The organism is Paracoccus aminovorans (assembly GCF_900005615.1).
GTDB classification, from domain to species: Bacteria; Pseudomonadota; Alphaproteobacteria; order Rhodobacterales; family Rhodobacteraceae; genus Paracoccus; species Paracoccus aminovorans.
In genome coordinates this window covers 226673-284343 of sequence record NZ_LN832562.1, presented here as the reverse complement: position 1 = coordinate 284343, position 57671 = coordinate 226673, and the positions used below count along the sequence as shown (strand labels likewise).

44 protein-coding genes and 1 pseudogene (1 of these 45 cut by a window edge) are annotated in these 57671 nt (G+C 68.2%); 31 read left to right on the top strand and 14 right to left on the bottom strand.

Translation table 11 applies throughout. The features are described 5' to 3' along the window. Window positions 1-174 precede the first annotated feature (174 nt). The 7 genes from JCM7685_RS17380 (at window position 175) to JCM7685_RS17350 (ending at window position 7825) form a co-directional block, all read left to right on the top strand. Entirely contained in the window at window positions 175-870 is a 696-nt protein-coding gene (locus JCM7685_RS17380) for a corrinoid protein (protein ID WP_074967668.1), read from the top strand. Between the two features lie 163 nt (window positions 871-1033). Beyond that, complete coding sequence (locus tag JCM7685_RS17375; RefSeq protein ID WP_074967629.1) at window positions 1034-1657, top strand: DUF1638 domain-containing protein; 624 nt, start codon at window positions 1034-1036, stop codon at window positions 1655-1657. A 185-nt stretch (window positions 1658-1842) separates the two neighbouring features. Further along, window positions 1843-2424, top strand: a complete 582-nt coding sequence (locus tag JCM7685_RS17370) for a methylenetetrahydrofolate reductase C-terminal domain-containing protein (RefSeq protein ID WP_074967670.1) — start codon at window positions 1843-1845, stop codon at window positions 2422-2424. Further along, window positions 2421-3533, top strand: a complete 1113-nt coding sequence (locus JCM7685_RS17365; RefSeq protein WP_074967631.1) for a methylenetetrahydrofolate reductase — start codon at window positions 2421-2423, stop codon at window positions 3531-3533. Before JCM7685_RS17370 ends, JCM7685_RS17365 begins: the two co-directional genes overlap by 4 nt. Window positions 3534-3564: 31 nt before the next feature. Beyond that, window positions 3565-4515, top strand: coding sequence for a methyltetrahydrofolate cobalamin methyltransferase (locus JCM7685_RS17360; protein WP_074967633.1), 951 nt, complete (start codon window positions 3565-3567; stop codon window positions 4513-4515). Window positions 4516-4533: 18 nt separating this feature from the next. After that, window positions 4534-6591 (top strand): ASKHA domain-containing protein, encoded by a 2058-nt coding sequence (locus JCM7685_RS17355; RefSeq protein ID WP_074967635.1) that lies wholly within the window; start codon window positions 4534-4536, stop codon window positions 6589-6591. Window positions 6592-6691: 100 nt separating this feature from the next. Further along, entirely contained in the window at window positions 6692-7825 is a 1134-nt protein-coding gene (locus JCM7685_RS17350; RefSeq protein WP_170848922.1) for an NnrS family protein, read from the top strand. Between the two features lie 8 nt (window positions 7826-7833). Here the strand turns inward: JCM7685_RS17350 and JCM7685_RS17345 are convergent, their stop codons facing one another. Both JCM7685_RS17345 and JCM7685_RS17340 read right to left on the bottom strand, forming a co-directional pair. Then, window positions 7834-8400, bottom strand: a complete 567-nt coding sequence (locus tag JCM7685_RS17345) for a UbiX family flavin prenyltransferase (protein ID WP_074967637.1) — start codon at window positions 8398-8400, stop codon at window positions 7834-7836. Continuing rightward, the gene (locus tag JCM7685_RS17340; protein ID WP_074967639.1) at window positions 8397-9890 is read right to left on the bottom strand and encodes a UbiD family decarboxylase; all 1494 of its coding nucleotides are present in this window, start codon (window positions 9888-9890) and stop codon (window positions 8397-8399) included. The genes JCM7685_RS17345 and JCM7685_RS17340 overlap by 4 nt, the downstream gene beginning before the upstream one ends. Before the next feature lie 83 nt (window positions 9891-9973). Between JCM7685_RS17340 and ubiT the strand changes: the two genes are divergently transcribed. Genes ubiT through ubiV form a run of 3 tightly spaced genes read left to right on the top strand, consistent with a single transcriptional unit; the run spans window position 9974 to window position 12405 of the window. After that, entirely contained in the window at window positions 9974-10507 is a 534-nt protein-coding gene (ubiT, locus tag JCM7685_RS17335; protein ID WP_074967641.1) for a ubiquinone anaerobic biosynthesis accessory factor UbiT, read from the top strand. After that, window positions 10507-11502 carry a ubiquinone anaerobic biosynthesis protein UbiU gene (gene ubiU / locus JCM7685_RS17330; RefSeq protein ID WP_074967674.1) on the top strand — a complete coding sequence of 332 codons (996 nt, stop codon included), beginning with the start codon at window positions 10507-10509 and terminating at the stop codon, window positions 11500-11502. The genes ubiT and ubiU overlap by 1 nt, the downstream gene beginning before the upstream one ends. Before the next feature lie 12 nt (window positions 11503-11514). Further along, window positions 11515-12405, top strand: coding sequence for a ubiquinone anaerobic biosynthesis protein UbiV (ubiV, locus tag JCM7685_RS17325; protein ID WP_074967676.1), 891 nt, complete (start codon window positions 11515-11517; stop codon window positions 12403-12405). A 450-nt stretch (window positions 12406-12855) separates the two neighbouring features. Here ubiV and JCM7685_RS17320 read toward each other — a convergent pair whose 3' ends face one another. Then, entirely contained in the window at window positions 12856-13734 is an 879-nt protein-coding gene (locus JCM7685_RS17320; RefSeq protein WP_074967643.1) for an FAD:protein FMN transferase, read from the bottom strand. Then, window positions 13731-15899: a NosR/NirI family protein gene (locus JCM7685_RS17315; RefSeq protein WP_074967645.1), complete on the bottom strand. Its 2169-nt coding sequence runs from the start codon at window positions 15897-15899 to the stop codon at window positions 13731-13733. Before JCM7685_RS17315 ends, JCM7685_RS17320 begins: the two co-directional genes overlap by 4 nt. A 199-nt stretch (window positions 15900-16098) precedes the next feature. On the opposite strand from JCM7685_RS17315, the gene JCM7685_RS17310 reads away from it, so the two are divergent. The 9 genes from JCM7685_RS17310 (at window position 16099) to JCM7685_RS17270 (ending at window position 25053) form a co-directional block, all read left to right on the top strand. Continuing rightward, window positions 16099-17988, top strand: a complete 1890-nt coding sequence (locus tag JCM7685_RS17310; RefSeq protein ID WP_269458840.1) for a cytochrome D1 domain-containing protein — start codon at window positions 16099-16101, stop codon at window positions 17986-17988. An 84-nt stretch (window positions 17989-18072) separates the two neighbouring features. Further along, on the top strand, window positions 18073-18858 hold the full coding sequence (gene cobA / locus JCM7685_RS17305; RefSeq protein WP_074967647.1) for a uroporphyrinogen-III C-methyltransferase: 786 nt from the start codon (window positions 18073-18075) through the stop codon (window positions 18856-18858). Further along, a complete protein-coding gene (locus JCM7685_RS17300; RefSeq protein ID WP_074967649.1) occupies window positions 18851-19177 on the top strand; it encodes a c-type cytochrome in 327 nt (108 codons plus the stop codon). Before cobA ends, JCM7685_RS17300 begins: the two co-directional genes overlap by 8 nt. Further along, a complete protein-coding gene (locus JCM7685_RS17295; RefSeq protein WP_074967651.1) occupies window positions 19174-20355 on the top strand; it encodes a cytochrome D1 domain-containing protein in 1182 nt (393 codons plus the stop codon). Before JCM7685_RS17300 ends, JCM7685_RS17295 begins: the two co-directional genes overlap by 4 nt. Before the next feature lie 2 nt (window positions 20356-20357). Beyond that, window positions 20358-21335, top strand: coding sequence for a siroheme decarboxylase subunit beta (gene ahbB, locus JCM7685_RS17290; protein WP_074967653.1), 978 nt, complete (start codon window positions 20358-20360; stop codon window positions 21333-21335). After that, window positions 21332-21805, top strand: a complete 474-nt coding sequence (locus JCM7685_RS17285; RefSeq protein ID WP_074967655.1) for an Lrp/AsnC family transcriptional regulator — start codon at window positions 21332-21334, stop codon at window positions 21803-21805. The genes ahbB (JCM7685_RS17290) and JCM7685_RS17285 overlap by 4 nt, the downstream gene beginning before the upstream one ends. Continuing rightward, a complete protein-coding gene (gene ahbB / locus JCM7685_RS17280) occupies window positions 21802-22290 on the top strand; it encodes a siroheme decarboxylase subunit beta (RefSeq protein ID WP_074967657.1) in 489 nt (162 codons plus the stop codon). The genes JCM7685_RS17285 and ahbB (JCM7685_RS17280) overlap by 4 nt, the downstream gene beginning before the upstream one ends. Window positions 22291-22301: 11 nt before the next feature. Beyond that, on the top strand, window positions 22302-23525 hold the full coding sequence (gene nirJ / locus JCM7685_RS17275; RefSeq protein ID WP_074967659.1) for a heme d1 biosynthesis radical SAM protein NirJ: 1224 nt from the start codon (window positions 22302-22304) through the stop codon (window positions 23523-23525). Next, window positions 23500-25053, top strand: coding sequence for a cytochrome D1 domain-containing protein (locus JCM7685_RS17270; RefSeq protein ID WP_074967661.1), 1554 nt, complete (start codon window positions 23500-23502; stop codon window positions 25051-25053). The genes nirJ and JCM7685_RS17270 overlap by 26 nt, the downstream gene beginning before the upstream one ends. 362 nt (window positions 25054-25415) lie before the next feature. On the opposite strand, the gene JCM7685_RS17265 is transcribed toward JCM7685_RS17270, so the two are convergent. Both JCM7685_RS17265 and JCM7685_RS17260 read right to left on the bottom strand, forming a co-directional pair. Next, window positions 25416-26492, bottom strand: a complete 1077-nt coding sequence (locus JCM7685_RS17265) for an IS110 family RNA-guided transposase (protein ID WP_074967680.1) — start codon at window positions 26490-26492, stop codon at window positions 25416-25418. 113 nt (window positions 26493-26605) lie between these two features. Continuing rightward, a pseudogene (locus JCM7685_RS17260) lies at window positions 26606-27337 on the bottom strand (transposase). Window positions 27338-27805: 468 nt separating this feature from the next. Between JCM7685_RS17260 and JCM7685_RS17255 the strand changes: the two are divergent. From JCM7685_RS17255 to JCM7685_RS17225, 7 genes are all read left to right on the top strand, one after another. Then, on the top strand, window positions 27806-29875 hold the full coding sequence (locus JCM7685_RS17255) for a type VI secretion system Vgr family protein (protein ID WP_145981084.1): 2070 nt from the start codon (window positions 27806-27808) through the stop codon (window positions 29873-29875). Window positions 29876-29889: 14 nt separating this feature from the next. After that, on the top strand, window positions 29890-30327 hold the full coding sequence (locus JCM7685_RS17250; protein ID WP_074966942.1) for a DcrB-related protein: 438 nt from the start codon (window positions 29890-29892) through the stop codon (window positions 30325-30327). A gap of 3 nt (window positions 30328-30330) precedes the next feature. After that, window positions 30331-34605, top strand: coding sequence for an RHS repeat-associated core domain-containing protein (locus JCM7685_RS17245; RefSeq protein WP_074966944.1), 4275 nt, complete (start codon window positions 30331-30333; stop codon window positions 34603-34605). Between the two features lies 1 nt (window position 34606). Then, complete coding sequence (locus JCM7685_RS17240) at window positions 34607-35014, top strand: Imm44 family immunity protein (protein ID WP_074966946.1); 408 nt, start codon at window positions 34607-34609, stop codon at window positions 35012-35014. Window positions 35015-35289: 275 nt separating this feature from the next. Beyond that, on the top strand, window positions 35290-36819 hold the full coding sequence (proP, locus tag JCM7685_RS17235) for a glycine betaine/L-proline transporter ProP (protein WP_074966948.1): 1530 nt from the start codon (window positions 35290-35292) through the stop codon (window positions 36817-36819). A gap of 867 nt (window positions 36820-37686) precedes the next feature. Continuing rightward, window positions 37687-38877 carry a transporter substrate-binding domain-containing protein gene (locus tag JCM7685_RS17230; RefSeq protein ID WP_074966950.1) on the top strand — a complete coding sequence of 397 codons (1191 nt, stop codon included), beginning with the start codon at window positions 37687-37689 and terminating at the stop codon, window positions 38875-38877. Window positions 38878-38923: 46 nt separating this feature from the next. Continuing rightward, entirely contained in the window at window positions 38924-39610 is a 687-nt protein-coding gene (locus JCM7685_RS17225) for an ANTAR domain-containing response regulator (protein WP_172413073.1), read from the top strand. Window positions 39611-39667: 57 nt separating this feature from the next. On the opposite strand, the gene JCM7685_RS17220 is transcribed toward JCM7685_RS17225, so the two are convergent. The 7 genes from JCM7685_RS17220 to JCM7685_RS17190 form a co-directional block, all read right to left on the bottom strand. After that, window positions 39668-41296: a purine-cytosine permease family protein gene (locus tag JCM7685_RS17220; protein WP_074966955.1), complete on the bottom strand. Its 1629-nt coding sequence runs from the start codon at window positions 41294-41296 to the stop codon at window positions 39668-39670. 322 nt (window positions 41297-41618) lie between these two features. After that, a complete protein-coding gene (locus JCM7685_RS17215; protein WP_074967068.1) occupies window positions 41619-43631 on the bottom strand; it encodes a hydantoinase B/oxoprolinase family protein in 2013 nt (670 codons plus the stop codon). Between the two features lie 106 nt (window positions 43632-43737). After that, entirely contained in the window at window positions 43738-45804 is a 2067-nt protein-coding gene (locus JCM7685_RS17210) for a hydantoinase/oxoprolinase family protein (protein WP_074967070.1), read from the bottom strand. A 560-nt stretch (window positions 45805-46364) separates the two neighbouring features. After that, window positions 46365-48866: a TonB-dependent siderophore receptor gene (locus JCM7685_RS17205; RefSeq protein ID WP_074966957.1), complete on the bottom strand. Its 2502-nt coding sequence runs from the start codon at window positions 48864-48866 to the stop codon at window positions 46365-46367. A gap of 160 nt (window positions 48867-49026) precedes the next feature. After that, window positions 49027-49983 carry a FecR family protein gene (locus JCM7685_RS17200; RefSeq protein ID WP_074966959.1) on the bottom strand — a complete coding sequence of 319 codons (957 nt, stop codon included), beginning with the start codon at window positions 49981-49983 and terminating at the stop codon, window positions 49027-49029. Window position 49984: 1 nt separating this feature from the next. Next, window positions 49985-50488 carry an RNA polymerase sigma factor gene (locus JCM7685_RS17195; RefSeq protein ID WP_074966961.1) on the bottom strand — a complete coding sequence of 168 codons (504 nt, stop codon included), beginning with the start codon at window positions 50486-50488 and terminating at the stop codon, window positions 49985-49987. Between the two features lie 116 nt (window positions 50489-50604). Continuing rightward, complete coding sequence (locus JCM7685_RS17190; RefSeq protein WP_083412645.1) at window positions 50605-51273, bottom strand: GntR family transcriptional regulator; 669 nt, start codon at window positions 51271-51273, stop codon at window positions 50605-50607. Between the two features lie 351 nt (window positions 51274-51624). Between JCM7685_RS17190 and JCM7685_RS17185 the strand changes: the two genes are divergently transcribed. The 3 genes from JCM7685_RS17185 (at window position 51625) to JCM7685_RS17175 (ending at window position 55551) form a co-directional block, all read left to right on the top strand. After that, on the top strand, window positions 51625-53139 hold the full coding sequence (locus tag JCM7685_RS17185) for an NCS1 family nucleobase:cation symporter-1 (protein ID WP_074966965.1): 1515 nt from the start codon (window positions 51625-51627) through the stop codon (window positions 53137-53139). A gap of 18 nt (window positions 53140-53157) precedes the next feature. Beyond that, window positions 53158-53883 (top strand): aspartate/glutamate racemase family protein, encoded by a 726-nt coding sequence (locus JCM7685_RS17180; RefSeq protein WP_074966967.1) that lies wholly within the window; start codon window positions 53158-53160, stop codon window positions 53881-53883. A gap of 369 nt (window positions 53884-54252) precedes the next feature. Next, on the top strand, window positions 54253-55551 hold the full coding sequence (locus JCM7685_RS17175; protein WP_074966969.1) for an ABC transporter substrate-binding protein: 1299 nt from the start codon (window positions 54253-54255) through the stop codon (window positions 55549-55551). Here JCM7685_RS17175 and JCM7685_RS17170 read toward each other — a convergent pair. Then, complete coding sequence (locus JCM7685_RS17170) at window positions 55527-56285, bottom strand: FadR/GntR family transcriptional regulator (protein WP_074966972.1); 759 nt, start codon at window positions 56283-56285, stop codon at window positions 55527-55529. The genes JCM7685_RS17175 and JCM7685_RS17170 overlap by 25 nt on opposite strands. Before the next feature lie 523 nt (window positions 56286-56808). Between JCM7685_RS17170 and JCM7685_RS17165 the strand changes: the two genes are divergently transcribed. Both JCM7685_RS17165 and JCM7685_RS17160 read left to right on the top strand, forming a co-directional pair. Next, window positions 56809-57426 carry a hypothetical protein gene (locus tag JCM7685_RS17165; RefSeq protein WP_074967072.1) on the top strand — a complete coding sequence of 206 codons (618 nt, stop codon included), beginning with the start codon at window positions 56809-56811 and terminating at the stop codon, window positions 57424-57426. A gap of 48 nt (window positions 57427-57474) precedes the next feature. Further along, a protein-coding gene (locus JCM7685_RS17160; protein ID WP_074966974.1) for an oxidoreductase crosses the window boundary here: on the top strand, window positions 57475-57671 show its start. It continues 2002 nt past the right edge of the window; only the first 197 of its 2199 coding nucleotides appear in the window; the start codon lies at window positions 57475-57477; its stop codon lies beyond the right edge, outside the window.

Genomic DNA, 57671 nt, shown 5'->3' with positions numbered 1-57671 from the left:
GCTGGTTTCCGATTGTAGCCAGGCCCGGGCGGCGGACCGGCCTGGCTGCGGCAGCGGCTGTCGCAAACCGGACAGTGGGGCGGGGACCGGCGGGGCTATACAGGATTCAGGACCAGACGGCGCGCTGGCCGCCGAGGAGAACCCGCGCCGCAACCCCATGCTGGAGTCTTGAAGATGTCCGACGACGAAATCAGCCTTGCCGCGCTGTCCGACGAAGACCTCGTGGAGCAGATGCACAACGACCTCTACGACGGGCTCCGGGAAGAGGTCGAGGAAGGCACCAACATCCTGCTGGAACGCGGCTGGACGCCCTACGACGTGCTGACCCAGGCCCTGGTCGAGGGCATGCGCATCGTGGGCGAGGATTTCCGCGACGGCATCCTGTTCGTGCCCGAGGTGCTCTTGTCGGCCAATGCCATGAAGGCCGGGATGACCATCCTGCGCCCCCTGCTGGCCGCGACCGACGCGCCCAAGCAGGGCAAGCTGCTGATCGGCACCGTCAAGGGCGACATCCACGACATCGGCAAGAACCTGGTCGGCATGATGATGGAGGGCGCCGGCTTCGAGGTCATCGACATCGGCATCAACAACCCGGTGGAAAGCTACCTGGCCGCCATCGAGGAACACAAGCCCGACATCCTGGGCATGTCGGCCCTGCTGACCACGACCATGCCCTACATGAAGGTCGTGATCGACGCGATGGCGGAAAAGGGCATCCGCGACGATTACGTGGTCCTGGTCGGCGGCGCGCCGCTGAACGAGGATTTCGGCAAGGCCGTGGGCGCCGACGCCTATTGCCGCGACGCCGCGATCACCGTCGAGATGGCCAAGGACTTCATGCAGCGCAGGCACAACATCCGCGTGGCCTGAGGCTGGGGCACAGCCACGCTCAGGATCGGGGCACGGGGGGTCGGGACGCGGCATGGAACAGGCAGGACGAGGCCGCGCGGCCAGGCTGAAGGCCCGTCGGGCCGCGGCGGCGTCCATGCCGTCCCCGGCCTTGCCCGCCGCTGCGACGGCGGCCCCCGCCCGGATGGCGGGCCCGCCGCCCGCGCCGGACAAGGTGCTGGTCATCGCCTGCGGCATGTTGGCGCGCGAGATCATGGCGATCCGCGAGCGGCTGGCCCTGACGCACCTGGTGCTGAAATGCCTGCCGGCCGAACTGCATTTCCATCCCCAGCGCATCACCGCCGCGGTCGATGCGGCGATCATGCAGGCGCGCGCCGACGGCTATCGCCACATCTTCGTCGGCTATGCCGATTGCGGCACCGGCGGCATGCTGGACAAGGTGCTGGACCGCCAGGGCGTCGAACGGCTGGCGGGGCCGCATTGCTTTGCGGTCTATCAGGGCGCGGCCGCCTTTGCGGCGGTGGCCGAGGCCGACGTGACCGCATTCTACATGACGGACTTCCTGTGCCGCCAGTTCGACGCCTTCTTCGTGCGGCCGCTGGGCCTCGACCGGCACCCGGAACTGGCGCAGGATTTCTTCGGCAATTACAAGAAGGTCGTCTACCTGGCCCAGACCGAGGACGCGGGGCTGGAACAGGTGGCGCGGAACGCCGCCGCCCTGCTGGGCCTGGCCTATGAACGGCGCCTGACCCGCTATGGCGACCTGGGGCCGGCGCTGGCGCGGGCGCATGCCGGGCCGGAGACGTGACGCGTCGCTTTTGAAACGGTCGCCGTCGCGCGGCGGCCAGCGGGAACGGACGCCTTCGGCGATGCTGGGACCAAAGGAAGAGAGGAAGTTGATCGTGACCCACTGGCAAGACCGGATTCCAGGCAAGCCGCCCCGGCGCGGCGCCCAGGCGGCAGCGGCAGGCATCGATGCGGACGGGCGGAACCATGGCTGAGGACGCGCATATCGCCGCCCTGCCCGGGGCGCAGAAGCGGAAGGTCGCGACGCCCGCAGCCGCCGCCCCGCCGCCGCCGCGAAAGGCCGCGCGCGGCTATGCGGTGCGGCTGTGGTCCGTGCGCCATGCGCGCGGCCTCGAATGGTTCTATCGCCGGTTCGCCGGTGCGGTGCTGCTGCTGCATCCGCTGTGGAAGGCGCTCGGCTACGGCCGGGTCGAAAAGCCGGTCCGCTTCGTCGAACGCCAGGTCAAGGGCTTCATGTTCGACTGCCGGATGTGCGGGCAATGCGTGCTGTCCTCGACCGGGATGTCCTGCCCGATGAACTGCCCCAAGCAGCTGCGCAACGGCCCCTGCGGCGGCGTGCGCGCCAACGGGCATTGCGAGGTCAAGCCCGACATGCCCTGCGTCTGGGTCAAGGCCTGGGAAGGCTCGCGCCGGATGGTGCAGGGCGACGCCATCCTGAAGGTGCAGAAGCCGGTGGACCGGACGCTGGCCGGAACCTCGTCCTGGCTGCGCGTCACGCAAGAGGCCGCGGACGGGCGCGACACAGCCCGCAGAAGGGATGCCACATGAGCCCGCACCATGACGAGAACCCCGCCGGCGCGCATCTGCCGCTGGAGCCGCTGCCCGGCCATGCCTCGCGCGGGCGGCTGGAGCGGGTGTTGCGGCGCGGCGAATTCGCCGTCACCACCGAGCTGAACCCGCCCGACAGCGCTGACCCCGAGGATGTCTATGAACGCGCCGCCGTCTTCGACGGCTGGGTGGACGGGATCAATGCCGTCGATGCCTCGGGGGCGAATTGCCACATGTCCTCGGTCGGGATCTGCGCGCTGCTGACCCGCATGGGCTACGCGCCGATCTATCAGATTTCCTGCCGCGACCGGAACCGCATCGCCATCCAGGGCGACGTGCTGGGCGCCGCCGCCATGGGGGTGCAGAACGTGCTGTGCCTGACCGGCGACGGCGTGCAGGCCGGCGACCAGCCGGGCGCGAAGCCGGTCTTCGACCTCGACTGCATGTCGCTGATGGAAACGATCCGCACCATGCGCGACGAGGGCCGGTTCCTGTCGGGCCGCAAGCTGACCACCCCGCCCGCGATGTTCATGGGCGCGGCGATCAACCCCTTCGCGCCGCCCTACGACTTCCGCCCGCTGCGGCTGGCCAAGAAGATCGCCGCCGGCGCGCAATTCGTGCAAAGCCAGTATTGCTTCGACGTGCCGATGTTCCGCGACTACATGGCCCGGGTCCGCGACCTGGGCCTGCACGAGCAATGCTTCATCATGTGCGGCGTCGGGCCGCTGACCTCGGCCCGGACCGCGCGCTGGATGCGGGCCAACGTGCCGGGCGTGCATATTCCCGACGCGGTGATCGCCCGGCTGGAAGGCGCCGCCGACCAGAAGCGCGAGGGCAAGCGGCTCTGCATCGACATCATCGACGAGGTGAAAGAGATCGCGGGCGTCGCCGGCATCCACGTCATGGCCTATCGGCAAGAAGAATACGTGGCCGAGATCGTCCACGATTCGGGCGTGCTGAAGGGCCGGCGCCCGTGGCGCCCCGAACCCAGGGCCGACGATGCGCTGGTCGCCGGCCGACTGGACCACATCCTGCACGACGACCGCGCTGAAACGCCGCAGCAGATCCTGACGGACGCGCAGGCGGCGCCGCATCCCGCCACAACCTGACACAACCATCCATTCCGAAAAGGAAACATCCATGACCCGCACCATCGTCGCCTCGGCGACCCGGGAAATCGCCATCGGCTTCGACCAGCCCTTCTGCGTCATCGGCGAGCGTATCAATCCCACCGGCCGCAAGAAGCTGGCAGCCGAGATGGTCGAGGGCAATTTCGACACCGTGCGCAAGGACGCGCTGGAGCAGGTGGCCGCGGGCGCGACCATGCTGGACATCAACGCGGGCGTGACCGCCGTCGATCCCAACGCCACCGAGCCGGGGCTGATGGTGCAGACGCTGCAGATCGTGCAGGAACTGGTGGACATTCCGCTGGCCATCGATTCCTCGGTCACCGCCGCCATCGAGGCCGGCCTGAAGGTCGCGCGCGGCCGCCCGCTCATCAACTCGGTCACCGGCGAGGAGGACAAGCTGGAGGCGATCCTGCCGCTGGCGCGCAAATACGACGTGCCGGTGGTCGCGATCTCGAACGACGAGACCGGGATCTCCATGGACCCCGACGTGCGTTTCGAGGTCGCCAGGAAGATCGTCCAGCGCGCCATGGACCACGGCATCAAGCCCGAGGACATGGTGGTCGATCCGCTGGTGATGCCGATCGGCGCGCTGGGGGACGCCGGGCTGCAGGTCTTTGCCCTGCTGCGGCGGCTGCGCGAGGAGTTGAAGGTGAACACGACCTGCGGCCTCTCGAACATCTCCTTCGGCCTGCCGCACCGCCACGGCATCAATGCGGGCTTTATCCCGATGGTGATCGGCGCCGGCATGACCAGCGCCATCATGAACCCGTGCCGCCCGCAAGAGATGGAGGCTGTGCGCGCCGCCAACGTGCTGGCCGGCGTGGACAAGGACTGCGGCACCTGGATCCGCACCTACAAGGACTTCCGCCCCGGCGAACATGCCGCGCCGGCACCGGCGCCGCTAGACGGCGGGGCACGGCGGCGCGGCGGCCGCGCCGCGCGGCTGGGCGCGCAGGCCTAGGGCAAGGGAAGCGACGCCATGGCTGCCGACCCGGACCCCCGCGACCCTCTGGTCCTGTTCATGCCCTCGGGCAAGCGCGGGCGTTTCCCGGTCGGCACCAATCTGCTCGACGCCGCGCGGCAGCTGGGCGTCCATGTCGAAAGCGTCTGCGGCGGCCGCGCCACCTGCGGCCGCTGCCAGGTCGAGATCCAGGACGGCAGCTTCGCCAAGTTCGGCATCACCTCGTCCCAGGATCACATCTCGGCCCGGGGCGGCAAGGAAGAGCGTTACGACCGGGTCCGCGGCCTGCCCGCGGGGCGGCGGCTTTCCTGCTCGGCCACCGTGCTGGGCGACCTGGTGGTGGACGTGCCGCAGGACACGACCGTCAATGCCCAAGTGATCCGCAAACCCGCCAGCGACCGCGTCATCGCGCGCGATCCGGCGATCAGGCTGTGCTATGTCGAGGTGGAGCCGCCCGACATGCACCAGCCGCTGGGCGATCTCGACCGGCTCAAGGCGGTGCTGGCGCGCGACTGGGGCATCCGCGACCCGGTGGTGCCGCTGCGGCTGCTGCCCGGCTTGCAGAAGACCCTGCGCCTGGAGGGCTGGGGCGTCACCGTCGCCGTCCACCAGGACGAGGACGCGCGCCCGGAAATCACCGCCCTCTGGCCCGGGCTGCACAACAGCGCCTACGGCATCGCCTGCGACATCGGCTCGACCACCATCGCGCTGCATCTGGTATCGCTGCTGTCGGGGCGGGTCGTCGCCTCGGCCGGCGCCTCGAACCCGCAGATCCGCTTCGGCGAGGACCTGATGAGCAGGGTGTCCTATGTGATGATGAACCCCGATGGGCGCGCCGCGATGACGCAGGCCGTGCGCGAGGCGGTGAACGGGCTGGTCGCCAAGGTCTGCGCCGAGGGCGGCGTCGATCCGGACGACATCCTCGACGCGGTCTTCGTCGCCAATCCGATCATGCATCACCTGTTCCTGGGCATCGACCCGACCGAGCTGGGCCAGGCGCCCTTCGCGCTGGCGGTGTCGGCGGCGGTGCGCAGCCCGGCCGCCGAACTGGGGCTTGCCGCCAACGCCGGCGCACGGGCCTATCTGCTGCCCTGCATCGCCGGCCATGTCGGCGCCGATGCCGCCGGCGCCGTCCTGGCCGAGGGCCCGCACCGGCAGGACCGCATGATGCTGCTGGTCGACATCGGCACCAATGCCGAGATCGTGCTGGGCAACGCCGCCCGCACCGTCGCCGCCTCCTCGCCCACCGGCCCGGCCTTCGAGGGTGCGGAAATCTCCTCGGGCCAGCGCGCCGCCCCCGGCGCCATCGAGCGGGCGCGGATCGACCCCGGGACGCTGGAGCCGCGCCTGCGCATCATCGGCTCGGATCTGTGGTCGGACGATCCGGGCTTTGCCGAGGCCGCGGCCCGGCTGGGCGTGACCGGCCTCTGCGGCTCGGCCATCATCGAGGTGGTGGCCGAGATGTATCTTGCGGGCATCCTGTCGGCGGAGGGCGTGATCGACGGGACGCTGGCCGCGCGCAGCCCGCGCATCCTGGCGAAAGGCCGCACCTTCTCTTATCTGCTGCATGACGGCAGCCCGCGCATCACGGTCACGCAGAACGACATCCGCGCGATCCAGCTGGCCAAGGCGGCGCTTTACGCCGGCATCCGGCTGCTGATGGAAAAGCAGGGCGTGGCGGCGGTGGACTGCATCCGCCTGGCCGGTGCCTTCGGTTCCTTCATCGACCCGAAATACGCCATGGTGCTGGGGCTGATCCCGGATTGCGACCTGTCCGAGGTCCGGGCGGTGGGCAATGCCGCCGGTGCCGGCGCGATGATGGCGCTGCTGAACCGCGGCCACCGCCGCGAGATCGAGGAGACCGTGCGCCGCATCGACAAGATCGAGACCGCGCTGGAGCCGCATTTCCAGCAGCTCTTCGTCGATGCCATGGCGCTGCCGCACAAGATCGATGCCTTCCCGCATCTGGCGCGAACGATGAAACTGCCCGCGCGCCCCGACCCGGGCGAAGGCCCTTCCGACGGCCGGGGCCGCGCGGGCCGCGCCGAGCGCATGGCCCGCCGCCGGCGCGGCTGAACCGATGACCCCGCCACGGCCTGCGGCAAATGCGCCGGCGTTGCGGTTCCCGGTGGACGGCGACCACGGCCCGTCCCAGCCTGGCGGCATGGTTTCCGACATGCCGCGCGCACCGTTCCCCGGGTTGTGGCTGGCGCCGCATCGCCCGCTGTTCCTGCTGGCCGGCCTGTGGGCGCTGCTGGTGCCGACGGTCTGGCTGCTGCCCCAGGGCCTGGGTCCCGAGCCGCTGGCCTGGCATCGGCACGAGCTGCTCTTCGGCATGGGCGGGGCGGCGCTGGGGGGCTATCTGCTGACCGCGCTGCCGGCCTGGACCGGAGGCCGCCGGGTCGCGGCGGCGGTCACCGCGGCCCTGGTGGCGCTGTGGCTGGTCGGGCGGCTGACATTCGCCATAGGCGGGACTGGGCCGCTGGGCAGCCTGGCCGGCGCCGCCTATTTCCTCGCCCTTGCCGGCTTCCTGTCCGCGCGGGTCACGCGCGCCAGGGCTTGGGGCCGCATACCCTTGGCCTTGGCACCGCTGGTCCCGGGCTGGGCACAGATCGATGACCTTTCGGGAGAGACCGCGGCGCTGTTCTTCGCCCTGCTCATCGGCCTGGTCGGCGGCCGCGCCATCGCCGCCTTCACCCGCCACTGGCTGGCAGGCTCTCCGGGCGCCCCCGCCGTCTCCGATCCGCCCTGGCTTGCGGGCGGCGCGCTGCTGACGCTGGCCCTTGCAATGGCGGCGCTGCAGGTCGATGCGCCGCGGCTGGCCGGGCCGCTGCTGATCGCCTCGGGGTTGATGCAGCTTGCGCGGATGCCGGGCTGGCGCAACGGATACGCGGTGCGCTATCCGGCGCTGCTGCTTCTGCACCTGGCCTGGCTGTGGCTGCCCCTGGGGCTGGTGCTTGCGGGCGCGGCGCAGCTGCCGGAGGCCGGGCTCGGCCCCGCCACGGCGCTGCATGCCGTCACCATGGGCGCCATGGGCTCGATGATGCTGGCGATCATGGCGCGGGCGGCCATGGTCCGGCAGGGGACGCGGCTTCGGGTGTCGCCGGTGCTGGGCCTTGCCTTCACACTGGTGCAGCTGTCGGTGCTGGCGCGGCTGCTGATGGGTTGGGGCGGCGCCGATCCCGCGCCGTTGCTGCGGATCGCGGCCCTGGCCTGGATGACGGGATGGGCGCTGTTCCTGTGGGACTTTCGCCACGCCTTGCGAGGGCCGGTGCCGCGGCCGGTGCTCAGCGCCCACAGCCGGGCCTGAGGCATGGGTCAGTCGGATCTTGGGTGCCAGCGCCGCGCCTGCGGCGGGCCCAGGCGCAGCAGATCGACAGCGCGGGCGGCGATCTGGGCGGTGGCCTCGGCCAGGCTGGCCGGGCGCAGGTAGAAGGCCGGCACCGGCGGCAGGATCACCGCCCCCATCTCGGCGGCCGCCTGCATGTTCCGCAGATGCGCCAGCGTCAGCGGCGCCTCGCGCGCCAGCAGCACCAGCGGCCGGCGCTCCTTCAGCTGCACCCCGGCGGCGCGGGTCAGCAGATTGTCGTCGAAGCCATGGGCGATCGCCGCCAGGCTGCGCATCGAGCAGGGCGCGACGATCATCCCCGCCACCGGACAGGAACCCGAGGCGATGGCGGCCCCCAGGTCGCGCAGCGGATGCACCCGCGTCGCGATGACCGTCAGCTGGGCCTGGGCGCCGGGGCCGATCTCCTCGGCCAGCGTGCGCTCGGCCATGGCGGAAAGCACCAGGTCCACCTCGGCCCCCGCGCGCAGCAGCGCGGCGGCGCAGTCCATCGCCAGCACCGCGCCCGAGGCGCCCGAGACCCCCAGCACCACCCTCATGGCAGGATCGCCGCCAGCAGCGCCTCGGCGCGGGCCTCGTGCGCGGGGTCGAGCCGCATCTCGCGGCCCCATTCCCGCGCGGTCTCGGCGCCGATCTTGGTGGTGGCGTCGATGCCGATCTTGCCGGCCAGCCCCTCCAGCGGCGCGGCGAAATCCAGATAGTCCATCGGCGTGCGGTCGATCAGCATCACGTCGCGCGCCGGGTCCATGCGGGTGGCGATGGCCCAGGCGATGTCGTCCCAGCTGCGGATGTCCAGCTCGCCGTCCACCACCACGATCATCTTGGTATAGCTGAACTGCGGCAGCATCCCCCACAGCGCCATCATCACCCGCCGGGCCTGGCCGGGATAGCGCTTGTCGATCCGGACCACCGCCATGCGATAGGAACAGGCGGCGGCCGGCAGCCACAGGTCGCGCACCTCGGGGATCTGGGCGCGGATCACCGGCAGCGCCAGATCGTTGAAGACTTCGCCGATGACCGAGGGCTCGTCCGGCGGCCGGCCGGTCACGGTGGAAAGATACAGCGGATCGCGCCGGCAGGTGATGGCCGAGACCCGCATGACCGGGAACGGCTCGGCCGCGTTGTAATAGCCGGTATGGTCGCCGAAGGGGCCTTCGGGCGCGGTCTCGCCGGGATGAACCCAGCCTTCCAGGATCACCTCGGCCCGGGGCGGCACCGCCAGCGGCACCGAGCGGCAGGCGACCAGATCGGTCCGCGCGCCGCGCAGCACGCCCGAGAACCCCAGTTCCGAAACCGCCTCGGGCAGCGGCAGCGCCGCCGCCAGCAGCAGCGCCGGGTCGGCGCCCAGGGCGATGGCGACGGGCATCGGCTCGCCCGCCCGCGCCCAGCTGCGGTGATGCGCCGCGCCGCCGCGATGCGCCAGCCAGCGCAGGATCAGCCGATCCGGTCCCAGCACCTGGGCGCGATAGACGCCCAGATTGTATCGCCCGAACTCGCCCGCCGCCGAGCCATGCGGCCGCGTCAGCACCACCGGCCAGGTGATCAGCGGTCCCGCGTCCTCGGGCCAGGGCGTCTGCACCGGCAGCGCGTCGAGGCCGGTCAGCTCGGCCTCTTGCACCGGCGCGTGGCGGATGGTCCGGGGCCGCGCCGACAGCGCCGCGCGCAGCATCGGCCAATGCGACAGCGCGTCGCGCATCCGACCGGGCGGCACCGGGCTGCGCAGCCCGGCCAGGAAGGCGCCGAAACCCGGGATCTGTTCCGGCTCCAGCCCCAGCCCGGCCGCGACCCGGGCCCGGGTGCCGAAAAGATTGCCGATCACCGGCACGCCCGGCCCGTCATGGGCGTCGAAGCGCAGCACTGGCCCGGCGCGGCGCAGCGCTGCCAGTTGCAGCGCCGTCATCTCGTGGCGCAGCGACACCGGCGCGGCGATGCGGGCCAGATCGCCCCGCGCCTCGGCCCAGGCCAGGAAGGCGCGCAAATCGGCAAAGGCGGGCAGGCAGCGCGGGGTTGCGGGCGGGGTCTCGATCATGCGGCGCACCCTGCGGCAGGAATTCCGGCGCCGTCTTGACCATTGTCAAGCCATCCGCGGTTTTGCCATGCCAAAGGCAGGCCATGACTTCGTCCCGCCCCCTGCCGCGGCTTCTCGGCCGCATGGTGCTGCCGCCGCTTGCCGCCCCTGCCCTTGGCCTGGCGCTGACCCGGCTCTTGCGCCGCATCGCCGCGCGGCGGCCGGCGATCCTGTTGCGGCTGGGCCCGCATCAGCAGGCGCGCTTCCTGATCGACGTGCAGGACGGACCGCTGCTGCTGCTGATCGAGCCCGGCGCGCGCCGCATCGCCGCCCTGCCCCGCCGCCGTCCCGCACCACCGCATGACGCCGCGATCCACGGCCGGCTCGCGGCCTTCCTTGCCATGCTGCACGGGGCCGAGGACGGCGACGCGCTGTTCTTCTCGGGGGAATTGCAGATCGGCGGCGACACCTCGGCGGTGCTGGCCTTGCGCAATGCGCTGGACGACGCCGAGCTGGACCTGACCGAGGAACTGGCCGCGCTGGCGGCCGCGCCCTTCGACGGCTGGCTGCGCCGGGTCTCGGCGCTGGCGGCGCGGCGCAGCGGCTATGCGCTTTCGCGACAGGAGCAAATGCCATGATGGAACTGGTCTGCCCGGCCGGCACCCCCGCCGCCCTGCGCGCCGCGGTGGATGCCGGCGCCCATACGGTCTATTGCGGCTTCGCCGACGAGACCAATGCCCGCAACTTCCCGGGCCTGAACTTCTCGCGCGAGGAAATGGCCGAGGGCGTGGCCTATGCCAAGGCCCGGGGTGCCAGGGTGCTGGTCGCGATCAACACCTTCCCGCGCGCCGGGGCGCAGGCGCTGTGGCACCGGGCGGTGGCCGATGCGCAGCAGGCGGGCGCCCATGCGGTGATCCTGGCCGACCCCGGCCTGCTGGCCCATGCCGCCGAGACGCATCCCGACCTGCGGCTGCATCTGTCGGTGCAGGCGGCGGCGGCGAATCCCGATGCGATCAACCTTTACGCCCAGTCCTTCGGGATCCGCCGCGTGGTGCTGCCCCGCGTGCTGACGGTCGAGGAGATCACCGCCATCAACCGCGAGATCGACGTCGAGACCGAGGTCTTCGTCTTCGGCGGGCTCTGCGTCATGGCCGAGGGGCGCTGCTCGCTCTCGTCCTGGGCCACCGGCCTGTCGCCGAACATGAACGGCGTCTGCTCGCCCGCCAGCCACGTCGCCTATGCCGAGGTCGGCGGCCACAGCGAGGCGCGGCTGGGCGGCTGGCTGATCCACCGCACGCCGAAAGGCGCGCCGGTGCCCTATCCGACGCTATGCAAGGGCTGCTTCACCGCGCCCGCCACCGCGACCGGCCCGGCCCAGACCGGCCATCTTTTCGAGGACCCGGTGAGTCTCGACGCGACCGAGCTGATCCCACGGCTGCAAAAGGCCGGGGTCACGGCGCTGAAGATCGAGGGCCGCCAGCGCTCGCGCGCCTATGTGGCGCAGGTGGTGCGCGCCTTCCGCGCCGCGGTCGAGGCCGCCGAGGCGGGCGCCCCCATGCCCGCCGGGCTGCTGGCCAAGCTGACCGAGGGCCAGGCCGCCACCACCGGCGCCTATGCCAAGACCTGGAGGTAGCGCGGCATGACCATGGACCTGACCATCGGCCCCCTCGCCTTTTTCTGGACCGCGCCGCAGGTCGCGGATTTCTATCGGCGCCTGGCCGCCACCCCGGCGCGGCGGGTGGTGATCGGCGAATGGGTCTGCTCGAAGCGGCTGCCCTTCTGGCAGCACGAGATCCCCGGCGCGGTCGAGGCCCTGCTGGCCGCCGGCAAGGAGGTGGCGCTGACGACGCTGGCGCTGATCACGCTCCGGCGCGAGCGCCGCCAGACCGAGGAGCTGTTCGCCGCCGGCCTCGCGGTCGAGATCGCCGATCTCGGCGCACTGCGCCACCTGCCCGAGGGCGTCCCCTTCCAGGTCGGCCCCACCGTCAACGTCTATAACGAGGGCACGCTGGAATGGCTGGCCCGCAAGGGCGCGACGCGCATCTGCCTGCCGCCGGAACTGCCGCTGGCCTCGGTCGCGGTGCTGGCCCGGGCCGGGCGCGATGCCGGGGTCGCGGTCGAGGTCTGGGGTCACGGCCGCGCGCCGCTGGCGATCTCGGGGCGCTGCTATCACGCCCGGCTGCACGACCGCGCCAAGGACAGCTGCCTTTTCGTCTGCGGCGAGGACCCGGACGGTCGCGAAGTTCAGACCCTGGACGGCCAGAGCTTCCTGACCGTGAACGGCGTCCAGACGCTGGGCCATGCCCATACCACCGTCGCCGGTCAGGCCGAACAACTGCGGCAGGCCGGCGTGACCGCGCTGCGGCTGTCGCCCCAGGTCGGGGACTTCGCGGGCGTGGTCGATGTCTACGACCGGCTGACCCGCGGCGCGATTGCAGGCGACGCGGCGCTGGCGCAGTTGCGCGCGTGCCTGCCCGAGGCCCGTTTCGCCGACGGCTTCCTGGCCGGCGCGCCAGGGCTGCGGCAGGTCGGCTGACCCGTCCCAGCGGCCGGCCAGACCGGTTGCCGAAAACGATCTTGAAAAAGCATCGTGCCATTTCGGATCCGGTGAAAATCGGCCTTGAATGGGTATTTTCGGTCGGCTTGGGATGCGCGGCTCGATTCGGTCTAGTTCGCCCTGTTGCGCGGTTTCTTTCGGCAGCCAACCGGCAGGGGCAACGGAACCGTCACCCGCGCCTTGTCCATGACAGCCGTCGCAGCCGGACCAAATGTCGCTCAGGCCAGGGAATAGCCGCCGTCGCCTGTCAGCAGAATCGCCAGCCGGTTCCAGCTTTGCCGCCAGCCGCGCATCAGCCATGTCGCCCGGCGGGCTGCGGCCGATGGCGGGGACCCGGATCGGTGCCAGAGAGAGGATGTCTTGCACCGTCCGGCGCGGGCATGGCGTCGGCCGCTTGCCGGACAACCGCCGCCGTAGGCCGGGGGTGAATCAAGCCGGAACCAAAGCCTCGACCCGCGCCTCGGGAAAGGCTGCCAGCGCCCGGTCGATCGCCGGGCGTTCCATCAGCACCGCCGCCGTGGAAAGCGCATCGGCCAGCATGGCGCGGTCGGCGCTGATCGAGACCAGCGCCCAGCGGGGCGCCTGACCCGCCGGCCCGATGATATGCGCCCGGTCGCCCGCCGGGCCGATCCGGGTGCCATAGGCGGCCGAAGTGGCCAGCGCCCGGCCGCGCAACGCCAGCCGGTGCAGGACCCGGCCGCCGGGCGCCTCGATGACCGCATCCCAGGGCGCCGGGCCAAGCGCGCGGATCTCGCCCGCATCGATCAGCACCTCGGCAAGGCGATGCCGGGCGGCGACCTCGGCCAGAAGGTCGGCGGCGAAGCCCTGGGCGATGCCGTTCAGCGTCAGCGCCATGCCAGGACGGGTCAGACGCACCTCGGATGGGCCGAAGCGCACGTCCCCCCAGCCGACCAGCGCCGCGGCGGCGGTTTCGTCCTGTCCCAGCCGCCGCGCCTGCCACAGCGGCTGCACCGTGGGATCGAAGGCGCCGCCCGTCGCCTCATGCACGGCAGCGGCGAGGCGCAGCACCGCCAGCATCTCGGCCGAGGGATGCGCGAGCCGCCCCAGCGCGTTCAGGCGTCGCAGCTCGGAGCCGGAGAAAAGCGAGAACTGCCGCTCGACCCCGCGCAGGCTGCGCGCGGCCTCGGCGAAAAAGGCGCGGGCGGCCTCGGCCGAGCCGCCCCGGACCGTCAGCGCCACGTCGGCGCCCAGGGCCGTGCCCTGCCAGGCATGGCGAGCGCCGGCGCGAGCGGGCGTCGCCAGCGCGCAGGCGGACAGGGCCAGGAAACGGCGGCGGGGCATCGTCATTCGGCATCCTCCGGCAAGGGGCGCGCCGCCGGGCGGGCGGGCTGGACGGCTGCGCCCGGATGCGCGCCGGCCGGCAGCGGCGCGGCGGGCGCGGCGCGGGCGCGGCGCTTCAGCACCGGGCAGGTCGCCGGGTCGTACATGACCACCTGGCAGCGCAGGCACAGCACGCATTCGTTGGCGTTGATGCGGCCCAGCGGGTCGATGGCGCCGACGGTGCATTTCGTCTCGCACAGCCGGCATTCGCGCCCGCATTGCGGCCGGCGCTTGAGCCAGTCGAAGATCTTCAGCTTCGCCGGCAGCGCCAGCCCCGCGCCCAGCGGACACAGGTAGCGGCAATAGAAGCGCTCGACGAACAGCCCCGCCCCCAGCAGCACCAGCACGAACAGCACGAAGGGCCAGGGCCGCAGGAAGCGCAGGCTGATCGCGGTCTTGAACGGCTCGACCTCGGCCATGACCAGCGCCTGTTCCATCGAATAGAAGGACAGCGCCACCAGCCCGACGAACAGCGTGTATTTGATGACCCACAGCCGTTCGTGCAGCGCCTGCGGCACGGCTATCTGCCGCAGGCCCAGCCTTTGCGCGACGGCATTGGTCAGTTCCTGCAACGCGCCGAAGGGGCACAGCCAGCCGCAGAACACGCCCCGGCCCCAGAACAGCATTCCCAGCGCCACCGCCGACCACAGCACGAAGATCAGCGGCGCGACCAGGAAGGTCTCCCAGCGGAAGCCGAAGAGCAGCGCGTGCAGGAAGGCGATGACCTGCACCACCGACAGCTGCGCGCCCAGGCCCCAGCCCAGCACCGCCAGCGTGGTCGCCAGATAGCCCAGCCGCAGCCCCCGCCACAGCCGCGGCCGGCGCACCAGCCATTCCTGCGCAAAGAGGATCAGCCCCAGCACCGCCAGCATGGCCCCGACCACGGCGATCTGCGGCCGCTTCTGCAGCCAGAAGTGCTGCCACAGCGGCGGATCGGCCGCAGGCCGGGCGATGCGGAAGGCGTCGGGCAACGCGACCTCGGCGCTGACCGGCAGCGTCAGGGCGGTGCCGCCCGATCCCTCGCGCCCGGTGGCGACGGTGACGCGAAAGGGCCGGGCGGGGTCGATGCCGCCGGCCTGCGGGTCGGCGTTGATGCGAAAGACGCTGCGTTCCTTCAACGCGGGCGCGCCGGCGACGGCGAGCCGGGGAACCGAGGCGAAGGATTCGGCCGCGGGCACCAGCCGGGTCTCGCCTTGGGTGATCTCGATGCGCTGGAAGCGGCCGGTGCGGCGGTATTCGCTGCCGCGATGGGATTGCAGCCCGCGCGAGAACACCGCCAGCAGCGCCTCGCCCGGGCCGAGCCGGCCGGCAATTTCCGTCAGCCCCTGCTGACCCAGCAGGTTGCGCCCGGCGGTGGGGGTGTCGATCAGGCCGGTCCACATCTCGAACCAGGGGGCGTCCGAGGGCGGGATCGGCGGCCGGGCCCAGGGCATGGCCGCCGCGGCCTCGGCCATGGTGACGCGGGCATGGGACAATGCGCCCATCGCTTCCAGCGCAGCCCAGTCGGCCGGGGCATAGGCCATGCGGTCGATGACCCCGCCCTCGGCCTGGGCGGCGGCCAGCAGCCGGGCGCTGCGCAGGATGCCGTCGCGGATCACCCCGGTCGAGACGGTGGCGCGCGCGATCACGTCGGGCAGATCGGCGTCGGTCGAGGCGCGGTTCATGTCATGGCCGCGGAAACCGTCGACATAGGCGGCGATGTCCGCGTCCGAGATGCCCAGCGTCAGCACCGGCTCGGCGTGGCGCATCAGCCGGGCGCCGGCGATGCGGCCGTCGCCCGCGACCGCGACCGCGACCAGCACGTCCAGCGGCCGGCCGGAATAGCCGGTCGAGCCCGCAAGCTCCCAGGTCGAGCCGATCAGGCCCAGGGCGCGGCCCTCGGCCTCGACCCGCCAGCCCGGCACCGGGGTTTCCTGGCGCAGCAGCACCGGCGCAACGCCGGGCGGCAGCCGGAACAGCGCGGCGGCCAGCGCGGCATCGGGCGCGGCGGCAGCGATGGCGGCCTCGGCCTGGACCGGCACCGCAGGGGCGGCTTCGGCCGGCGTGGCGGCAGGCGGGCCCGGGGCCGCCGCCAGCAGCGGCAGAAGCGCGGCGGCGCGAAGAAGGCGGCGAAGCGGTGCAGGCAGGTTCATGTCAGTCCCGAATGCGGCCGGCGGGGGCTTTCGGCTGCGGCACGGCGCCGCAGCAGGCCGTTCTGGCGCCAGGGTCGCGCAATTTGCCGCGGTGGACCTTAACCAAAGTCAAGGAGTCCGATCACGCTCCGGTCAACTGTCCCGATGCCTCACAGCAGGACGGAGAGAGTTCATGAAGTTCCCAGCGCATAATGCCAGGATGACGCTTCTGGCGTCGGCGGCCCTGGCCCTGGTCCTTGGCGCCGGCATGGCCACGGCCCAGACGGCCGCCCCTGCCGACCCGCCCGCGACCGCGGCCCCGGCCAATTCCGAACTGAACGAAGTCACCGGCCCCAAGGCCGGGGCCGAGACCGAGGTGCAGGAGCTGCCCCGGTCCGAAGGCGCGCGGCTGAGCACCGACGAGCAGGCCAAGGCCAAGACCGAGGTGCAGGACCATACCTCGAAGCCGCAAGACCAGTACGAGCCGTCGCTGACCACGCTCGGCCAGCAGCAGATGGCCGTGCCCGGCGCCCCCGAGGGCGTGCCCGCGATGACCCAGGCCGAGTTCGACGAGGCGAACACCATCTATTTCGAGCGCTGCGCCGGCTGCCACGGCGTGCTGCGCAAGGGCGCGACCGGCAAGGCGCTGACGCCCGACCTGACGCGCGAACTGGGCTATGAATACCTGCATACCTTCATCGAATACGGCTCGCCCGCCGGGATGCCGAACTGGGGCACCTCGGGCCAGCTGGACGCGCGGCAGGTGGACCTGATGGCCCGCTATGTCCTGCAGGACCCGGCCAGCCCGCCGGAATGGGGCATGCCCGAGATGCGCGACAGCTGGAAGGTCGTGGTCGCGCCCGAGGACCGCCCCACCGAAAAGCAGAACGACTGGGATCTCGAGAACCTGTTCTCGGTCACGCTGCGCGACGCCGGCCAGATCGCCCTGATCGACGGCAGCAGCTACGAGATCAAGAAGGTGCTGGACACCGGCTATGCGGTGCACATCAGCCGCATGTCGGCCTCGGGCCGCTATCTGATGGTGATCGGGCGCGATGCCAAGGTGGACATGATCGACCTGTGGATGAAGGACCCCTCGATCGTCGCCACCATCAAGGTCGGCGCCGAGGCGCGTTCGGTCGAGACCTCGAAGATGAAGGGCTGGGAGGACAAATACGCCATCGCCGGCGCCTATTGGCCGCCGCAATACGTCATCATGGACGGCCAGACGCTGGAGCCGCTGAAGATCGTCTCGACCCGCGGCAACATCTATGACGAGCAGACCTATCACCCCGAACCGCGGGTGGCGGCGATCCTGTCCTCGCATTACCGGCCCGAGTTCCTGGTCAACATCAAGGAGACCGGCAAGATCCAGCTGGTCGACTATACCGACCTCAAGAACCTGAAGATCACCGAGATCGAGGCCGAGCGCTTCCTGCACGACGGCGGGCTGGACAGTACCAAGCGCTATTTCATCACCGCCGCCAACGCGCGCGGCAAGCTGGTGGTGATCGACACCAAGGAGGGCAAGCTGGCCGCGATCACCGACACCGGCGGCGAGACCCCGCATCCGGGTCGGGGCGCGAACTTCGAACATCCGACCTTCGGGCCGGTCTGGGCGACCTCGCACCTGGGCGACGATTCGGTGGCGCTGATCGGCACCGACCCGGAAGGCCATCCCGACAGCGCCTGGAAGATCGTCGACAGCTTCCCGGCGCTGGGGGGCGGGTCGCTGTTCGTCAAGACCTATCCCGGCTCGAACCACCTCTATGTCGATGCGACGCTGAACCCCGAGCCGTCGATTTCCGGCGCGGTGGCGGTGTTCAAGATCGACGAGATGAAGGGCGACGGCTCGGACCCCGAGATCCTGACCCTGCCGATCACCGAATGGGCCGGCATCACCGAGGGCCAGCCGCGCGTCGTCCAGGGCGAGTTCAACAAGGACGGCACCGAGATCTGGTTCTCGGTCTGGAACGGCAAGGACCAGCAATCGGCCATCGTCGTGGTGGACGACAAGACGCTGGAGCTGAAGCACGTCATCAAGGACGAGCGCCTGGTGACGCCGACCGGCAAGTTCAACGTCAAGAACACCCAGGGCGACATCTACTGACGTCCCGACGCCAAGGCAGGCGCGGCCCCGGCGGGTCGCGCCTCCGCTCCCCCTCCCCAGCCTGGAATGCAAGGGAACACCGAGATGGCGGGCAAGGTCTATCTGATCGGCGCGGGGCCGGGCGACCCCGACCTGCTGACGCTGAAGGCGCTGCGGCTGCTGCAATCGGCCGAGGTCGTGGTCCACGACCGGCTGGTCAGCCCCGAGATCATGGCGCTGACGCCGGCGGGCGCGCTGTGCGTCCCGGTCGGCAAGGCGGCGGGTTTTCACAGCGTCCCGCAGGACCGCATCAACGAATTGCTGGTCGAGATGGCCCGCGACGGGCACCGGGTGGTCCGGCTGAAGGGCGGCGACCCGCTGATCTTCGGCCGCGGCTCGGAAGAGGCCGAGGCGCTGGCCGCCGCCGGCATTCCCTATGCCTATGTCCCGGGCATCACCGCCGCCCAGGGCGCCGCCTGCTCGACCGGGGTGCCGCTGACGCATCGCGGGCTGGCGACGGGCGTGCGCTACGTCACCGGCCACCGCGCCCAGGACGCCGCGCTGGAGCTGGACTGGCAGAGCCTGGCCGATCCCGACACCACGCTGGTCGTCTATATGGGCGCCGCGAACATGGTCGAGATCGCGGCCCGGCTGATCGCCGCCGGCATGCCCCTGGACCTGCCGGTGCTGGCCGTCGCCCATGCCACCACCCCGCGCGAGCGGCGGATGCTGTCGGACCTGGCCCGGATCGGCGCCGACCTGGCGCGTCAGCCGATGGAGGCGCCGGTGCTGTTCGTCATCGGCCGCGTCGCCGGGCTCTACGAGACCGCCGCCCTGCCGCTGCCGCAACGGCAGCGAGGCGCGCATCTGCGCGTGGTGGGCCATGGCTGAGCCGGGGCCGGCCCTGGTCCTCGCCTTTGCGGCGCTGACCGCGACCACCCCCGCCGGGGCCGAGGTCGCGGCCGACCGGCAGGTCCGGCTGCAGCATATGGTGATCCAGGACTGCGGCTCGTGCCACGGGCTGACGATGAAGGGCGGGCTGGGCAAGCCGATCACCCCCGAGGCGCTGGCGGATCACGACCCCGAAGGGCTGGCCGCGATCATCCTCGACGGCGTGCCGGGCAGCGCCATGCCGCCCTGGCGGCCGCTGATCACCGAGGAAGAGGCGCTGTGGATCGCCGAATACCTCAAGAAGGAGAAAGCCGAATGATCCGGGCCTGCCTGACCGCCCTTGCGCTGATCCTGCCGCCCGCCGTCCAGGCCCAGGACGCGTCCGCCCTGCTCGGCCCGGCCGAGAGCCGCGGCACCGGCGACCTGGGCGTGGTGATCGAGCGCGCCAGCGGCTCGGTCCTGGTCGTGGACCAGTCCGAGCGGGCGGCGCTGTGCCGGGTCGAGGGCTTGGGCGACCTGTCCCATGCCTCGCTGACCTTTTCGCCCGACGAACGCTTCGCCTATGTCTTCGGCCGCGACGGCGGGCTCAGCAAGGTGGACATCCTGGCCTGCCGGCTGGAGAACCGCGTGATCCAGGCCGGCAACGCCATCGGCGGCGCGATCTCGGACGACGGCCGGCTGGTCGCGGTCTCGAACTACGAGCCGGGCGGTGTCAAGGTCTTCGACGCCGATACGCTGGCGCAGGTCGCGGACGTGCCGATGGGCTCCAAGACCGTGGGGCTGGCCGATGCGCCCGGATCGCGCTTCGTGGTGGCGACCTGGGACAGCGGCGAGGTCTGGGTGCTGGACCATTCGGCCGACCCGGCAAAACCCTTGGTGACGCGGATAAAGGGCATCGGCGCCAATCCCTATGACGCGCTGATGACCGCCGACGGGCGGACCTATATCGTGGGGCTGTTCGGCGAAAAGGGACTGACCACGCTGGACCTGTGGCAGGACCCGCCGCAGCCGCGCCGCATCCTGCCCGACTATGGCCGCGACCAGCCCGACCTGCCGGTCTACAAGATGCCGCATCTGCAGGGCTGGACCCTGGCCGGGGCTAGCTACGCCCTGCCCGCCGTCGGGCTACACCAGGTGCTGTGGGCCGATGCCGCGACCGGCGCCGAGACCGCCCGCACCGAGGTCGCGGGCCAGCCGGTCTTCGTCACCGCAAGGCCGGACGGGCGCGAGCTTTGGGTGAACTTCGCCACCCCCGACAACGGCACGGTGCAGGTGATCGACGCGCTGACCCGGCAGGTCAAGCGGACCCTGCACCCGGGCGCCGGCATCCTGCACATGGAATTCACCCCGCGCGGGCACGAGGTCTGGTTGTCGGCGCGCGACGACGACCGCGTGGTGATCCACGACGCCCGCACCTATGAAAAACTGGGCGAGATCGAGGCTCGCGCGCCCTCGGGCATCTTCTTCACCGCCCGCGCGCATCGGACGGGGTTGTGACCATGCGCGACATGCCCGATCCCGATACGCTCGACACCCGGCTGCTGGACGAATTCCAGCGCGACCTGCCGCTGGTGCAGCGCCCCTTCGCGGCCATGGCGGCCGGCCTGGACACCACCGAAGCCGAGGTGCTGGCCCGCCTGCGCCGCCTGCAGGCGGCGGGCTGCATCGCCCGCGTCGGCGCCACCTGCCGGCCGAACACCGCCGGCGCCTCGACCCTGGCCGCGCTGGCGGTGCCCCCGGCGCGGGTCGAGGAGGTCGCCGCCATCGTCGGCGCCGAGCCGGGCGTGAACCATTCCTATCTGCGCGAGGATGCCTGGAACCTGTGGTTCGTCGCCACCGCGCCCTCGGCGCCCGAACTGGCGCAGGCGCTGGCGCGGATCGAGGCCGCCGCCGGCCTTGCCGTGCTGTCGCTGCCGCTGCTGCGGCCGTTCAACATCGACCTGGGCTTTCGCCTGCGCGGGCCGCGCGCGGCGATGGGGCTGGACCGGCAGGCCGACATGGCCGTGCTGCGCGCGGGCGACCGGGCGCTGATGCAGGCGCTGTCCTGCGGGCTGGCGCTGGTGCCGCGCCCCTTCGCCGCGCTGGCCGCCGGGCTGGACCGCCCCGAGCCCGAGGTGATCGCCCGCATCGCGGCCCTGGCCGAGGCCCGCATCCTGACCCGCGTCGGCGTCATCCTGCGCCACCGCGCGCTGGGCTGGGTGGCGAATGCGATGGTGGTCTGGCGGCCCGGCCGCATCGAAGCCGCCGGCCGCGCCCTGGCGCAACTGCCGGGCGTGACCCTGTGCTACCAGCGCCGCACCGTGCCGGGGGTCTGGGACTGGCCGCTGTTCTGCATGATCCACGCCCGGTCCCGCCCCGAGGCGCTGGCGGTGCTGGACCGCGCCCGCGCGTTGCCGGAACTGGCGGGCGTGCCGCACAAGGTCTTGTTCTCGACCCGGTGCTTCAAGCAGCGCGGCGCGCTGATCGAGGCCGCATGAGCCGCGCCGTGCTGCCCCCCGAGGCGCTGGACGCCACCGACCGCGCCATCCTGAACGCCTTGCAGGACGGCTTTCCGCTGGTGCCGCGCCCCTATGACGCCGCCGGCGCCACGCTGGGGATCTCGGGCGACGAGTTGCTCACGCGCCTCGCCCATCTGCGCCGGATCGGCGCCACCACCCGCTTCGGCCCCTTCTTCGACGCGGCCGAGATCGGCGGCGCCTTCTGCCTGTGCGCCATGGCGGTGCCGGCGGATCGTTTCGAGACGGTCATGACCCAGGTCAATGCCCATCCCGAGGTCGCGCATAACTATGAACGCAGCCACGCGCTGAACATGTGGTTCGTCCTTGCCACCGATTCCCCCGGCGCCATCGACCGCACCGCGCGCGCCATCGAGGACGAGACGGGGTTGGAGGTCATGCTGTTTCCCAAGCTCGAAGAATATTTCATCGGTTTCCGGGTGCGGGCATGACCCGCAGCCTCGACCCGACCGACCGGCGCATCGTGCAGGCCACCCAGGCCGGCCTGCCGCTGGTCGCCGCCCCCTATGCCGAGATCGCCGCCCGTCTGGGCCTGAGCGAAACCGAGGTGATCGCTCGCCTGCGCGCCATGCAGGACCGCGGCGCCATCCGCCGGATCGCGGTGGCGCCGAACCATTACGCGCTGGGGATGGTCGCCAACGGCATGAGCGTCTGGGACGTCGCCGACGACCGCGTCTCGGCACTTGGCCCACGCGTGGGCGCCCTGCCCTTCGTCAGCCATTGCTATCGCCGGCCGCGCCGGCTGCCCGGCTGGCCCTACAACCTGTTCGCCATGCTGCACGGCGCCGACCGGGCCGAGGTCGAGGCCAAGCGCGCCGAGGTGGCCGCGCTGCTGGGCAACGCCTGCCGCGGCCACGACATTCTTTATTCCACGCGCATCCTGAAAAAGACCGGGCTGCGCCTGCGCGACGACTGAAAGGGGACGCGATGTTCCGCCTGACGCAATACATGCAGCAACTGCTGCACCCGACGCCGGTCGCCCGCCGGGCCTCGGCGGGTGCGGTCAAGCCGGTGGTGATCTGGAACCTGACCCGCAGCTGCAACCTGAAATGCCGGCACTGCTATACCGTCAGCAGCGACCACGTCTTTCCGGGCGAGCTGACGCATGAACAGGCGATGGCGGTCCTGGACGACCTTTCCGCCTTTCGCATCCCGGCGCTGATCCTGTCGGGCGGCGAGCCGCTGTCGCGCTTCGACTTCTGGGACCTGGCCGCGCGCGCCCGGCAACTGGATTTCCGCCACCTGTCGCTGTCCACCAACGGCACCAAGCTGGGCGAGCCCGGCGCCGCCGCCCGCGTGGCCGCCCTGGGCTTCGACTATGTCGGCATCAGCCTGGATGGGATCGGGGCGGTGAACGACTGGTTCCGCGGTGTCGAAGGCGCCTTCGACAATGCCCTGGCCGGGGTCCGGGCCTGCAAGGCGCGCGGCGTCAAGGTGGGCCTGCGCTTCACCATCACCCGCGACAATGCCCATCACCTGCCCGCGATGCTGGACCTGTGCGAATCCGAGGGCGTGGACAAGTTCTACCTGTCGCATCTGGTCTATGCCGGCCGCGGCGACAAGCATCGCGGCGACGACCAGGACCACGCCCATACCCGCCGCGCCATGGACCTGCTGATCCGGCGCGGCTGGGACGCGCTGTCGCAGGGCCGGCCGTTGGAGATCGTCACCGGCAACAACGACGCCGACGCGGTCTGGTTCATCCGCTGGGCCGAGCGCAATTTCCCGGCCGAGGCGGTGGCGCATGTCCGCGAGCATCTGCTGGCCTGGGGTGGCAATTCCTCGGGGCTGGGGGTCGCGAACATCGACCCGCAGGGCAAGGTGCATCCCGACACCTATTGGTCGGACTATACCGTCGGCTCGGTCAAGGAACGGCCGTTCAGCGCCTGGTGGACCGGCGACGACCCGATGCTGGCCACGCTGCGCACCCGGCCGCGGCCGCTGCAGGGCCGCTGCGGCGCCTGCGCCTTTCAGCGGATCTGTGGCGGCAATACCCGCATCCGGGCGCTGCAACTGACCGGGGACCCCTGGGCCGAGGACCCGGCCTGCTATCTGTCCAATGCCGAGATCGGGGCCGAGAACGACCCGGCCCGGCTTGCCGTCACGCCGTTCCGGGGGAAAAGCCATGATCCGGCGCATCGCTTCTTCTAGGCTCTGGTTAGTGGCGCTGCTGCTGGCCCCCGCCCCGTCCCTGGCCGACGCGGCAGGTGATTACGCTGCGCATTGCGCCGCCTGCCACGGCGAGCACCGGCTGGGCGGCACCGGGCCGGCGCTGATCCCCGAGACGCTGGGCCGCGTCAAGGGCATCGCCGAGATCATCGCCCAGGGCCGGCCGCTGACCCAGATGGCGGGCTTTGCCGAGCAGCTTGCGCCCGCCCAGATCGAGGCGCTGGAAGGCTTCATCAAGACGCCGCTGGACCAGACCCCGCACTGGACGCCCGAGGACATCGCCGCCAGCCGCGAGATGGCGGCGGATTACCGCCCCGCCGCCGCCCCGGTCTTCGATGCCGATCCGATGAACATCACCCTGGTCGTGGAAACCGGCGACCATCACGTCAGCGTGCTGGACGGCGACCGGCTGGAGGTGCTGGACCGTTTCGCCACCCCCTATGCCGTCCACGGCGGGCCCAAGTTCTCGCCCGACGGGCGTTACGTCTTCATCATGTCGCGCGACGGCTGGGTGCAGAAATACGACATCTGGTCGCTGCGCGAGGTCGGCCGCATCCGCGCCGGGCTCAACAGCCGCAACATCGCCATGAGCCATGACGGCCGCTGGCTCGCCGTCGCCAACTCTCTGCCGCAGACGCTGACCATCCTGTCGACCGAAACGCTGGAGCCGGTCCGCGTCATCGAGGTCGCCGGCCGCGACGGCACCCCCAGCCGGGTCAGCGCCGTCTACCAGGCGCCGCAGCGCAAGAGCTTCATCCTGGCGCTGAAGGACGCGCCCGAGATCTGGGAGATCGCCACCGACCCCGATGCCGGTCCCTTCCACGACGGCTATGTCCACAGCCATGAAAAGGGCATGGAGGAAGCCTTCGGCGCCCAGCAGGGCCTGTTCGCGCGTCGCCGCATCCCGACCGACGAGCCGCTGGACGATTTCTTCTTCGACCCCGGCTATCGCAACCTGATCGGCACCAACCGCGAGGGCACCAAGGGCGTGGTGATCAACCTGACCACCGGCGCCAGGGTCGCGGAACTGCCGCTGCCGGGGATGCCGCATCTCGGCTCGGGCATCACCTGGGACCGGGCCGGGCACAAGGTCATGGCGACGCCGCATCTGAACGAGGGCGTGCTGTCGGTGATCGACATGACCGACTGGACGCTGGTCAAGCAGATCAGGACCGACGGCCCGGGCTTCTTCCTGCGCAGCCACGAGACCTCGGATTATGTCTGGGCCGACGTGTTCATGGGCCCGAACCGCGACGAGATGCATGTCATCGACAAGCAGACGCTGAAGATCGTCCGCACCCTGAAGCCGGCGCCCGGCCGGACCGCCGCGCATACCGAGTTCACCCGCGACGGCCGCTACGCGCTGGTCTCGATCTGGGAGGAAGACGGCGCGGTCGTGGTCTATGACGCCAAGACGCTGGAAGAGGTCAAGCGCCTGCCGATGCGCAAGCCCTCGGGCAAGTACAACATCTGGAACAAGATCACCTTCTCGGACGGGACCAGCCATTAGCCGGCCGCCGAAACCGGACGCGCCGGCTTAGGCTCCAGACTTCGGTAACGGGGTCGTCCCAGTCAAGCGGTTTTGCGCATAGGGGATGTGCCGCCGGAGCGCGCGGTCTTGTTCTTTGAGAAAGTGATCTGCTTCCCTGTTCGGCAGCCTTCGCCTGAGATCGACCCGGGTGCATGCTTCGGTCCGTGGTCAGCGCTGTGGCTGCCGACATGATGCTGGTTCAATGCAATTCCGATGTGCCCATCTCATTGGCGTGCTCGATACGATCGGCATCGGTCCTGAGCACGGCATCACCGCAACCGCGTCCCGTGGGGACCTCGAAGGCCCGCGATCAGGCGGGCAGCAGTCTGGAATCTGTGTCTTCAGCCGGCATGAAGCACGGGAATGCCAAAACGGAAGTCGGTGTCATCCTTCCACATCCGGTGCAGGATCACGGCGATGCGGTGGGCCAGCCCAACCATCGCGCGCTTGGCACCACGACGGCGCGCAAGTTTTGCCGCCCAGGTTCGCAGCCAGCTCGCCCGTCCACCAATCGTCGGGAAAACAGTCCCCCGGACTGTTTTCTGACCCTCCTCATACATCATGACGGTTGCCGCCTGGCACAGCGCGCGTCGAAGGTTGACGTCGCCTGCCTTGGTGATCCCGCCCGAGATGTCGCGCTCGCCCGACTGGTTGCGAGACGGCGTCAGGCCGACCCATGGTCCGACCTTCTTCGAGGATGTGAAGCGGGCGGGATCATCGACAGCGGATCGATAGGTCAACGCCACGACGGCGCCGATCCCGGGCATCGACATCAGCCGACGACAGACCGGATCTTCCTGGGAGAGTTGACGGACATTGCGTTCAAGACCCGCCAGCTCTCGCCGCAGCGCCGAGCGCGCGCGAAGCATGGGTTCGGTTGCCGCTTCCAGCATCGGGTTGCCCGCCGCCAGTTCGCGGATACGCTGTTCGAACCTGCCGCGGGATATGGTGCCAACCTTGAGCCCGAAGTTCCGCAGCAGCCCGCGCAGTGACATTTCCAGCGTGATAAACCCTTGTTGCACAGCCTTACGAGGGCTGAGCACCGCTCTAACCTCCTGTGCAGACACCGATTTGCAATGAACGGGTCGGAACCAACCAAGATGAAGCAGACGTGCAATACCCTCTGCATCCCGCCGGTCCGTCTTGATCGGCATGGCCTTCAGGGCGCCTTTTACCTGTCTGGTTTCCATGAGAACGACAGGTCGTCCCGCATCTGACAACCCGCGATGCAGCCACTGCGACAAGGGGCCAGCCTCAAGCCCGACGGCGGCAATTGCGCCGTCCTGGTCGCAGATCCAGCACGACAGCGCCTTGGGCTCGCTGGCCACCTGCGCCTCCTTCACGATCTTCCCATGCTCGCTGATCACGCAGATCGCGGTCTTCTCCAGCGACACATCCAGCCCGACAAACAGCTTCATCCCGCAGTCCTCCATGTGGATCCGATACGGGAATGGCGCCAGCTTGCCCTCAATCTTGCAACGGTAACGGGCGGGTCGCGACGCAGGCCCCGTTACGGCATCTCGTTCACGTGTCACAGCCAGACCATGACGGTAGCGGCGAGAGCGACGGCAGACAGGAAGACCTTCGGGCATCTGTCGCCGCGTGTGGCGGCACGCCGCCAGTCCTTGAGCCTGCCGGAAGATGATCTCGATGCGGTTTCGGCGTTTGCAGCGTCGCTTGTCGTGCTTGCCGCGCGACTTGCGGCCGGGGATGCAGGGCCGTATCCCCTTGTCTTTCAACGCATCCCTGAACCGGTCGGCATCATGGCCCCGCTCGGCCAGCAGTCAGTCCGCCTTCGGCAGGCTGCCCGGCAACGCGGCTGCGCCGGTGTCGTCGCCAACTTGGTCTGCGGTCATGAGTTCGCGGGATAAGGCCATGACCCGGGGGATCATGTCCCCCGAGAACGCGGATCGGGCGGCCTTCGGCATCGGTCACGGCATGCAACCTGGTGTTCATGCCGCCCGTCCTCGGGAAAGCAGTTCCCCGGACTGCTTTCTGGCCCTGGGACTGCGACCGATCAGACGGCCCCTTTGATCGCCGGATCCCCCTTTTTCGACCGCAGGCTGGTCGCCGTGCGGTGCGCCTTCAGATAGGTTGTATCGATCATCACCGTCTCCGGAACGGCCGCCTCGGACGCCGGACCGTCCATCATCCGAGCGAAGATGCCCCGTTCACGGCAATACTCGAACCGATGGCGTGCCGGTTCGCGCGACAGCTGCCGCCAGCCGCCTCGCGGGGTCCCGATCACGGTGCCCAGCGTCAGCTGCCGCCTTGGGTCGGTTCGTGCAGCGCGTGCATAACCGGCACGCGACCTGGTTTCGGGGCAGAGCCGTGGGACGGAAAAGACTTGGTCGGAGATCGGAAAGTCCGCGCCAATGCGGCTGGGCAGACCCATTTCCAGGGATCGATCTTCAGCAAATCCGGGACCATTTCCTCCACGACATCCTCTCCAAGCCTTCAAGCAGCCTGTCAGTCCGCTCCCCACCGTCACGCCGAACGGCTGCAACCCATCGCGCGCCGTTTTGGCCGGGCCTGTCGGCCTTCGGCGGGCCGGGTTTGCAATTCCGGTTCGATCGTCGCAGACTGTCCCTTGGACGCCCCATTTCGGGCAGCCTGGTCCCGGATTAAGCGAGAAGCTGCGCAATTGCTTCGCAGCAGGTGGACAACCGACAGTGGAACGGCATCATTACGACCGGGATCGGACCTGCCCGGACAAAGGAAGGAGATCGCGATGAACGCCCCCCTGCGCCAGTCCGAGCGTCTCGGGCGCCTCACCACCGCCCTCGGTGCCAATACCCTGGCGCTGCTGCGCTTCGACGGCAGCGATCACCTGAACGACCTCTTCGAATACCGCGTCGAGGCGCTCGCCACCCGCCCAGACCTCGACTTCGACGCGCTCGTCGGCACCCATGCCACCGTCGAGATCGAGACCCGCGACGGCCCCCAGCCCTTCGACGGCATCGTCACGCAAGCCCGCTGGGCCGGCGTGGGCGAGAACGGCCACCGCTACGACCTGACCCTGCGGCCCTGGTTCTGGCTCGCCTCCCGCCGGCGCAACCAGCGGATCTTCCACGACAAAACCGTCATCCAGATCCTGACCGAACTGCTCGCCGACTATGCCCAGCTCGGCGATCCGGCGGTCGAGTTCCAGCTGTCGCAGGACTACCCGACCCTCGAATACACCGTGCAATACCGCGAATCCGACCTCGATTTCGCCCGCCGGCAGATGGAGCGGGCGGGCATCAGCTTCCATTTCCGCCACGCGCCCGGCAGCCACACGCTGGTGCTGACCGACGACGTGCTGGCGCATGAGACCATCGGCGCCCGGCCCTACAAGTCCTACGACGGCCATCACCAGGCGGAGGGCGAGCATTTCTGGGACTGGGCGCCCGAACGCAACCTGACCACCGGCGCCATCCGGCTGACCGACTACAATTTCAAGACCCCCGACGCGGCGATGGAGGCCGACCGCTTGGGCGACGCCGCCCATGCGCAGGGGCAGATCGAGAGCTTTGATTATCCTGGAGATTACCTCGCGCAGGATGTGGGAAAGCTGGTGGCGGGGTTGCGGACGTCGCAGGAGCGCGGCGCGGATCGCAGGAACCGCGCGGTGGGCGACTGCGCCAGCTTGCGGGCGGGGCGTCGGGTGACGCTGTCGGGCGATCCGGTGCCGGGGACGGGCGAGACCTATCTGTGCCTCTCGGCCTCGCATCATTTCGTCAGCGAGGCTTATGGCTCCGGCGGCCAGGGCAGCGACGGCTATGCGTTTACCGGGTCCTACGCCTTGATGCCGGACACGGCGCCGATGGTGCCGCCGCGGCGGACGGCGGTGCCGGTGGTGCACGGGCCGCAGACGGCGATGGTGGTGGGCGAGGGCGAGATCGACTGCGACGCGTTCGGCCGCATCCTGGTGCGGTTCCACTGGGACCTGTCGGGGGCGCATTCGATGCGCTGCCGGGTGTCGCAGAACTGGGCCGGCGCCGGCTGGGGCGGCATGGTGATCCCCAGGATCGGCATGGAGGTCGTCGTCGAGTTCCTCGAGGGCGATCCCGATAAGCCCCTGGTGACGGGGAATGTGTTCAACGGCAGGAACGCGGCGCCCTACCCGCTGCCGGAGAACAAGACCAAGATGGTGATGCGCTCGAACACCCATCAGGGCGCCGGTTTCAACGAGCTCAGCTTCGAGGATCAAGCCGGGCAGGAAGAGATCTTCATGCATGGGCAGAAGGACCACCGCGTCCAGATCCTGAACGACCAGAACCAGAGCATCGGCAACAACCGCTCGAAATCCGTCGGCAACGACCAGTCGGAATCCATCGGCAACGACAAGTCGATCAGCGTCGGCAACAATCATTCCGAGACCATCACCGCCGACAAGACGCTCAGCGTGGGCGGCAACCATACCGAAAGCGTCACCGGCGACATGGCGCTGGAGATCACCGGCAACCGCTCGGAAACCGTGAAGAGCACCCGGACCCTGAAAGTGACCGGCGACGACAGCACCACCGTGGAACAGGGCGAACAAAGCACCACCGTCAGCACCGGCGCGCGCCGGGTCAGCGTGCTGGCGGCGGGGCAATATACCACCGTCAACCAGGATATCGTCACCGTCTCCAAGACCGGCGGCATCGCCATCAAGGCCGCGACCAGCGTGGTGATCGAGGCGCCCAGCATCCTGCTCAAGGCCGATGCCTCGAACTTCATCCAGATCGGCGGCGGCCAGCTGATCATCGAGGGAGCCGAGACCTATATCAACCCCCGCGAAACCGCGCCCGACACCGGCGCGCTGTCCTCCGACTGACCCCGGGAGCCGAGATGTCCATTTGCCGCACCGAGCATTTCAACCTGACCGTGCCCGACGGTTGGGCCGACCGCAGCATGATCACCTGGGTGGCGCCGCCGCAGCCCGGCTACAAGGTCCTTCCCAACCTGTTGTGCTCCAAGGGAGAACTGCAGCGCGGCGAGGATCTGGACAAGTTCGTGAACCGGCAGCTGAAAGAGCTGATGGGCCAGGTCAAGAACTTCGACCTGGTCAGCCGGCGCAACGTCATGTTCGGCGGCCGTCCGGCGGTGGAACTGCTGTTCCGGATGCGGCCGCAGAACGTCATGCTGCAGCAGCGGCAGATCTTCTTCCAGGCCGACCCGGCCGGTCCCGGCGTGCAGACGGTGGTGGCGACGGCGGCACGCGAGGATTTCGATGCGCTGGCGCCGGTCTTCGAGCAGGTGCTGAACTCGGTTTCCTGGAACGGCTGACCGATGCCGCCCGCCCTTGCCGCCGCCCATATCGGACATGAGATCGAGCACAGCTCGGCCTTCATGGGCTTCCTGGTCGGGGCGGCCGTCGGATTGCTGGCTGGGGCGGCCATCGTCGCGGCGACGGTGCTTACGGGCGGCGCGGCACTGGCGGTGGTGGCGGCGGTCGGGGGCGCGGTCGCCGCGACCGGCGGCGGCGCGCTGGCCGGCATGTATATCGGCGAGGCGATCAAGAACCCGAAGGGGCCGATCTCGTCCGGCTCGCCCGACGTGTTCTATGGCGCCGCGCGCATCCCGGCGGCGCGGGCGGTGATCGACACCGTCGCCTGCAAGGACCACGGCACCAAGTTCCTGGCGACGGGCAGCGACAGCGTCTTCATCAACACCTATCCGGCGGTGCGCGACGACGACAAATCCGAATGCGACGGCACGGTCAAATCCGGTTTCGACAATATCTTCATCGGCGCCGAGACGATGCAGTATCTGGAGATCGAAAGCGAAGTGCCGGAATGGATGGTCGATGTCGCGATGGGCATGGTCATCGTCGGCACGGCGGTGGCGCTGACCTTCGGCGCCGCGGCGGCCTTTGCGGCGGGCGGGCTCTGCGCGCTCGGCACCTTCGGGCTGCAGGTCGCGGGCGGGCTGGTCGGCGCGGCGATCCTGGCCCCGGTCGGCGGCATGATCGGCGAAGCCCTTGGCGGCGAGCTGGGCAAGCGCATCGGCGAGACCGCGGGCGGATTGCTGGGCGGCGGGCTGGGCGCCCGCGCGGGCGGGCTTTTCGGCCGCCGCACCCTGACCGGCCATCCGGTGGACGTGGCGACAGGCGAGCTGGTCACGCAAGAGACGGATTTCGTGATCTCGGGCCTGGTCGGCCTGGCGTGGGAGCGCAGCTGGATCTCCTCCTCGACCCAGGATGGGGCGCTGGGGCGCAAATGGCACCATCCCTTCGACATGGCGCTGGCCGAGGCCGAATCCTGCCAGGTGCTGCGGGTCGAAAAGGGTCGGCTGGTGCTTCTGCCCCGGCTGGAGGTCGGCCAGAGCTTCTGGCACCGGGCGGAAAGCCTGCTCGCCACCCGGCTGGGCACGGAGGAATGGGTGATTCGCCGCGACGACGGGCTGCATTATCGCCTGGCCGCGCCGGGGCCAGACGGCGGGCTGCGGCTGGTCGAGATCAGCGACGGCAACGGCAACCGCATCGCCGCGGATTACGATGCCGCCGGGCATCTGGCGCAGGTCACCGGCAGCGACGGCATCCGCTATCTGTTCGACAGCGACGCCGCCGGCCGCTTCACCCGCATCAGCAAGACCGACGGCCAGGTGGCGCTGCCCCTGGTCGGTTACGACTACGACGCGAGCGGCGACCTGATCCGCGCCACCGATGCCGCCGGGCAGGCCTTCGCCTATGCCTACGACCGTCACCTGCTGATCCGCGAGACCCGCAAGAGCGGGTTGTCGTTCCATTTCGCCTGGGACGACCCGTCGCTGGGCGGCGAAGCCCGCTGCATCCGCACCTGGGGCGACGGCGACATCTATTGGCGCGCGCTGGACTATCGCCCGGGCGAAACCCGCGTCACCAACGGCAAGGGCGCGGTCGAGACCTATTTCTACAACGAGATCGGTCTCGTCACCCGCATGATCTCGCCTCTGGGGGCGGAATCCGGCTGCACGATCAACCGTTTCGGCGAATGCGAAGCCGCCGTCGATCCGAACGGCGCGGTGTCGCGCTGGCGCTTCGACGCATTCGGGCGGCTGGTCGAGGCGGTCGATCCCCTGGGCGCGGCCACCCGCCTGGCCTATGCCAGCGACGACCCGCGCAGCCCAAACTTCCTGAATCTGGCCGAGGAAACCGACCCGCTGGGCGCGGCGATGGAGTTCGAATACGATGCCCGCGGCAATCTGACCGGTTTCACCGACCAGGCCGGCCATCGCATCCGCACCCTGCGCGACGCGCGCGGGCTGATGCTTTCGGTGCAGGACGACCTGGGCGTGCTGGCGCGCTATTCCTGGTCCGAGGCCGGGCACCTTCTGGCCGAGCGCAACGGCCGCGGCGGCCGGGTGTCCTATGCCTATGACGGCTTCGGCCTTTTGCTGCGCGAGCAGCCCGAGGACGAGGCCGCGACCACCTTCGCCCATGACGCCCTGGGCCGCGTCACCCGCATCGAGCGCGAGTGCGGCGCCCGGCTGCTGGGCTACAGCCCCGACGGGCTGCTGGCCCGGCTGACCGAGCCCGACGGCACCACCTGGCGCTGGGACTTCGACGGGCTGCCCCTGCCCGTCCGGCGCCACAATCCCGACGGCAGCAGCTTCCGCTATGATTACGACAGCGAACTGAACCTGGTCCGGCTGCTCAACGAGCTGGGCGAGGAATATCGGTTGGAATACGACCTGGCCGAGCAGCTGGTGCTGGAACAGGGCTTCGACGGCCATACGCTGCGCTACGACTACGATCCGGCCGGCCATCTGATCGGCCAGCGCGACGCCCGGCGGCGGCATCTTTTCCGGCGCGATGCCCTGGGCCGGCTGCTGCGGCGCGACAGCGGCGACGGCGGCTGGGCGGAATATGCCTATGATCTCGCGGGACGCATGGTCCTGGCCCTGAACGCGGCGCGGCGCGTGACCTTCCGCCACGACCCGCGTGGGCTGGTGCTGGGCGAAAACCAGGACGGGGCCGAACTGGCCCATTCCTATTCCGGCCGCGGCGAGCGGCTGGCGACGGTCCTGCCCGACGGCCGCATCCTGCATTTCGGCTACGACCGCGACGGCAGTTTCGAGCGTTTCTCGTTCGGCGGGCGCGAGGTGCTGTCGCTCGCCCGCGACCGCATGGGGCGCGAGACCCTGCGCGAGGCCGGGCGTCTGGCCCAGCAGACCGAATACGATCCCCAGGGCCGCATCCGCCGGCAGCTGGCCTGGCGGGCCGGCAAGGATCGGCCGGTGTTCAGCCGCACCTATCGCCATGACGCAAACGGCCGGGTGCGCGGTATCGACGACCTTTTGCGCGGGGCGCGCGACTATCTCTACGACGCGCGCGAGCAGTTGCGCCGGGTCGACGGCGCCGCGCCCGAGACCTTTTTCTTCGACCCCGCCGGCAATATCGCCGGGCCTTCCGCGGACGGGCGCGACGTGTCGATCCGGGGCGGCCGGCTGCTGATGCGGGGCGATTGCCATTACGAATACGACGATGCCGGCAACCGCATCCTGCTGCGCCGCGGCCATGCCGGCAGCCATGTCTTCCGCTACGGTTACGACGACCTGGACCAGCTGGTCGCCGTGCACGAGGACCGGGGCCGGACCAGCCGCAGCACCGAATTCCGCTATGACGCCCTGGGCCGCCGGGTCTGGAAACGGCATCGCGAGATCCTGCGCGCCGCCAACGACCCCGGCGGCGACGCCATCGCCGAACATGTCCGCGACGAGACGACCTGGTTCCTGTGGGACGACATGGTGCTGCTGGCCGAGGGCAAGGGCGACGCGCAGGGCGCCCGCGACCCCCTGGCCGTCGTCTATGTCCACGAGCCCGCCAGTTTCCGTCCCCTGGCCCAGATCCGGCGCCACGATCCGGCGCAGGAAGGCGAGGTGCTGGTCTATTGGCTGGATCACCTGGGCACGCCGCAGGAAATCTCGAACGAAAAGGGCGAACTGGTCTGGCAGGTGGCGCTGAAGGCCTGGGGCGGCATCGACCGGCCGGTGATCGAGCGGGTCGAGAACAACCTGCGCTTTCCGGGCCAGTATCACGACGTCGAGACCGGGCTGCACTACAACCGACACCGCCACTACGACCCCGACATCGGCGGCTTCGTCAACCAGGACCCGATCCGCCTGCTGGGCGGCGAGAAGCTGGCGCTTTATGCGCCGAATCCGCTGTCATGGACCGACCCGCTGGGGCTGGACCCCGACGACTGGAACGACTACCAGCGCCGGAACAGCGGGCGCGGCTGGTCGCCGGCGCAGATGCGGGCGAATTATCGCAAGACGCGGGAATGGCGGACGAACAATCCGGTCTCGGACGGGACCCATGGCAACAGCCACGCGACGACGAAACCGGCCTATGGCTACATCCTGCGGGACCGCGACACGCATCAGCCGGTCAAGTTCGGCGAGACGACCGAGCGGAACCCCTTCCGCCGATACAGCCAGAGCTATTACGACAAGCACAACGTCTATATGGATCCGGTCAAGAAGGGCACCAAGCAGCAGATGCACCAATGGCAACACGAGCGCATCGTCCAGTACAAGAACCGGCACGGCTTCCGGCCCCGCCTCAACCTGTGTGACTACTGAAATGGACATATTCTTCACCAGCGTCGGGCACGGCAAGCTCGGCCGCCAACTCAACGAGATCTACATGCCCATGAACCGGGTTCTGAAGGACCGGCTGGGCGAGCGGGATTACGGTCCCGGATTGAAGAAATGGTTCCTTCTGTTCGGCATGCTTCCTGCCGATTTCGACGGCCATGACGCACCCGAGCGGGTGCAGTTCAAGAGGAAGGAAAAGGTCTTCGACCTGCGCCTGCATCTCTCGAACGAGGCGTTCCGGCAGGCGGACGAGGCCGGGCGCAAAGCGCTGGTCGTCGACTGCATGCTGCGCTCGCTGGACCTGATCGAGGCGAAGAAAATCCCCGATTTCGACATCCAGGCGCTGAAAGCGGATGTCGAGGCCATTGCCCGCGCGGAAGGCTGGGTGACCTGACCCTCAGGAGGACGCGGCTGCCGCTACGGTCCGAAGGACCGGCGCACGGCGTCCCCAGGTCCGCCGCGTCCGGCCGCGACGCCCAGATCGCCGGCAGACCGGCCCGAGCGCGGCGGAAAGATCCATTCTGCGCGCGGCCTTGCGCGAAAAACGGCACAACCTGCCCGACATGCCTTGCGCATGCCGGTCGCCTCGCGCATGTTCTCGCCGCATTTTTTACGCACCACTTCATCAGTGGCCGCACCATCCGCGGCCGCCGGAACAAGGACATATGAATGACGGATACCCAGCAGACGCCACCCGCCGATCCGCTCCTGATCCATGACATCAGCGTCATCGACAATGTGAAGCTCAGGAAGGCGGTCACCGCCGCCGCGCTTGGCAATGCGATGGAATGGTTCGACTTCGGAGTCTACGGCTTCGTGGCCTATGCCCTGGGCAAGGTGTTCTTTCCCGACGCATCGCCCGCGATCCAGACCATCGCGGCGCTGGGGACGTTCTCGGTGCCGTTCCTGGTGCGCCCGCTGGGCGGCGTCTTCTTCGGCGTGATGGGCGACCGCTTCGGCCGCCAGAAGGTGCTGTCCCTGACGATCATCATCATGGCGGCCAGCACCTTCTGCATCGGGGTGATCCCCGCCTATGCCACCATCGGCATCTGGGCCCCGATCCTGCTCCTGCTGTGCAAGCTGGCGCAGGGCTTTTCCGTCGGGGGCGAATACACCGGGGCGGCGATCTTCGTCGCCGAATACGCCCCGGACCGCAGGCGCGGCTTCCTGGGCAGCTGGCTGGACTTCGGCTCCATCGCCGGCTTCGTGCTGGGCGCTGGCCTAGTGGTGCTGCTGCAGACCATCCTGGGCGAGGCGCGCTTCCTGGACTGGGGCTGGCGCATTCCCTTCCTGGTCGCGGGACCGCTGGGGCTGATCGGGCTTTATCTGCGCCACGCCGCCGAAGAGACGCCGGCCTTCATCCAGCACCTGGAGCGGATGGAGCGCGGCGACAAGGCCGACGTGCAGGACCACCCGCATGTTCCGGTGCGCGAGATCGCGCGGAAATACCGCAAGCCGCTTCTGGTCTGTGTCGGTATGGTGGTGGTGACCAACGTCACCTATTACATGCTGCTGACCTATATGCCGACCTATCTGTCCGGCAGCCTCGGCTATTCCGAGGAGAACGGCGTGATGATCATCATCGCGGTGATGATGGGCATGTTGTTCGTCCAGCCGGTGGTGGGCTTCGCCAGCGACAAGATCGGGCGCCGGCCCTTCCTGCTGGCGGGCAGCCTGGGGCTTCTGTGCCTTTCGATCCCGGCGCTCCACATGATCGGCAGCGACAGCACCGGGCTGATCTTCCTGGGGCTGCTGTGCCTGGCGATCATCCTGAACTGCTTCACCGGCGTCATGGCCTCGACCCTGCCGGCGCTGTTCCCGACCCGCATCCGCTACAGCGCGCTGGCCAGCTGCTTCAACATCGCCGTCATCATCGCCGGGATGACGCCCACCGTCGCGGCCCTGCTGGTCGAGCGGACGGGCAACCTGATGATGCCGGCCTATTATCTGCTCTTTGCCGCGCTGGCGGGGCTGGTGACCGCGTTCTACCTGCCCGAGACCGCGAATCTGCCGCTGCGGGGCGACACGCCGAACGCCTCGACCCCCGAAGAGGCTGCGCTGCTGCTGCAAGAAACCTATGAGCGGATCGCGCAGCATGTCGAGGACGTGGACGACGAGATCGTCGCCTTGCAGGAACGCATCGAGGCCCTGCGCGCCCGGCGGCAGACGCTCGTCAACCGCCACCCCGAGATGGAATGAGCTTCGGGGCCGGCGCCCCTCGGCCCCCGAGCCCGGGATCCTCTTTCTAAGCCACTGCGTGCCGCCGCGGATCGACCGCTTTTCTCCGCCACGGGTCGATCCACAGGATGAATGGCGCGGCATCGTAAGGAGTAAGGAGATCGGAACCCCGGTCCCCTTACGCCAAAGCGCAGCGCAAGGCATTGCGCTGCGCCCGCCGCAGCGGGTCGGCGCTTCCTTCCGGCAAGGCTCGGGCCTAAACCCGCACAGCGCCGGTTCAGGTCGGTGCAAACATCTTGCCCGGGCTTGCCGCTGGCCATCCCTTCCGGAAGCGCACCTCCAAGGCAGCCCTGCCGGGCTCAATGCGCGCACCTATGAAGAAGGGTTTGGTTCGCCGCAGCCAGCACCACAATGACGGGCGCCTCCGTCAGAACGCGAAGTGCGGACCCCGGCAGCCCTATGGAAGCCACGCCGGACGCGTTTCCCGATTTCACCCCTCCACCGCAAATTGACGTCGCCGGCCGGCAGCCCCTCTGCTTTTCCGGGATAGCGAGATTCCCACTGCCGGTGGGCCGCAAGAATGGCGTTGCCTTAGACGGCATCGTGGGAGGCCTGCTGCGACGCCCAGAGTCGCCCGGCCACGCGGATTCTGAAAAGGCCTTTTGAAGGACAGGCCGCTTTCCGCGTCGATACAGATCCATTTCCCGCATTTTCGCCCGTATCCGACACCGGTTCGCGGTCCCGCCTCTTATAGAAGGATTGCTGCGGCCGAGCATTGGCCGGACAAATGTTGACCGGCTGATCGCGCTCACATACTGTCAAGACAAGCAGGCTGGAACGGCCCTTGACGACCCAGGCTGCCGAGTTTCCGTAGAAAGGTTAGCTCAAATGAAAAGCGATCAGCCGATTTATATTGGAGTTTTGTTTTCCAGATCCGGGTGGACCGCCGTTACCGAACGGAGCATGCTGTCGGCCACAAAATTCGCCATCGAAGAAATCAACAAGGCAGGCGGCATAGACGGCCGCGAACTTGTGCCTGTTTATCGTGATCCGATGGGGGATCCGACGGCATATCAGCAATTGGCGGCAGAGCTGCTTACGGAAAGCAAGGTCAAGGTCATATTGGGATGCTATACCTCTCGGCAACGCAAGGCAGTGCTGAACGTTCTTGACAAGGAGGCCGGCCTTCTGTGCTATCCCGCGCAATACGAAGGGTTCGAATATTCGGAAAACATCATCTATTTCGGCGCGGTTCCCAACCAGAACAGTCTGTTCCTGGCGCTTTATCTTCTCGAGAATTTTTCGCCGCGGCTTTATATCGTCGGCTCAGATTATGTCTGGCCCCGCGAATCCGGAAGGATAATGGGCGATCTGATCGCCTCGGGCGGCGGCGAGATCCTGGGTCAGTGCTATCTGGGAGATGATGCGACATCGAAGGAATTCGATGCCCTGATGGCGGATATAAAAAGATGCAGCCCCGACATCATCTTCAACAACTTCGTCGGGCATTCAAATTTGCAATTCTATAATGCTCTTGCCGAAAACGGCCTGGACGGCGGGCATATCGCGGTCGCAAGCCTGACGACCAGCGAAACGGACATAAGGGAAATCGGTGCCGGTGCGACCGCCGGGCACATCACCGCCGCCACCTATTTCGCCTCCCAGCCGAATGCCGCCAACAAGGCCTGTCTGCAGCGCTATACGGCGATGCGCGGCGAGCCGCCGGATGCCAACATGTGCTGGGACGCCGCCTATACCCAGGCCCATGTGGTGGCGCAGGCGATGCGCAGCTGCGATCCGGACAATATCAACTCGATCCGGTCGGAGGTCCTGGGTGCATCCTTCGATGCGCCGCAAGGGCGGATCACCATCGATCCGTTGAATGCGCATTGCCACGTCTGGCCCAAGATCGGAATCGCGCGCAAGGACGGTCAATTCGATATCGTCGCCGAAACCCGCCATGCCGTTCGACCGGATCCCTATCGGACCACCTATTCCCTGCTTTCGGACAGCGCGCTTCCGCCAGAGGCGAACCCGCCCGATTTCGATTGGCCAGACGATTTGCGAGCCCGGAGATAATGACGACGTTTCGGGAATCGCGGTCGAATCGAAGCAGCCCGAGGCGGTGAACCTTTTCGCAAAAGGATCTGAAATGCGACCTGGACGAAGCGAGCCCTTTGCCAGCGAAAAAGGACAGCCCTTCCTGATCAAGGATCTACGGACCCTGAAGGTTCTGCTTGTTCAGCCGATGAACAACGACGGTCTGGCCTTGCGGTCCCATCTTGAACGGATCGGTTGCCAGGTCCAGGAATCCTGGCCGCCGCCGCCTGCTTATGCCGAAGATATCGATATCGTTTTCGTCATGGTCGATCGAGTAATCGAAAGCAAGCTGACGTTTCATTGGCAGGCCGAGGATCCTTCTGCCGTGCTGATCGCCGTCATCGATTACGAAAGCCCGCTGTCGATCGACCGCCTGCTGCATATGCGGGTCAACGCGGTGATCGGCCTGCCGATCCGGCCGTTCGGGATTCTCACCAATCTGCTCGCAGCGGTCAACAACCACCGACGTGTGTTGCGGCTGCGGATGAATCTGGCCCGTTTGCAGGCCAAGCTCGAATCCTGCCGCACGGTCGAGCGGGCGAAACTTGCGGTCATGCTGACCGATAGCCATTCCGAGAAGGAAGCCTATCGCCTATTGCGGCACCTTGCGATGAAAAGGCGGACGACGGTCGATGTCGTTTCCAGCCAGATCCTGTCCGGCATGGATTGGCGCGAGGATGACGAAAACCTGATTCAAGAGGACGAGAGGTAATATCGACATGAAATGGGCTGCACGGCAAGCGCGCAGCCCAAGCAAGATGTTTGGCCCTCAGGGGGTCGCCAGATCGATCTGTCCGGCGGTGCCGCCATAGGCTCGCGCCTCGGCCCTGGCGGCGATCAGGAACTCGCTGCGGTCCGAGGCGCAGGCAAGGCAAATCGGCGCGTGATCCGAAGAGGGATCGCGGTCCATCTCATGCGCGATATAGGCCTGGTTGCAGTGATGGCACCGGATTCTTGCCGCCCAGGGATCGTCGACCTCCTTGCGGGGATCGAAAGGGCGATCCTCGACATACCAGTTCCGGCGGGCCACCCCCAGAGCGGCGGCATAGATGACCACCGCGATGGCAAGGGTGATCGGAGGCGCCCAGATGCCGCCGAAGCTGCCGCCGAAGACCATCAGGAAACAGCCCACCGCCGAGGCGATGATCCAGGCGCCCAGGCCGCCCGGATTGACCAGCGGCACCCGGCCGGGCCGGAATTCCAGCATGTCGGCGCGGATGCCGCGCAGGTAGCACCAGCCGATATGGGTCATGGCGACGCCCACCCAGGCCACGATGATGACGCCCTGGAACTGCAGCGTCAGCAGCAGATAGCCGAAGACATTGGTGAGCATGATCAGGAAGATGACCACCGTCATGATCACCACCCAGACCGTGCGCGGCCATGAGATCTTGAACGCGCGGGCGAAGAAGTTCTGCATGTTGGTCGAGGACAGGTAGAAGTTGATCGTGTTGATCCGGGTCTGGCTGGCCCAGACCAGCAGCACGCCGAACGGTCCCATCAGCGCCACGATGCCGATGATGGCCGAGGTCTCGGACAACTGCCCCTCGATCGGGATGGTATGGGCGATGAACATCCCCACGGCGCCGTTGATCAACAGGGTCACGACATAGAAGGGAATGCCGAAGGTGAAGTTGCCGTTGTAACGCGAATCCTCCTTGCGGCCGAAACGGGCGACGTCCCAGGTCATCATCACCACGACCCAGACGCCCATGTAGACGGTGAAGGCGAACCACCAGCCGGGCACGCCAAGATCGGCATGGCCGGGCGGAAGCTGCGTCAGCCAGGCGCCGGAATAGCCGTGTTTCGAGATCGCCCAGATCACGCAGGCCATCAGGCCGAAGACGTAGAGCGGCAGCAGGATGCCGTTGATCCGGTCCAGCCAGGTCCGCACGCCCCGCATCACCAGGGGCGCGCTGTAGAGGCAGACGATGAAATACCACAGGCTCATCGGCCCGCCGAAATAATCCTGCAGCGCGATGGCCACGATCGAGCCTTCGGCGATGGCGTAATAGGTGATCGTCACGCCGAACAGCAGGGCGGCGAAGGTGGCGCCGACCTGCCCGAAGACCGCACGCGAAAACAGCGCCACGCTGGTGCCGCTGCGTGCGGCGAAACGCGCCGCGATATTGCACAGGATCCCGTAGACGACCGTCGAAAGCGCGATGCCGATCAGGGTGTTGATCGTGCCGACGGTCAGGGCGACGGTGCTGCCGACGACGACCCAGAACATGGCGCTCATCAGGCCGAACCAGGCCATGGAAAGCGAAAACCGGGAGCTTCGCCAGGTGGGCGGCACGATATGCAACGAGAAATCTTCCGCCGCGGCCTGTCGCAAGACTTCTGGCTCGTCGTGATAGATGATTTCCGGGGCTGGAATGGTTCTGGCGGTGGTCATGACTTCCGACTCCTCAAGTTGAACTGCCTTAGAAATCGGATATCGGTGGCATCAGGCTTGCGGGGGGACGGCGGTCTTTTCGACCGCAACGGGCACCCGGCTGGTGATCTGCCTTGAACAGCGTCGACCCTGGCCGTGCTTTCACGCCGGAAGGTCAGTTCGGGAAGTCATCTGATCGGGAGGGAGTCAGATCTGCTCCGGGCAGTCTTGTAGTCCGACATCCGTGTGAATTCCGTGGAGTTTGGCCGGTCGGGCCAGAGGAGGGGCGGCGGCTGGTCTCGCCGCCCCGGCCGTTCATGGGGCAGAGCGCCCCGCCCTGGACTCAGGCGGCGCGCGCCCGGTCCGAGGCCTCCTTGCTCAGCACCGCGAGCGTCTTGCCCCAGTAGGGCACGACCCGCCGCTTCATCATCGCGCGGAACTGGCGCGTGGTGTTGTCGAGCAGCTTGCCGCTGCCCCAGTCCAGGATCACGCCATATTGCCGGATGCAGTCCATGTCGGTGAACTCGCCCGAACGATAGCGCACGGCGACCGACTCGGGGTCCTCGTCGAGCCAGCCCAGGCGTTCCTCGGCGATGCGCTTGCGCTCCTGCTCGGTCGCCTCTTCATCGACCTCGTATTGGGCAAGATCGCTGTCGATAACCCGGATCACGACGCCATAGTCGATGCGCGCGCGCTCGACGCTGACATATTCGTCGGCCACGTCCTCGCAGACCAGTTGCGGATCGCGCATCAGCGGATCGCCGACCCCGCCACCGCCGGCCGAGGGCCGGGTGAACACGTCGTCAAGCTCGATGGGCAGATTCGAGAAGATCGAGCCGAGATAGCGCTCGCGGTCGGTCCCCTTGTTCAGCCAGACCCCGTGCGGGATCGAGGGCAGCCCGCCCCACATGCCCCAGGTGACGGAACGCTCGCGGTCGCAGCAGTAAGACACCACGATGCGCTCGCCCTCGAAGACGGCGCCGCCCTTGACCGCACCAAGCCCGCCGCGTGCCTCGCCCGGACCCGCCGAGTCCTGCACGAAGTCGTGGCACTTGGTCAGCACCGGGGCGAGCCGTTCCTGGCCCTCCAACGGCTGGACGCCGTATTGCGCGCCAAAGACCGGGGCGGTGGCGTTGAAGCCGTCGCGGCCGTTGCGCCCGCCCCAGCCGCCGGCCATCCAGTCATACCACATGAAGTAGGGCCGTCCCTGGATGCGGGTGTCGCGGCCGCCGACCAGCAGGTATTCCAGGTTGAAGGCGCAGCCCATCGTCCGCTCGGGCAGGATATTCGCCCAAAGCCCGAAGACCGAGTTCATCAGCTTCTCGAACGGACCCGAACAGAAGCCGGCGCAGGGACTGGGCCATTCCGCGTTCACCACCGTTCCCGGCTCGCCGACGTTGACGGTCACCGCCCGGTAGAGGCCCGAGTTCAGCGGCAGGTCGGGGAACTGGTATTTCGTCCCCGCGACGATCCCGGCGAACGACCCGCCATAGGCGGCGTTCAGGAAGGTCGAGATCTGGGGATGCGAGCCCGACAGGTCGTAATGCGCATGGTTGCCGTCGATGGTGAACTTGATCTTGATCGGGATCAGGCCCTCTTCCAGCTTCGGGTCCTGGTCGATGTAGTCCTCGGCATACCAGGTGCCGTCGGGCAGCTCGGCCAGGCGGTTGCGCATCAGCACCTCGACCCAGTCCTGGACCTCCTTGAAGGCGGTCTTGATGGTCTCGACACCGTATTTGTCGCAAAGCCGCTGGATCTCGCGCTCGGCGACGGCGGTCGCCTCGGCCTGGGCCTGCATGTCGCCGATGACGTCGCCGGGGTTGCGGGTGTTGGCGGCGATCATCTTGGCCACGTCGTCCAGCCAGACGCCCTTGCTCCAGACCCGCACCGGGGTGATGCGCAGCCCCTCGCCCATGTGGTCGAGCGCGGTGATGTTGAACGAGCCGGGCGTGGCGCCGCCCATGTCCGCCCAATGGCCGTTCGCCTGGGAATAGCCGATCAGCTCGCCCTTGTAGAACATCGGCCGCAGGATGCGGGTGTCGTTGAAGTGGCTGCCGCCCCGGAACGGGTCGTTGATGATGAAGACGTCGCCCGGGTTGATGTCGTCGCCGAACTCCTCGATCACCGCCTTGCAGGTATAGTGCAGCGTGCCGACATGGGCTGCGATGTCGCCGGTGCCCTGCATCACCAGGTTGCCCTGCGGATCGCTGAGCCCCGACGAGAAGTCGCGGCAGTAGATCACGAAGGAATAGCAGGTCCTCAGCAACTGCTCGGCCATCTGGTCGACGATGTTGACGAAGGCGTTGCGCAGCACCTCGAAGGTGATCGGGTCGAGTTCCGACTTGAACTCGGTCATGCGCATTTCGGGGGGCGGGGGATGCTGGATGCCCTTGTCAGACAGTCCGGTGAATTTGGTCATCTTGTTCATGCCGTTCGTCCTCCTGTTCCTGTTGTGGCGCCGCTCATGCCGCGCCAAGCTTGATCTGGATGTTCAGCCATTCGTCGATATAGGCCACGTCCCCGGGCGGGATGACGGTGGTCGAATCGAGCTGGTCGATGATCGCGGGCCCGTTGATCGTGACCCCGGCCGGCAGGTTCTCGCGGTCGTAGAGGTTGGTGGTCATCGGCGCGGACTGGCCGTGGAACCAGACCTCGCGGGTGCCCTTCGGAACCGCCTTGCCGTTCCGGTCGACCTCGACCTTGGGGAAGGAGGGCTTGGGCGTGACGCCGATGGCGCGCACCGTCAGGCGATAGATCTCGACCGGGAAGTCCTCGCGGCGGAAGTTGTGGGCCTTTTCGTATTCGTCGTGGAAGATGGCCAGCGCCTCGTCCATCGACTTGACCTGCCCCGGGACCGGCACCGCCAGCGAACGCCACTGGCCGCGATAGCGCATGTCGACGAAGCGCTGGAAGGTCATGTCCTTGGCGGCGACGCCGTCGCGTTCCAGGCGATTGCGCCCTTCCTGCTCCAGCCCCTTGAACGCGGTCTCGATGTCGGCCGGATCGGCCGAGGCCGCGTCCTGGAAGAACATCTGCGTCACGTCATGCTGGACATCGACCAGCATGCAGCCGACCGCCGAGGTCACGCCGGGGTTCGGCGGCACGATCACCACGGGAATGTTCAGCTCCCGCGCGATGTCCACGCCATGCAGGGGTCCGGCGCCGCCGAAGGCCACCAGCGCGAAGTCGCGCGGGTCGTGGCCGCGGGCGATCGAGATCAGGCGCACCGCATCGGCCATATTGGCATTGGCGACGCGCAGCGTGGCGAGTGACGCCTCGACCAGATCGAGGCCCAGCGGATCGGCGATCTTGTGCATCGCCGTCAGCGCCGCATCGCGGTCCAGAGACTTCTTGCCGCCGGCGAGCGTGGTTCCGACCCGGCCCAGGATGATGTTCGCATCGGTATTGGTCGGCTCGGTCCCGCCCGCCTTGTAGCAGGCCGGCCCCGGCACCGATCCGGCCGATTGCGGCCCGTTGCGCAGCGACCCCGCCTTGTCCAGCCAGGAAATCGAGCCGCCGCCCGCGCCGATGGTCAGAACCTCGATCGAGGGGAAACAGATCGGATGGCCCCAATCCACCTCCCATTTGTCGGTCGTGCGCAGATGGCCATTCTCGGCCAGCGAAATATCGGCCGAGGTTCCGCCCATATCCAGGCCGATGGCATTGCTGTATCCGCACAATTCGGCGAAATACTTGCTGGCGATGGCGCCGGCCGCGATCCCCGATGCCGCCAGGCGTGCGGCATATTTCTCGGCCGTCGCCGGCGTCATCACGCCGCCGCCGGAATGCAGCAGCAGAACATCGGCCTCATAACCGGCCTCGGTCGTCCTGCGGTCGATATCGCGGGCATAGGGACGGATGATCGGCGCGAGGATCGTATTCGCGACCGTGGTCGAAAAACGGTCGTCCTCGAAGATTTCCGGGTGGGTTTCATGCGAGGTGGTGATGGCGATATCCGGCCCCAATTCCTCGGCCAGGATTTCGGCCATGCGCTGTTCATGCACGCCGTTGACATAGGCGTTGATAAAGCAGACAGCCACCGCCGTCACATTGCGCTTCTTCAGGATGCGGGCCACTTCGCGGGCCTGATCTTCGTCCAGCGGTTCAATGATTTCGCCGCGATAGTTGATGCGTTCGCCAACGACGAAGCGGTCGCGACGGCGGACATAGGGGGGCGTGCCTTCCTTATAGGCGTCCCAGGGATCCTCGCGGGTGCCGCGGCCGATTTCCAGAACGTCGCGGAAGCCCTTGGTGGTCACCATCGCCGCCGGCTTGAAATTGCGCGTGATCAGCGCATTGGTGGCGACCGTCGTGCCGTGGGTGAACAATTCCACGTCGTGCCAATCTATATTGGCCGCCTCGGCGCCATTCATGATGGCATCGATGGGATTCGAGGTGCTGGGAACTTTCGCAACGGTCTGATTGCCGTCCGAATCCAGAACGAAAACATCCGTGAATGTTCCGCCGACATCGATGGCCAAACGCGTGCGCGCTCGCTTCGGCGCCGAGCCAATGCCCGCTCCGTCCATGCTCATTATGCAATTCCTTTCGATTTTGCGTGAGGCAAAGTGAGCCACAAAGCGTGATTACGCCGTGTGAACGATTGCATTTCATTGTGAGGGAGATTTGCCATCGACCGATGCGCGAGGCAGCCAGCCGATGTTCCGCATTCTTTGTTGAACGCGCCTTGATACTACGCGAGGACCCGCCGTATCTCCAAATGTTTTTTTGGAGGCGCTGCAACCGCAGAAACAGGGCGGTCGGGATCCAGGGAAACACGGAAAATTCTGCCGGATCGCCCATGCCGCAATGCGGAAGCGCCGTTCCGCACGCAGGCGGTCTGTCCCGGCGTCCTGGCCAATCGCGGCCGCGGAACGCGACCGTTTGCCGCATGGACCGAGCTTGCGCGAATCACCCGCCGCCGACCGGAACGGCTGGGACAAACCGGGCGACACCGGGCCGCGGACCGCCGCGTGTTCCCTTGCTTCTGGCTTTTGCGGGGACGCTTTCCAGGCGGCCCACGCCTTGCAAAGGTGCTGGGTGCGGGGAATGGGCGTGCACTCATCCCCCGCGGCCCGCCTCCCGAGGGTCAGAACCGCCCGCGCAAGGTCAGCGTGGCGCTCCGAGGCTCGCCATACCAGTTGCCGCCGGTGGGCGTCCCCAGCGCCGAGTAATAGCGCTTGTCGAAAATGTTGTTCACGTTCAGGGCCATCTGCCAGCGGTCGTCGATCCGATAGCCGACATGCGCATCCCAGACCGCATAGCCGCCCTGTTCGATGCGGTAAGCCTGGGTCACGCCCGCGATCCGCGCCGTGCCGGCGGTGGCCTGCGCGCTTTTCACCGTCACGCCGCCGCCCAGGGTCCATTTCGACCAATCGCCCGGCAGGGTGTAATCCGTCCACAGCTTCAGCATGTGGCGCAGCGTCAGGGCGCTGAACACCATATCGTCGCGGGTGTTCTTGTTGTGGTTCCAGGTATAGCCGGCGAACAGCTGCCAGTCCGGCGCGATCTCGCCCGACAGTTCCAGGTCCAGGCCCTCGCTGACGATGCGGCCCTGCGCGACATAGCAGCAGGACAGGCCGGTGCCGTCGCTGCTTTCGGGATAGGCCGGGTCCAGCGCCGCCTCGCCCTTGCGCTCGATGCGATAGAGCGCGGCGGAGGCGTTCAGCGCGCCGCCCATCAGGCTGCCCTTGGCGCCCAGCTCGTAGTTGCGGCCGGTGATCGGGTCCAGCGGCCTGGCCCGATCCGGCGGGCCCGACAGGTAATTCGCCTGCGGCTTGTAGATCTCGGTCAGGCTGGCATAGACGCTCCAATCCGGGGTGACGTCATAGATCGCCGCGGCATAGGGGGTGAAGATGCCGGTATCCTTGAACCCGGTCTTGGTCGAGGACAGCAGCGCCCCCGTCTCGCTGTCGTAATAGTCGTTGAGCGAGCTGTATTCGTAGTTGCCGTAGCGGCCGCCGACGATGATGTGCAGCCGGTCCGTCGCCTCCAGCTGCAGCCGACCGTAAAGCCCCTTCTGCGTGGCGCCATAGGCCGGGAAGGTGAACCAGGGATACAACACCTCGGGACGGACGCCGTTCAGCTGGTCGAAATTGTCCAGCCCGATGGTGCCCGGGGCAAAGACCTCGCTCAGCGAATACATGTTCTGATGCGCGTCGCTGTCGCGCCAGTCGGCGCCGACCAGCAGCCTGTGCTCGCGTCCCCAGGCGCGGAACCGGCCCTGCAGGTTCAGGTCGGCCGCCTTGGAGTGGTTGCCGGTCTCTTCGTAGCGCGAAAAGACATCGGCGAATGTGCCGGTCTCGCGGTCGATGGGGCCGGTCGGGTTGATCCGCAGCGTGTCGGAATCGAACTTCTGCCGCATGGCCGAGAATTTCAATACCCAATCCGCCCCGAAGCGGTGCTCGACGCCGGCGAAGACATCGGTGATCTTGCGGTCGGCATAGGACCAGTCGGTGTTCAGCGCCCGGCCGCGGTCGATGTCCAGCAGCTGGAAATCGCTCCAGGTCGGCAGGCCCAGGAACCAGGTATTGCCCTTTTGCCGCTGCTGGCTGATGCCGGCGCTGATCGTGGTGTCGGGCGTCAGGTCGTATTCCAGCACGCCGTAAAGTACCCGCTTCTTCTGATCGGCTGGCGCATAGAAGAAGTCGCGGTCCTGCCAGGCGCCGACCACCCGGCCGCGCAGCGACCCGTCGCGGGTCAGCGGGCCGCTGATGTCGGTCTCGATGCGGCGGTTGTTCCAGCTGCCATAGGACAGGGCGAGGCTGGACTGGAACCGCTCCGTCGGGCGCTTGCGGGCCAGGTTCACGCTGCCGCCGGGCTCGCCGGCGCCGGAAAACAGCCCCTCGGCGCCGCGCAGCACCTCGATGCGGTCATAGATCGCCAGGTCGAAATCCGGCCGGAACGAGGATTCATAGGCCGTGCCCATACCGTCGATCTGGTAGTTGTTGATCTTGAAGCCGCGGGCATAGAAGTTCGGCGCGCTGGTCGCCTCGCGGTTGGCGACGATGCCGGGGGTCTTGGCCATCGCCTGTTCGATCGTGGTCAGGTTCTGGTCGTCCAGCGCCTGGCGGGTGACGACGGTGACGGATTGCGGCACCTCTTTCAGGCTGTCCGCGCCGCGGGCGATGCCGGCCTCGCCGGTCGTATAAGAGCCGCTGCCTTCCGTCGTCGCCCCGGAAGCGTTCAGCGTGATCGCATCCAGCACGACCGACCCGTCCGGTGCCGTCGCGCCCGCCGTGGAACGGCCGGAGATCACCACGCTGCGCGGATCGGAAAAGCTGTAGCGCAGGCCCGAGCCCGACAGCAGCCGCGCCAGCGCCTGCTCCGGGCGCAGGTTGCCCGACAGGCCGGTCGTGGTCTTGCCCGAGGTGACGGCGTCCAGATAGGAAATCTGCACCCCGGCCTGACGCCCCCAGACCAGCAGCGCCTGGCCCAGCGGCCCGGCGGGAATCGAGAAGGCCACGCCCTGCACGCTTTCCTGCGCCGCCGCGGGGCGGCTGGCGGCGATGGTGCCGCCTGCCAGCACCAGCGTGGAAAGCAGTAAGGCTCCCAGCAGCCGCGCCGGCCGGATCGCAGCCGGATATGACATTGAACACACTGAACTTTGGGCCATGGCGAGCCTCTCCTTCGGTCAAACTGGACTGGAGGGTGTGCCGTGCCTTCGCTCGCCAGAGCGCATTGGGTATTGCCCGACCCTATGACTGATACAATCGGGCGGACGATTCATTCGGTCGGCGGCGGAAAAAAGTTCAGACGCTGGAGATAACCGTCAGCAAGCCCGAGACCCGGCGCAACCGCCCGCCGGTCGGCCGGACGGCGGTATCCAGCGCGCGTTCGGGATCCGAGATGTCGAAGAGCCCGCTGATCCGCGCGCGGCCGATGGCGGCATCCGCGACCACCACACGGCCGGGCAGCCAGCGCGCGATGCGCGCGACCAGGGTTTGCAGCGGCTCGGCCTCGGCCACGACGGTGCCGGTGCGCCAGGCACCGGCCAGGGCACCGTCGCGGCTGCCCGTCTCGTGCCGGCCGTTTTCGGCATCAAGGCGGATCCACTGCCCGGCCGCGATGCTGGCGCGGGACGGGGCGATCAGCTCGACCGAGTCGCGCGCCACGGCAAGATTGACCACGCCCGCATCCTGCGACACCTCGAAGGCGCCGCCGGCCGTCCGCATTTCGACGCCGTCGTTCAACCGCAGGACCAGGGGACGCGCCGGATCGGGCGCGACGTCGAACCAGGCCATGCCCTGCAACAGGCGGATGGAGCGCGTCCCGCCCTGTTGTTGCGCCGTCGCCATGGCGCTGGCCGGACCCAGCGTGATCCGCGTGCCGTCCCCCCAGGCCATCGGCAGCAATTCCGCGGTGGCGGTCAACTGGTCCGCCTGCAGCCGCAACCGCATGGCGGGCAGGCCCCAGGTCCCCAGAGCCCCGGCCCCCAGGCCGACCGCCCCCGCCAGCAGCAGGTTGCGCCGCGTCAGCGCAGGTTTCGCCGATCCGCCCAGGGCGCTGCCGCTTAGCCCATGCGCCTCGGTCACCCGCCGCCAGATGCGGTCGTGATCGGCGCTGCGGCCCCGCCAGGCGGCGATCGCCTGCAGCGTCGCGGCGCTTTCCGGCGCGTTCTGCCGCCGGATCACCAGATCGATGGCTTCATCCAGCAGGCGGGACGCGCGATGGTCCGGTTCCGGCCGATCTTCGGGTCCGGGGCGCATTTCAAAGCCCTCCGGCCCGCAGCACGATCCGGCGATAGCTGTCGCGGACCAGCTCCCAGGTCCGGGTCGGAGACAGCCCGATCTGGTCGGCGATGCGGGCGATGGGCAGCCCCTCGATCCGATGCAGCAGGAACGCCCGCCGCTGCCGTTCCGGCAGGCCGGCCAGAACCTCCGCCACCAGCCGCAGCTGTTCCCGCGAGGCGAGGATCGCCTCGCCGTCCGGCGCGCAGGCCAGCGCGCGCTGCGCCTCGGGCCGTTCCAGCGGCAGCGAAAGCACCAGGGCCTGCCGCTTCGCGTGATTGATGCCCAGATTGCGCGCCACCCGGTAAAGATAGGCCCGCGACAGGCAGTCGGAAACGTCCTGGGCCGGCCCGTGGGCGATGACCCTTGCGAAGGCGTCCTGGGTCAGATCCGCCGCGGCCTCGGCATCCAGCCCGCGCCGGCGCAGCGAACGGGCGATGCCCGGCGCGTGCCGCTGGAAAAGGCTCTGAAAATCCCAGGCCATGCCTGTCGCTCCCACGTTCCGCCCCACGTCGCGGTCCCCCGCTTGCGAGCGGCACTGCAACTGTTTGCGGCTTGTGTCAATCGCGCGATGCCCGGTCACGACCCGGGCCGGACGCCTCAGGCCGGGGAATGGTCCCGCGGCGGGAAGGTTGTCGGCACGCCCCACCAATGCTGGGTGCGGCGACAATGATGGGCGATGGCTTCCACCGCGGCGGCGGCATCGCCTGCCTGCACCGCGTCGATGATCGCCAGATGTTCCTGCATCGCCGACAGGATGCGTTCCTGCACGAAGGGCCGGACGCGCTGGATGATGGCGATGCGGATGCGGTTGGCGTCGTAGCTGGCGCGCAGCAGCGGGTTGTCCAGGCCCCCGGCCAGGAAATCGTGCAGCGACAGATCGACGGCGATGGCCCGCGGCGACAGCTCGGCCGACGCGGGACCGCCCGCCGCCTCGAGCATCTGCTCGTGCGACCGGCGCAGCGCGTCCAGATCGGCAAGCGCGGTCTGGTCCTGGATGCGGCGGCGCGCGCCCTCCTGGTCCAGCACCATGCGCAGGTCCAGGCTGTCGCGGATCAGCTCGGGCCGCGCATCCATGATCTGCACCCCGCGCTTGGGGATGATCTCCAGCCAGCCCGAGGCGCTGGCATGCCGCGTCGCCTCGCGCACCGCCGCCAGCGGCAGGCCCAGCACATCGACCAGCTGGGGCATCGACACGAACTGCCCCGCCCGCAGCTCGCCCCGGCGCAGCGCCCCGACCAGCGCAGTCTGCGCGCGCGTATTCAGCATGTCTTCCCCTGCCATCGACCTTCTCTCCCCTTGCGGCTTTTCACTGTGTCATGCGGCAACACCGGCTGATTTTTAAAATTACATATAAGGTGCTATTCGATATGCTATATAGACGCATATAAAGAATATCATCTAACATTTTACATGCAAGTCCAGCATTGCGGACCTGCCGTGCCGGGGAAGGGCCGGCTGCCAGAGGAAACGGGAGGTAACCATGGCATCCACTACGGTTCGGGGCCGTCGCATCGCGACGCGCCCCTGGGCAAGGCTTTCGCGCAAGCCTCAGCCCGCAAAACATGTCACCATTCCTGAGGATCATCCGCCCCGGCCGTGCAGCGGGAGGAGCGGGCAATGAACCTGAACACCGCCGAAACCGGCCAGGACCACCTGCACGGCGTCGCCCTGCACGAGGCCATCCCGCCGGGCGTCTCGCCCGGCCTCTACAACCGCGACCTTGCCCCCACCAAGCAGGAAGGCCGCACCTGGAGCGCCTACAACATCTTCGCCCTCTGGGCCAATGACGTGCACAGCCTGGGCAACTACTCCTTCGCCATCGGACTTTTCGCGCTCGGGCTGGGCGGATGGCAGATCCTGGCCGCGCTGCTGTTCGGCGCGCTGTTCCTGTTCGTCCTGCTGAACCTGTCGGGCTACATGGGCATCAAGACCGGCGTGCCCTTCCCGGTGATGAGCCGCATCAGCTTCGGCACCCGCGGCGCGCAGATCCCGGCGCTGATCCGGGGCGGCGTCGCCATCGTCTGGTTCGGCATCCAGACCTACCTGGCCTCGATGGTGCTGGACGTGCTGCTGATCGCGCTGATGCCCAGCCTCGCCTCGCTGTCGCAGCAGATGCTGCTGGGCCTTTCGGTGCTGGGCTGGATCAGCTTCAGCATCCTCTGGGTCGTCCAGGTGGTCATCGCCTGCTACGGCATGGAGAGCATCCGCAAATACGAAGCCTTCGCCGGCCCGGTGATCCTGATCACCTTCGTGGCGCTGGCGGGCTGGGTGCTTTACAGCGCCGGCGGGACGCTGCGCTGGTCGCCGCCGAACGCGCTGACCGGCGGTGCGATGTGGGCGCAGATCCTGGGCGGGGCCTCGCTCTGGGTGGCGATCTACGGCACGTTCGTGCTGAACTTCTGCGACTTCACCCGGGGCGCGGTCTCGCGCAAGGCGGTGGTCATGGGCAATTTCTGGGGCATCCCGATCAACATGCTGATCTTCGGGATGATCGTGGTGATCCTGACCGGCGGCCAGCTGGTGATCGACGGCACGCTGATCCAGAGCCCGACCGACGTGGTGCAGAAGATCCCGAACACGCCGCTGCTGGTCCTGGCCAGCCTGTCGCTGCTGATCCTGACCATCGCCGTGAACCTGATGGCGAATTTCGTGGCCCCGGCCTTCGCGCTGGCGAACCTGATGCCGCGGCAGCTGAACTTCCGCCGCGCCGCCGTGGTCAGCGCCGTCATCGGCTTCGTGATCCTGCCCTGGAACCTCTACAATTCGCCGGTGGTGATCGTCTATTTCCTGGGCGGCCTCGGCGCCTTCCTGGGGCCGCTGTTCGGGATCGTGATGGCCGACTACTGGCTGATCCGCAAACAGCAGGTGGACGTGCCGGCGCTCTACAGCGACGATACGGCCGGTCCCTATCACTATGTGAACGGCATCAACCCGGCGGCGATCAAGGCGCTGGTGCCCTCGGCCGCGATCTCGCTGATGTTCGCCTTCCTGCCGGCGCTGCATTCGCTGTCGCAGTTCTCGTGGTTCATCGCCGCCGGGCTCGGGGCGCTGTTCTACTGGCTGATCGCACCCAAGGGCCTGCGCTATGCCGACCGGGACGGCGAATCCATCGCCGTGGCCATCCATCACTGATCCCGAGACGGAGAACACATGCGTATCCTCGTTGTGAACGTGAACACCACCGAAACGATGACCCACGGCATCGGCCTTCAGGCGCAGAAGGTCGCCGCGCCGGGAACCGAGATCGTTGCCCTGACCCCGCGCTTCGGCGCGGAATCGGTCGAGGGCAACTTCGAAAGCTACCTTGCCGCCGTCGGCGTCATGGATGCGGTGATGCGCTACGACCAGCCCTTCGATGCCGTGATACAGGCCGGCTACGGCGAACATGGCCGCGAAGGGTTGCAGGAGCTGCTGGAGGTGCCCGTGGTGGACATCACCGAGGCGGCCGCCTCGACCGCGATGTTCCTGGGGCACAAATATTCGGTCGTGACCACCCTCGACCGGGCGGTGCCGATGATCGAGGACCGGCTGAAGCTCGCCGGGCTCGATGCCCGCTGCGCCTCGGTCCGGGCCAGCGGCATGGCGGTGCTGGAGCTTGAAACCCAGCCCGAGCGCGCGGTCGAAGCCATCGTCGAACAGGCCGCCGCCGCCGTCGAGCAGGACCATGCCGAGGTGATCTGCCTCGGCTGCGGCGGCATGGCCGAGCTGGAGGCCAAGGTGCGCGAGCGGACCGGCGTGCCGGTGGTCGACGGGGTGGCCTCGGCGGTCACCATCGCCGAAGCATTGGTGCGCATGGGGCTTAAAACCTCGAAGGTGCGCACCTACGCCCCGCCCCGGCCGAAGCGGATCACGGGTTTTCCCCTGCCGTCCGCATAAGCCCCGCCGGGGCCGCGCTCCGCAGGCGGCCCCGATACCCAAGCCGGCGGCGGCTCCGATGGGGCCGCCGCCAGCCACACCGGATAACGGCGGCACGACCGCCGACCTGAGGGCCGCCGCCGCAAGGGGGCGGCCCTTCTGCTGCCTATGGGTCTGGCGCGGGGTCGCGCCGCCGCAGCGCCTTTCCGCAGCCTGCCGGCAGTCAGACCCATTGGCTCGGGCGGCCTTGCAGACCTTTGCCCCGACCGCCTGCAGGCATCTTGTGCTGGTCCCGAAGCTACCGTAGAAAACCTCGTTCCTGCAGTGCTGCAGCTTTTTCGCCACAGCACTGCCGCGCACCCCCGGTCAACGTCCAGAGAAATCGCCTGCATGAGCATCTATCGTTTCGGCGCCGAACTCGAGATGGCGGCCAGCATGCCCAGGCATGACATGCGCGCAAGGGAGCCGGTGCGGATCGGGGTGCTGGCGCCGCTGACCGGCGCCGCGGCCTCCTGGGGCATGCCGGGCTACGAGGGCTGCCAGATCTGGGCCGACCGGGTCAATGCCGACGGCGGCATACGCATCGGCGGGCAGCGGCGGCTGGTCGAGATCGTCGCCTACGACGATCAATACGATCCCGCCCGCGCGATCCTGGGCGCCAAGCAGCTCGTCCTGGATGCCGGGGTCAAGATCATCCTGATGCTGGGCGGCGATACCGTGCCGGTGATCGCGGATTTCCTGACCCGCTCGCGCATGCTGGCGACGACGCTGCTGCCCAGCGACCTGTCGCCCGACATCCCCTACCTGATCGCCCCCTGCGAGGTGCATCCGATCTATGTGGTGACCGGCGTGGACTGGCTGGCCGAGAACCGGCCCGAGCTGCGCACCGTGGCGCTCTGCGCCCAGAAGGACGCGCTTGGCCTGCCCTCGCTCGCCACCTACCGGGCCGCGTTCGAGGCGGCCGGGATCGCCGTCGTCAAGGAGGTGCTCTATACCGGCGCCCCCGAGGACCCGGTCGCCGTCGCCGACGCCATGCTCAGCGCCAATCCCGACATCCTGTGCTGGGATACCGCCTATGAACCCTTCGTCCACGCGCTGACGGAAACCGCCTATCGCCGCGGGTTCCGCGGTCAGATCCTGTCCTGCACCTGCGACAACTATCCCGCGCTGGTCGCGCGGACCAGCCGCGAGTTCATGGAAGGCTTCATCTTTCACTTCCCGGAATTCGACGATCCGGCGCTGGACCGGCTGGACATCGGCTTCCCCCGCCCGCACGATTTCTACGCCGAGTTCAACCGACGCTATCCGGGGCATTGGAGCGCGGTGTCCTGGGAATATTGCGCCATCCTGGAAATGTGGCGCAAGGCGGTCGAACAGATCCAGACGGTCGAGCCGGCGGTGGTGCTGTCCGCCATGCGCATGGGCGGAGGCAGCCGCAACGTCTTCGGCGAGGCGCGCTGGTGGGGGCGCGAGCTGTTCGGCGTCGACAATGCGCTGGTCGGATCCTGGCCGGTGGTGCGGATCACCGACGGCGTGGCGCGCATCGTCGAGCTGCGCTCGGTCCTGGCCTGGTGGGAAAAGCACGGCCCGCTGCTGCTGCGGCACATGCGGGCCTGCGGCCAGATGTGGGACCAGCGCCTGACCGCCGCCGCGCTGGACCGGGATCAGCCGCCCGGCATCAGGTCCTGATGCGCGTCCGCCAGCATCAGCCGGACGAACTCCACCGCCTTCTCGATGTCGCGGCTTTCGATCGCCTCGCAGAGCGAGCGGTATTGCAGCTTGTATTCCCGGATCCTGGCCGGTGACAGCCGCCACCGCCGCTGCACCGACCAGCTGGCGTCGCGCCGGACCTGGTTAACCATGGCATAGACCGCCTCGAGAAGCGGGTTGTGCGTCCCCGAGGCCAGCCGCATCCGGAAGGCGTCCTCCAGCGCCGCGAATTGCTCGCCATTGGTCATGACCTCTTCCATTTCGGCCTGCACGGCCTTGATCGCCTCGATGTCGCGCGCGGTCATGTTCAAGACGGCGAGCCGCGCGATCTCGGGCTCGACGATCGAGCGCACCACGCCCAGTTCCAGCGGGCTGGTGGAACTGCCGATCTCGGTCAGGTCCAGGATGCCGGCAGGGGGTGCGGCCGCTTCCGGCGCCGGCTGGCGGCGGCTGAAGCAGACCACCGATCCGCTGCCGACCCTGCGTTCGATGATGCCGAAACTTTCCATCAATCCCAAGGCTTGGCGCACGGTGCTGCGCGACAGATCGTGGGTGTCGGACAAGACGCGCTCGGCCGGAAGCCGGGTGCCGAAACCGTATACGCCGGCGACGATCTCGCCGAAGAGCCGGTCGGCCAGGTCGCGGGCCTTGGCGGTGACGGGATAGCGCACCTCGCCCTCGGTTTCCCACGGCGGATCCAGAACCTCGGTCATGTGTCGGACTCCTTTTGCGGGGCGGACCCCGGGATGATTCGCTGGGTGGCGGGGCGGATGGGCAAGGGACGGGAGGAATTTGGCAACCAATAGGACCGATAGAGCGAGATTGGTTGTTTTTGGTATTGCATTGGAAAGTAACGAGAAAGCGGCAAGGACGATCCAATTTGTGTCACTTGGATACGAAAGTCAACCAATTATTGCGAAATCGAGAAGGATTTTAGCATTTTGTTGAAATCTTTCGGCGGACTGTGTTACAGATTGGTTGTTACCCCTCGTTCAACGGCCTGAAGAGGCAGTATCGGGAGAAATTGGTAACAATCGGCTCAAACGGGTCGAATGATGCAGGCAGCTGTCTCGGGGAGGAGATATGCTAACCCACATGGAGGATACGCCGCCTGCGGTAGCGCAGGGCGGCGGACGCAGAAGTCATGGCGACGCGCCTGCCTTCGTGATCCACGGCGATGGCATTGCCGCGGCGGGAAAGCCCCGCGACCTTCCGGGCGCAAGCGCCAGTTTTCTGATGATTTTTTCCGAATGCGCCGAAACCGGTCTTGCCGGCGATGCGACGCAGGCTGCGGCTCGTGCCGCCGGTTGGCGCGACTGCGACCTTGCCTGGGAACGCCTGCAGGAACGCGCGCTCGATGCGCTGCGCGACGGCGATACGGCGGCGGCGCTGCGGGACTGGCAGCTGGGCTGGCGCGTCGCCTTGCTGTGCTTTCGCCGCGACGATCCCCGCTATGCGGCCAGCCAGGCCAATCTGGGCCTTGGCGCCCGCCTGGCGGGACGCGAAAGCCTGGCCCGCCGCCGCTATGCCGCGGCGCTGCGGCGCTGGGGCGCGGTCTCGGGCTGGATCGACAGCATGACCATCGCCCGCCGCGGCCGCAGTTCGCTGTTCCACCTAAAAAGCGAGGCCCTGCATTGGGGCGCCTACGACCGCAGCCTGCGCGGCCATGCGCTGCGCCTGGCGGGCGAGGTCGCGATGCATCTGGACGCGGCATCCCGTAGCCAGCCGCCGCCCGCGCGGCTGTGCGACCGCTGGCCGGGCGAGAAGCCGACCACCTTCGACGACCTGCGCAAGTTTCTCGGCGGCGCGCTGCTGATCGCCGAGACACGGCAACCTGACGACAACCGACATTGACGTTTTCGACCCGCCCCGGAGGGCGGAAGAGAAAGGGAGAGGGAACCCATGACTAACGCCAGACCGGCCAAATACGACATCCTGTTCGAGCCGATCCAGCTCGGTCCCAAGACCATGAAGAACCGCTTTCACCAAAGCCCGCACTGCATCGGCGCCGGCACCGACCGGCCCGGTTTCCAGATGGCGCACCGCGGCGTGAAGGCGGAAGGCGGCTGGGGCGCGATCAATACCGAGTATTGCTCGAT

Coding starts and splice junctions, on each gene's coding strand:
- ubiT (WP_074967641.1), top strand. CDS start 9,974: ATGACTTCGTCCCGCCCCCTGCCGCGGCTTCTCGGCCGCATGGTGCTG.
- ahbB (WP_074967657.1), top strand. CDS start 21,802: ATGACCCGCAGCCTCGACCCGACCGACCGGCGCATCGTGCAGGCCACC.
- cobA (WP_074967647.1), top strand. CDS start 18,073: ATGGCGGGCAAGGTCTATCTGATCGGCGCGGGGCCGGGCGACCCCGAC.
- ubiV (WP_074967676.1), top strand. CDS start 11,515: ATGGACCTGACCATCGGCCCCCTCGCCTTTTTCTGGACCGCGCCGCAG.
- JCM7685_RS17270 (WP_074967661.1), top strand. CDS start 23,500: ATGATCCGGCGCATCGCTTCTTCTAGGCTCTGGTTAGTGGCGCTGCTG.
- JCM7685_RS17210 (WP_074967070.1), bottom strand. CDS start 45,804: ATGGACGGAGCGGGCATTGGCTCGGCGCCGAAGCGAGCGCGCACGCGT.
- JCM7685_RS17205 (WP_074966957.1), bottom strand. CDS start 48,866: ATGTCATATCCGGCTGCGATCCGGCCGGCGCGGCTGCTGGGAGCCTTA.
- JCM7685_RS17250 (WP_074966942.1), top strand. CDS start 29,890: ATGTCCATTTGCCGCACCGAGCATTTCAACCTGACCGTGCCCGACGGT.
- JCM7685_RS17370 (WP_074967670.1), top strand. CDS start 1,843: ATGGCTGAGGACGCGCATATCGCCGCCCTGCCCGGGGCGCAGAAGCGG.
- JCM7685_RS17245 (WP_074966944.1), top strand. CDS start 30,331: ATGCCGCCCGCCCTTGCCGCCGCCCATATCGGACATGAGATCGAGCAC.
- JCM7685_RS17170 (WP_074966972.1), bottom strand. CDS start 56,285: ATGACCGAGGTTCTGGATCCGCCGTGGGAAACCGAGGGCGAGGTGCGC.
- JCM7685_RS17165 (WP_074967072.1), top strand. CDS start 56,809: ATGATTTTTTCCGAATGCGCCGAAACCGGTCTTGCCGGCGATGCGACG.
- JCM7685_RS17365 (WP_074967631.1), top strand. CDS start 2,421: ATGAGCCCGCACCATGACGAGAACCCCGCCGGCGCGCATCTGCCGCTG.
- JCM7685_RS17350 (WP_170848922.1), top strand. CDS start 6,692: ATGCCGCGCGCACCGTTCCCCGGGTTGTGGCTGGCGCCGCATCGCCCG.
- nirJ (WP_074967659.1), top strand. CDS start 22,302: ATGTTCCGCCTGACGCAATACATGCAGCAACTGCTGCACCCGACGCCG.
- JCM7685_RS17265 (WP_074967680.1), bottom strand. CDS start 26,492: ATGAAGCTGTTTGTCGGGCTGGATGTGTCGCTGGAGAAGACCGCGATC.
- JCM7685_RS17315 (WP_074967645.1), bottom strand. CDS start 15,899: ATGAACCTGCCTGCACCGCTTCGCCGCCTTCTTCGCGCCGCCGCGCTT.
- proP (WP_074966948.1), top strand. CDS start 35,290: ATGACGGATACCCAGCAGACGCCACCCGCCGATCCGCTCCTGATCCAT.
- JCM7685_RS17185 (WP_074966965.1), top strand. CDS start 51,625: ATGAACCTGAACACCGCCGAAACCGGCCAGGACCACCTGCACGGCGTC.
- JCM7685_RS17200 (WP_074966959.1), bottom strand. CDS start 49,983: ATGCGCCCCGGACCCGAAGATCGGCCGGAACCGGACCATCGCGCGTCC.
- JCM7685_RS17300 (WP_074967649.1), top strand. CDS start 18,851: ATGGCTGAGCCGGGGCCGGCCCTGGTCCTCGCCTTTGCGGCGCTGACC.
- JCM7685_RS17320 (WP_074967643.1), bottom strand. CDS start 13,734: ATGACGATGCCCCGCCGCCGTTTCCTGGCCCTGTCCGCCTGCGCGCTG.
- JCM7685_RS17190 (WP_083412645.1), bottom strand. CDS start 51,273: ATGCTGAATACGCGCGCGCAGACTGCGCTGGTCGGGGCGCTGCGCCGG.
- JCM7685_RS17230 (WP_074966950.1), top strand. CDS start 37,687: ATGAAAAGCGATCAGCCGATTTATATTGGAGTTTTGTTTTCCAGATCC.
- JCM7685_RS17345 (WP_074967637.1), bottom strand. CDS start 8,400: ATGAGGGTGGTGCTGGGGGTCTCGGGCGCCTCGGGCGCGGTGCTGGCG.
- JCM7685_RS17175 (WP_074966969.1), top strand. CDS start 54,253: ATGAGCATCTATCGTTTCGGCGCCGAACTCGAGATGGCGGCCAGCATG.
- JCM7685_RS17220 (WP_074966955.1), bottom strand. CDS start 41,296: ATGACCACCGCCAGAACCATTCCAGCCCCGGAAATCATCTATCACGAC.
- JCM7685_RS17360 (WP_074967633.1), top strand. CDS start 3,565: ATGACCCGCACCATCGTCGCCTCGGCGACCCGGGAAATCGCCATCGGC.
- JCM7685_RS17255 (WP_145981084.1), top strand. CDS start 27,806: ATGAACGCCCCCCTGCGCCAGTCCGAGCGTCTCGGGCGCCTCACCACC.
- JCM7685_RS17355 (WP_074967635.1), top strand. CDS start 4,534: ATGGCTGCCGACCCGGACCCCCGCGACCCTCTGGTCCTGTTCATGCCC.
- JCM7685_RS17375 (WP_074967629.1), top strand. CDS start 1,034: ATGGCGGGCCCGCCGCCCGCGCCGGACAAGGTGCTGGTCATCGCCTGC.
- JCM7685_RS17380 (WP_074967668.1), top strand. CDS start 175: ATGTCCGACGACGAAATCAGCCTTGCCGCGCTGTCCGACGAAGACCTC.
- ubiU (WP_074967674.1), top strand. CDS start 10,507: ATGGAACTGGTCTGCCCGGCCGGCACCCCCGCCGCCCTGCGCGCCGCG.
- JCM7685_RS17295 (WP_074967651.1), top strand. CDS start 19,174: ATGATCCGGGCCTGCCTGACCGCCCTTGCGCTGATCCTGCCGCCCGCC.
- JCM7685_RS17285 (WP_074967655.1), top strand. CDS start 21,332: ATGAGCCGCGCCGTGCTGCCCCCCGAGGCGCTGGACGCCACCGACCGC.
- JCM7685_RS17340 (WP_074967639.1), bottom strand. CDS start 9,890: ATGATCGAGACCCCGCCCGCAACCCCGCGCTGCCTGCCCGCCTTTGCC.
- JCM7685_RS17180 (WP_074966967.1), top strand. CDS start 53,158: ATGCGTATCCTCGTTGTGAACGTGAACACCACCGAAACGATGACCCAC.
- ahbB (WP_074967653.1), top strand. CDS start 20,358: ATGCGCGACATGCCCGATCCCGATACGCTCGACACCCGGCTGCTGGAC.
- JCM7685_RS17310 (WP_269458840.1), top strand. CDS start 16,099: ATGACGCTTCTGGCGTCGGCGGCCCTGGCCCTGGTCCTTGGCGCCGGC.
- JCM7685_RS17195 (WP_074966961.1), bottom strand. CDS start 50,488: ATGGCCTGGGATTTTCAGAGCCTTTTCCAGCGGCACGCGCCGGGCATC.
- JCM7685_RS17215 (WP_074967068.1), bottom strand. CDS start 43,631: ATGACCGAGTTCAAGTCGGAACTCGACCCGATCACCTTCGAGGTGCTG.
- JCM7685_RS17240 (WP_074966946.1), top strand. CDS start 34,607: ATGGACATATTCTTCACCAGCGTCGGGCACGGCAAGCTCGGCCGCCAA.